The sequence below is a fragment of the Ventrimonas sp. genome (assembly GCF_048380235.1).
Taxonomy (GTDB): domain Bacteria; phylum Bacillota; class Clostridia; order Lachnospirales; family Lachnospiraceae; genus Brotaphodocola.
In genome coordinates, this window is sequence record NZ_DBFCCJ010000040.1 from 1 (window position 1) to 57,671 (window position 57,671).

The window sequence follows — 57,671 nt, forward strand, 5'->3', positions numbered from 1 at the left end:
TGCTACTGCATCCTCCAGATCCAGCATGATGGAATCCGGTCTGTAGATGTACGGATCCTTGATCAGTCCCGGCTTCTGGCAGTTTAAGAACATCATGGAACGTCTCAGTCTTTTTTTATTCGGATGGCTCATTATTTAATTACACCTCCCCATGGAAGATTCTCAGTGATATCGTTGGAACGGTATACTGCGCACTCAACACGTGCCTTTAAGGTGCAGTCCAGAGCACCCTTGTCCACTACAGTCACCTTTGCGTCTTTTACATCAAGACGGTTTAAGGTCTCAAGGACAGTTGCTTTGATCTGCTTTCCAAACTGGTGAATCACACTGCTCTCGATGGAAAGCTCAACCGTGCCATTTCCCGGCTCTACGGTTACCTGGGCATCGCTGGATTCCAGAGTACCTGCCATGGCAGCTTTCTTTACTTCCATTTTCTTCCTCCTTTTGTCCGAAGACAATCAATACTTCTTCGCCGAATGTTTTTGCTATCACACACCGTTTTTTTGTTCATCCACAGTGTATCACCCGAGGTACAATCTTTCAAATACTTAAATTATTATAGTGTATATAAGCCTTCCTCTATATCTTTTTCGCTTTTGATAATTTTTATCCTATACCTCATAAATAAAAAACTTATGCCCCCTGAATGTACCGTAGGAATTGAATCCACTCCGGATTTGTGATATTATAATAAAATATTTCATGTACTTTTCAGCAAACAATACAATTACTTTCCGCAGAAAGGGAGTCTTTCTTATGAATATCAAACACGCCCAGTACATGCTGACCGTGATGCAGGAGGGCAGCATCACCGCGGCCGCAAAAAAGCTTTACATTTCCCAGCCGTCCTTAAGCCAGATGATCAAGCTGGTGGAGACCAATCTCGGCACTCCCATTTTTAACCGCTCCACGGACCCGATCACGCTGACCTATGCCGGCGAAAAATACATCGAAGCAGCAAAACAGATCCTCACGATCAACAACAACCTGCAAAAGGAGATTGACGAGATCAACCACGAGGACCACGGCTGCCTGAAGCTGGGCATACCGGTCCAGCGCGCCATGCAGGTACTTCCCTACGTGCTGCCCCGCTTTATGAAGAAGTACCCTTTTGTGGATATCGATCTGCATGAACATGGTTCGTCCATCACGGAATCTATGCTGATCGAAGGCTCCATCGACCTGGCGTGCCTGACCACCTATCCAAAGCATGAAGAACTGAGTTATACCCTGATCGAAGATGAAGACATGGTCCTTCTGACCAGCCGGAATACCGATCTTGCCAGACGGATCCCGTCCGGAACCCCCATCGAGATCACGCAGGCCCGGAATGAAAAATTTATTTCCAGCAAAGAGGGGCACAATGTCAGCATCATCCAGAAACAGCTATTTGCCACTTATGATATGCAGCCGGATATTCTTTTAAAAACCACCAGCATTGAGGTTGGCAAGCGTACTGCCATTGCCTGCGATGCAGTTATGATCTGCCCCATCAACTACATCGAAATGTCCCCGGAGCTGTATCCGTACTGCGCGGTTTATCCCATCAAGGGGATTGAGAACCAGAGAAGCTTCTATCTCTGTCATCGCAAGGACTTATACCTCACCAAATATATGCGTGACTTCATCCACATCCTGACGGAGGTGGATAAGCCCTTCCTGCATGGAACGGCATTTTCTGATACCACTGATTGATCATCGTTTGTAAATCATAAAAAAGGATTTCCCGTGTGAGCACTGCTGCATCACGGGAAATCCTTTTTTATGTTCTCATGTGTTTCTGATCGCTGTATGACAAAACCGGATCATCAATCCAGGAAGGATCGTATGGTTTTCGGGGTGCGGTAATTCCAGGTCGAAATCTTGATCCCGCTTCTGCGGCTTGCCGCATGGACAATCTGTCCGTTGCCGATATACATGGCTACATGATTGACGGTGCCTTTGCTGTTGGTGTAAAAGATCAGGTCGCCCGGGCGCATCTCGCTGGATTTGATGCTCCGTCCGGTCTTTGCCTGCTCCCTGGAAGTTCTGGGAAGACCGACACCTGCAACATGGCTTAAAACGTATTTGACAAAACCGGAACAGTCTGCTCCGGTATGCGGATCATTGCCGCCCCAGACATAACGTCCGCCCACAAACTGCAGCGCATAGTTGACTACCTGGCTGCGCATGGATGCGGTCTGGTTTGCCTTTTCCTCCAACGGGGAGAACTTGATGGCTTCACTCAGCGCATAACGTACCTCCACGTTATTATCACGGGTAGAGATATAGGCATTGTCCGCGCTCTCCCCGCTGTCTCCGTCTCCGGTATCCAGCTCGATCTCAACCCAGCCATCCAGCTGGGAGACAACCGAATAACGCTCCTCCTTGGAGATCTGGGTCCAGATCTTGGCATCAGTGTTTGGCTCTGCCCGGACGTTCAGACGGTCAGTGTTTACAATCGCCATCAGGGAGGCTGCATTCACAGCCAGATCCTTTGCCTCCTGCCCCACAGCCACATACTGGGGATCTGCCGTCACATAACCGGTAATGGAGCCAGACTTGATCTTATACCAGCCATCCAGCGTTTCCAGAATCTCGCCGGCCGCCTTGCCCGGCAGCTTACCGATGATATTCGCCTGTGAGTCGGTACTCGGTTCTTTGCGGATGTTTAAGTAATTATTGACCTTGGAAATCAGCAGATTGTCATACTGATTTAAGGCCATGGCCTTCAGATCCAGCTTTCTGGCCTCATTTAAAGCAAATCCAACCGTAACATAATCAGCGGAAATGTAACCGTCCGGGATCTTTACCCATCCATCCAGCTCCTCCTCTACCGTGTAACGTTCGTTCACCAGAGCCTGTCCCACCACATTAGCCGGATCCATAACAGGCTCCTGGCGGATATTCAGCTTTTCTGTCTGGACAATGGCCATCTTTGAGACATATTCCAGGGCCTTTGTCCTGGCTTCCTCCCCGCTGATCACATACTGATTATGAATGTAACCTTCAATTCCGCCGGAGGAAATGTGATCCCAGTCTCCTTCTCTGTCAAGGATCTCACAGGCACTGTTCTGTTCCAGCTTTCCGATGATCTTTCCGTCAGAGCCTGGTGTCTCCCGGACATTCAGGTAACCGGAAACCTGCACCAGTCCAAGGTCCTGGTAGGCATCTACCACAGCCTGCTTTTCTGCTTCCTCGATGTGAACGTCCTGGTCTCCTGCATCCCCGGCAGTTGTCTCCGCAGCTTCCTCCCCGCGTGCTTCTGCATCCGAGTCTGTCGCGATTGCTACGCCCTCGGACTTACCGGAGGAAGCCGGAAATCCGCCTTTTTTCCACAAAAATAAAACGCACAAAACCAGAAGGAGCAAAATCACGGCAATTCCTGCAATATGCAGATAATTTGCCCGTTTTCTGCGCCTTCTGGCTCTTTTGATAATCCTTGTATAGTCTTTCTTTTCTTCAGACATGGCAGTTCTCCTCATTTTTGCTGCTATTCAGTATAACATACCTTGCCTGATATTTTAAGCGATAGATGTGAAAAAAGTATTAATTTTCTATTACGTCTGTTACAGTTATTCTGTTTATTTCTGATTCTGTGCCTCTTTTGCCTTTGCGAAAGCAATGATCATGTCAGCTGTACCTTCCGGCCCCAGCACAGAGCTGTTGATGCACATGTCATAGCTTCTGGAATCGCCCCACTTCTTGCTGGAGTAGTAATTGTAGTAGCTGGAGCGCTTTTTATCTGTCTTTACCATGATGTCCTTTGCCTTGGCATCATCGACATGATACAGGTTTTTGATGCTGTTTAACTTATTTTCATCGTTACCGGTGATAAAAACAGAAACCGTATTCGGATAATCTGCCAGCGCGTAATCTGCGCAGCGTCCTACAATGACGCAGGACTCTTCGTTTGCGATCTTCTTGATGGTGTCAAACTGTGCCAGGAAGATCTTGTGGTTGATCGGCATATCCATATAAGCAGAGTTGGTATATCCGAGAGAATAGGTATCCATAACCAGAGAATACAAAAAACTGCTGGTTGGCTTCTCATCATGGGTTTCAAAAAGCTCCTCACATAATCCGCTTTCTTTTGCTGCTCTGGTAAGGAGCTCTTTGTCGTAACACTTCACGCCCAGCTTTTCTGCGATTTTCTGACCGATCATCTTACCGCCGCTTCCACACTGACGTCCAATTGTAATAACAAGATTTCCCTTCATACTATCTTCTCCTTTCAGCATGCACATGATGTAATTCTTTTATTGATTAAATTATAGCACAAATAAAGCCCAATGTATAGGAACAAAGCAATATAATTTGTCTATTTTCAGATAACTTTTTGTGATTCTTTGCGCTGCCTTTAATCCTGTTCCAGCTTTCGCAGCAGCTTCTCAAAATATTCCGGAAGCGGCGCGTGAAATTCCATATATTCTCCGGTAGACGGATGGATGATGCCAAGGACTCCGGCATGCAGTGTCTGACCCTGAAGACCGGAAAACGGAACCTTTGCAGGTCCGTAAACCTGATCTCCCAGAAGCGGATGACCGATGCTCGCCATATGAACACGGATCTGATGAGTCCGCCCGGTCTCCAGCTGGCATTCCACATAGGTAAAGCGGCGAAAGCGCTTCAGGACATGATAATGGGTGACAGCCTCCTTGCCATTCTTCTCGTTGATGCTCATCTTCTTGCGGTCCACCGGATGGCGTCCGATCGGCGCGTTCACGGTTCCATCGTCTTCTTTGATCACACCATGCACGATCGCATAGTATTTGCGGGTAATGGAATGGACCTTCAGCTGTTCTGCGATCGCATTGTGCGCTTTGTCATTCTTACACACGATCAGAACGCCGGTCGTGTCCATGTCGATCCGATGCACGATGCCCGGACGCATCACGCCGTTGATCCCGGAAAGCTCCTCCCGGCAGTGATGCATCAGACCATTTACCAGGGTTCCGGCATAGTGTCCGGCTGCCGGATGCACCACCATGCCCTTGGGCTTATTCACCAGAATGATGTCTTTGTCCTCATAAAGGATATCCAGATCCATGTCTTCGGCCGTAATTTCCGGCTCTACTGCCTCCGGCACCTCGAGACGGATCTGATCTCCCACCGAAAGCTTATAATTGCTCTTTACCGGTTTTTTGTTTACTTCAACTCCGCCGTCCTTTAACAGCTTCTGCAGATAAGAACGAGACAGATCTGCAAGCTGTCCGCTTAGATATTTGTCGATCCGCTGTCCTGCAGCAGACTCCGCAGTCAGTTCGTAGATCACCGGTGTTCCCCCTTCTTCCATTCAAAGACCGCCAGATCTTCTTCCTTGTAGAAAAAGCAGAGAAGGCACAGGAGAGCCGCGGTTGCTGTGGTCACATAGATGTCTGCCACATTAAAGATCGGGAAATCGATCAGCTTGAAGTATAAAAAATCTACCACGTAGCCCTGTGTGGTACGGTCTACCATGTTTCCAAGCGCACCTGCCGTGATCAGGATGGTGCAGATGCGAAGTCCGGTATACCGCAGGCAGCTCCATCCCGGCATGCGCCACATCACATAGATGGCCGCCGCCAGCACAACGGCTCCGATCAGGAAGAAAAAGCCCTGTTTTCCCTGCATCATGCCAAACGCAGCTCCCCGGTTTTCCGAGTACAGGAGTTCAAATACTCCGTCCAGAATCACAAACGGCGTTTTCCCTTTCAGATGTGCCACTGCCAGAAGCTTTGTGTACTGGTCAAGCAAAACCAGCACCAGGCTTAGGGCTGCCCAGGAAAGCAGATTAAATCCTTTCGTCTTCATCTGAGCCTCCCATCAGCCAGTCCAGGCACGCATCCATCTCTTCGTCCGTGACGGTACGGTCAATGAAGGCCTCACCGATCCGGTGCAGCAAAATAAATTTAATCTTGCCGGAATCCATCTTTTTATCATTTTTGGTAGCTGCGATGATCTCTTCTTTGGAAAGGCCGAAATCTGCAATAGCCACCGGAAGCCCGAACTGGAAAAATACCTCCCGGATCTGCAAAGCATCTTCCAGGGTGATCTCGCCGCGCTTTGCACTAAGGCCGGCTGCGGCCACGCTTCCGAGTGCTACACACTGTCCGTGCAGCAGCTGGAAATGCATCAGTTTTTCAATGGCATGGCCCAGGGTATGTCCAAAGTTTAAGATGCCGCGGATTCCCTGCTCTGTCGGATCCTGCTCCACCACATCGCGCTTGATGCGGCAGCTTATGAGGATCATCTGCTCGCAGACGGAAAGATTCCTCGCGAGAATCTCCTCCCGATGGGCCTGCAGCCACTCATAGTAATCTGCATCCATGATCAGCCCGTGTTTGATCACCTCACCCATACCACAGGCAAACTGCTCCTGCGTCAGGGTCTGAAGGCTTGTAACTGCCGTGTAGACCAGCTGTGGCATATGGAACGCGCCTACCATGTTCTTATAGGCGTCAAAATCCACACCGGTTTTACCGCCGATGCTGGAATCAACCTGGGACAGCAGGGTTGTCGGCACCTGAATAAAACGGATGCCGCGCAGGTACGTTGCTGCGGTAAAACCACAGAGATCTCCCACAACACCTCCGCCCAGCGCAACCAGCATGTCACTTCGGTCATAGTGGTTGCGGATCAGAAATTCATACAGATCCCGCACGGTATCCAGATTCTTGTTCTCCTCCCCAGCCGGGAACACAAAAAGATGGACCTCCCTGCAGACTGGCTCCAGCTGCCGGATCACGGTATCACTGTAGAGTTCTGCAACCGTGCTGTCTGTCACCACGCAAAGTCTTCTGTCCCGGACAGAAAGAGCTGCTACCTCCTGTCCCAGTCTGTCATAATTTTCTTCCATTACAATATCATAAATGGGTTTTCCATCCCGATGTACTGTCATGCGATCGCTCATGATGTCTGTGCTCCTTCTCTTTATGAATATAAACTCTGAATAAAGAAATACAGACAATCTTCCTCTTTTGTCCGTCGGAAAATTGTCTGTACCCTTGTCTGCCTGGTTTTATAAGCGGATATTCAGCCCGGATACATCCAATGTGCCGTTCCCGATCATCTCCTGGAAATCACCTGAGAGTTCTACGGACTCCGGTGTGGCAATAAAGATGTAGCTGGAAATTTTCTGAAGGTTTCCGTTCATGGAGTATGTGGAACCCGATGTGAAATCAATGATACGCTGTGCGATCTCTGTGTGGATTCCTTCCATATTCAAAACTACCGCCTTTCCGGCCAGCAGATAATCACAAATTTCTCTTGCATCCTCGATTGAAGTAGGCTTTACCATGGATACCTCCATGCTGCGCTTCATCGGGACAACTTTAGAAGAACGAGAGAAGAATCTTGGTTTTTCCTCGCTCCCGTCATCGTAGCTCTCAGACTCCTCACGAGCCGGGAAACGTCCTCTTTTGGCTGGCTTTTCTGCCTCATAATCGTCATCCGGACCAAAGTATTCTTCGTCCTCATCCGGACTAAAACGCATGGTATCCATCAGTTTGCTCAAAATGCTCATAACCTATATTCTCTCCAATCCTTATCTGGCACCAAATATTCCGGTGCCGACTCTTATCATGGTTGAACCTTCCTCTACAGCTACCTGATAATCTCCGGTCATACCCATAGAAAGGACACCCATGTTAACATTATCAATGTTTTTCTTTTTGATGTCAACAGATAATTGATATAATTTTCGAAAAACCGGACGATTTTTTTCCGGGTCATCTACGAAAGGCGCAATGGTCATAAGACCTTCGATCTGAAGATGCGGAAGTGCTGCAATTTGACCTGCCATTTCCTCCACATCTTCCGGCATCATGCCAAACTTGCTCTCCTCTTTTGCCACATTGACTTCCAGAAGGATCTTCGCTGTGATGCCCAGCTTTCCTGCCTCCTGGGAAATCTGCTCTGCCAGGCGGTAAGAATCCACAGAATGGATCAGTACTGCGTGGGGCAGCACCTGTTTTACCTTGTTGCGCTGCAGGTGGCCGATCATATGAAAACGGGCATCCTCAGGCATTTTCGGGTGTTTTTCCAGAATCTCCTGTACCTTATTTTCACCAAAATCCCGCGCGCCGGCCTCATACGCTTCTTCCAGCATGAAAAGCGGTTTGGTCTTGCTCACCGCGATCAGGGTAACCTCCTGCGGAGAACGTCCTGCCTTTTCGCAGGCTTTTTGGATATTCTCTCTCACTTCGTTCAGATGATCTCTTATGGTGTTCATGATTATGCCTCCCTGTTCTGTTCAATCCTGTGTTCTGTTCGGAGCCTCTTACTGGTAAATCAGTTGGCCTTCGTATACGGTATTGGCATCCAGCACAATGTGATCATATACCGAAAGTCCGTAATTGGTGCCCTTCCTGATCGAGTAGTACTCATCGTTGGATTTGATGATCTCGATCTGTTTAAATACGGCATAGCCCTTGTTAATGTTATACACGCCCTGCAGGGACGCGCTCTGTCCAATCTGATAGCGGTCCTGGGAATCCGGTTTCACTACATAGTCCCCGGACTGCAGTGGGGAGTCTTCTCCCTTTTCGATATAATAATACTCGTCTGTCGCGTAATAGATGGAAACCGGCACAAATTCTGCTGCGGTCCCACTGTCAGAATAAACCTCTTTCATGAAACCGGTATCGCTGGTATCACCGCCCTGGACCATATATTCCAGCGGGATCAGATAGAATTCCTTCTCGGTGACTGCTTTAACCGGGATTTTCAGTCCATCGGCCTTTTCGGTATCTACCTCAAAGGTCACATAACGGTCAGAGGCAAACTGGACCATATACTGGGTGAAGTCCAACTTTCCGTAGGAAGCTCCGTCCCCACCGGTAATGATGGAAAAATCTCCGGTTGCATCCAGGTCGTTGGCGGAAAATGTCACATGAAGCTGTGTCTGGTCTTTATATTCTTCCACCGCGTCCTCCGACAGTGGGAATATAATGCTCCAGTTATCGGAGGTGATCAGCTTATAGACCGGAGCTGACTGCTCAATAAGCTGACCGGCCTTCGTGATGGCCTTGGAATAGCCGGAACGATCAAAGGTGCTTTCCGTGATCTGATCCTCCGTCAGCCCTTCAAAGCCATCTACCGCATAGGATACCACTCCGGATACCGGAGCCGTCACCTGCACAAAGGAAGCCCCGGCCTGCTGGATGATACTGTCCAGATTGCCCAGCGCATTGAAATTCGCATACTCCAGTACCGCCGCTTCCAGGGAATACTGCAGATCATAGATACTCTCAAACTTCCGGTCACTGTAATTCATGGAAAACGAAGAGAGCTGACGTTTGACATCGTTTAAATTCGCATCTGTCAGGCCTACATTCGCGTCCGGATTCTCCTGCATCAGTTCCGCCATATTGCCTGTCTCATCGATGGAATAGATACGGGTGCCGATTGCAGCCCTCTTGCCCTCACGGATATAATAGTTGATATATCCGGCCCGGTCTGTATTCTCCACCCTCTCATCCCGCAGGATGATGCCGGTATACTGGCGGTCATTTACGATGTTGCCCTCCACAACCTCATAAAACTGAACCTTCTCCTTTTTCATGTAAGTATAAACACTGAAGAGCAGATAGACAAAGATGATCGCGAAGATCATCATGCCTATATTGATGTTTCGCGGATGGCGATATCTCACAATGTTTGATTTCTTTTTTTTTGCCAATGCACTGTTCCTCCCGGCAGTATCTGGTGTCTTTGTGACTGCTTCACGTGTTTAGAAGGAGCACGCATTTACTGTCACACAAACAGCCGGGGAGAACCTTCCGCCCCGGCTGTAAAAATAGTTACAAAAATTCATACTATGTATTACAGAGAAACCACAACATCTTTCTGTGCGTTCTCCGGCATTTCTGCTGCATCCATGGAGATGCTTAATACGAAGTTCACACTGTATTTTTCACTGATTCCCTCTAATGTGGTGATGGTCTCGCTGATGTCTTCTCCCTCTAAACCTGCAAGCTTCAAAAAGCTGTCTAAAAACATAGTCTCGATATCGTGATCCTGTGAAATGATACCGCAGATAAAACCGATGAATCCCTGGCTGGTGGAAACCGGGTATTCATTTACGTTGATCAGGCGGATCCGGTTGTTGAGCTCATACATATGTTTGGAACTCTTGTCGAGATAAACGATGGAACCGGTAGCTGCCTTGATACCGTTGTTTGCCATATCCAACAGATGTTTTGTTTTTCCTTTGCCTTTTCTGCCTGCAATGATCTGAACCATAGTCGTGTCCTCCTTGGGTTTATTGAATCTGTATAAAAATTCTTTTATTATTAACGTAATTATAGTACAAATATATGGAATATGCAATCACTAATTGACAATTTTGCCCATAATCTTTGTCATATTATCGTAGAGGACGTCTCTGTTCTCTGCTTTCAACACCACAGAGATATAATCGTTTCCGCTTTCATCCTGACACCCCAGGATCAGACAGGAGCCTGCCGCTCTGGTAGTGCCGGTCTTTCCCCCTATGACCGCAACGCCTTCCGGCGCCTTGCTTTTACCGTTTAAATACTGGTTGCTGTTTTTCCATTCCTGAGTTTTTGCCTGTCCGGTGCTGTCCGTGTACTGTGCCTGATAGGATACCGTACCGATGATCTTGCGAAACTCCGGATATTTTAAAGCCTCGTTGAAGATCAGGTAGAGATCGTATGCCGTTGTATAGTGATCCTCGTTGTTTAAACCATGGGGATTCACAAAATGGGTATCGGTTGCTCCAAGTGCGTGAGCCGTCTCATTCATCTTTTCCGCAAAAGCCTCTGTACTTCCCGCCATGTGAACTGCGATCGCAGCCCCGGCATCGTTTCCGGACGGGAGCATAAGTCCGTATAAAAGCTGCTCCATCGTCAGGGTGTCTCCCGGATTAATATGGGCCAGGGACGCCCCGGTCTCCGTGATGATTGTCTCCGGACCTACCGTCACAGAGTCAGTCAGGTCACCATCCCGGATTGCAATGAGAGCTGTCATAATCTTGGTGATGCTGGCCGGATACAGCCGTTCAAACGGATTTTTCTGGAAGATCACCTGTTTGGAATCTATACCAAAGGCAGCCGCCGCTTCTGCTGTTACAGATGCGTCCTCCTCTCCTTCCTCCCCGGTGACCACACACAGATTTTTTGCGAAGGAATCTGCCTGCGCATTCTCCTGAAGATCCCTAGCCATGCTTTCCAGGCGTGAGCCTTCATAGGTAAACTGCGTCTGTCTGCTGCAGCCTGCAAGCACAAGACCGGCAAGCAGACAGGCCGCCGTCATCATTCTTATCTTTTTCAAGCCGCACACCTCTAGCGATACACTTCGCGCCACTCCAGATCGCCGCGGTCCAGAGCCTTGATCAGCAGCTCCGCGGTAGCCAGATTGGTTGCAAATGGGATGTTGTAGATATCGCACAGACGGACTACATCGTTTACATCCGGCTCATGCTTTTTCGGATGCAGCGGATCTCGCAGATAAATAACCATATCCATGTCATTGTGCTCGATCTGGGATGCCAGCTGCTGCTGTCCGCCCAGATGGCCTGCCAGGTATTTGTGTACATTTAAGTTGGTCACCTCTTCAATCAGGCGTCCTGTAGTGCCGGTTGCATACAGTTCATGTTTATTCAAAATTCCTCTGTATGCAATGCAGAAATTCTGCATCAGCTTCTTTTTGGAATCATGTGCGATTAAACCGATGTTCATAACTGAACCCTCCTTTATTAGTTGCTTACTTTTCTCTGAAGTCCTACATTCATCACCACGCCGACTCCCAGATATACGCTCAGGAGTGAACTTACTCCATAGCTGATAAACGGAAGCGGAAGTCCGGTATTCGGCAGGATGCCTGTAGCTACAGCTATATTAGCAAAACTCTGAAATGCCAGCAGGGAAGCAAGACCTACACAGAGCAGACTTCCCATCAGATCTTTTGCCCTGGCCGCCATAATGAGACATTCATAAACAGTCAGCGCGATCAGAAAGATTACGGCAATGCAGCCGATAAAGCCCAGTTCTTCCCCGATAACAGCAAAGATAAAGTCTGTCTGTTCCTCGGAAAGGAAGTTTCCGTTCTTTACAGATGCCAGAGTATTGTTATTGAGTCCTTTTCCCTGCAGCATGCCGGAGCCGATCGCCATAATAGAGTTATTCTGCTGGAGATTGGCCTCCGCATAGTTTGCGGGATCAATGAAGGCCATGATACGGCGCACCTGATAATCCTTCAGGAACGGTACCATGTTGTACTGGAGCAGATAGATAAACAATGCCCCGCAGGGAACCACCACTGCCAGTGCCCCAAGGATCCACCGGTAGCTTAAGCCGGCCGTAAACAGCATACAGAGAAAGATTACCATAGTGACAAGACTGGTGGACAGGTTTGGCTGTAAAAAGATCAGACCGAATGCGGCCAGAAACAAAAGTCCTGCAAAAAACAGGATCTTAAACTCATTGATCCGCTCCTGATACCTGGAAAGATACCAGGAAAAAAAGATGATCAGTCCGATCTTCACAAACTCAGACGGCTGGATCTGACCAATGACCGGAAGCACCAGCCAGCGCCGTGCCACACCTCTGCTCACGCCAAACACCAGCACAGCCAGAAGGAAGGCCAGGCTGGTGCCGTATATGAGCGGTGCAACAGAAACCACTTTGTGGTAATCTACAAGGGATAAAATAATAACTGCCGTAAGACCGACCAGAATGCCCACGATCTGTTTCAGGACCATGGAGATATCCTGGTTGGAGGCGCTCCGGATAATCAGAACACCGGTAATATTCAGCAGCAGCACATAAAGGAATAAACGGTAATTGTAATTTCTGAAGTTATAGTCTAAGAACATTCTTCATTCCTCGTCATGTAACTGTCCAGATGGCTCTGTACAGTAGTAATTTGCCGGACCGGAAAGGCCGCCGTAATCAGAAAAGCCTGCTTACCGTCCTTTTCCGGGCGTATCAGCCGAAGCTCCACCGCGCCGGCATCGATCTGGGCATATCTGGATAAGACACGTACCAGATCATCCCGGATCATTCCGATGATGCCGGGATTTATTCCGGACTGGTCTGATACCAGAAGCAGCTTCAGTCTGGACCGGGCAATCTCACCGGAATTACTCTTTGCGGATCTTCCAGGCATTTTCATCCGCTCCACCTCCTACGCCCTCTTTAAAAAGCCGGAAATGCGGACCAGAATCCCTCTGTGAGGATCCAGATCCATAAACGGAACCGATTCCCCGGAAATCCTTCGACAGATATTTAAGAAAGCCTCCCCCGCCATGGATCCTGCAGCGACCAGCGGCTCTCCCTGATTGGCGGAGATGACAATGTCTTCTTCGTCCGGAACAGCGCCGATCACGGGGACGGCCAGAATATCTGCCACATCATCTACAGACATCATATCCCCACGGCGGACCATATCCATGCGGATCCGGTTCACAATGAGGCGGATGTCTTCCATGCGTGCCGCTTCCAGAAGACCAATGATACGGTCTGCATCACGAATAGCGGATACCTCCGGAGTCGTGACAACCAGAGCCCGGTCTGCACCGGCTATGGCATTCTGAAAGCCCTGCTCGATCCCTGCCGGACAGTCCAGCAGGATATAGTCAAACTCTTCCCGCAGATCATCCACCAGCTTACGCATCTGCCCGGGGTTCACAGAGGACTTGTCCCGGGTCTGGGCTGAGGGCAGCAGGTAAAGGTTCGGGTATCTTTTGTCTCTTATCAGGGCCTGCTTCATACGGCAATTGCCTTCCACAACATCTACGAGATTGTAGATGATGCGGTTTTCCAGCCCCATCACAACATCAAGATTTCGAAGACCAATGTCCGTATCAATCAGCACAACGCTGTATCCAAGGAGCGCCAGGCCTGTCCCGATGTTGGCAGTGGTGGTGGTTTTGCCGACCCCGCCTTTTCCAGAAGTAATTACCATGACTTCGCTCATAGAAACGCCTCCTGAAAAATACTATCGAATCTATTTTAACCTATAATCTGGAATTTTTCCAGTATTAATTGAAATTTAACATATTTAAGAATGATTTTTTTATTACTTTCGTACAAATACTACAATTTTCTACAGAAGCAACCATCGGACCCTTGCCCAGCTTGCGTCCCTTATCGCCATAATGGCAGGAAACATCTGCGATCCGGATCTGGAGAGGTGCCATCTCCATGGCGGCTACTACGGCCTCCCGATTTCCGGCGACACCTGCATGGACAGAACCGCGCAGTTCTCCCAGTACGATGATGTTTCCCTTGGCTGTTACCCGGGCGCCGTGACGGACATCCCCGATAATGACGATGCTGGCTTCCGATTCAATGGATTCTCCCCTGTGCAGATCTCCCCGGTAAAACTGGCCGGTCCGCTCGGAAAGCTCCATCAGTTTCTGGTTCAGTGCCTTCTCGCAGCGCTCTACCCGCTCTAAATCCTGATCCAGCAGACAGAGCACCTCAATTCCAGAGTTTTCCGTGATGGTATTGACGATCTGCATCTCCTGGGCCGCCGTCAGGGGCCTTCCCTGAAGCAGAAGCGCCATCTGGGCATTTCCCCAGAACCGGGCCGAATCCTTAAATTTTGCGGCAAGCTCCGCGATCAGATCCTCAAAGCTGCATTCCGGATCCAGGATGACCGTCATGCCTGCTTTGCTGCTTTTGATCACAATCCTGTTTTTCATGTTTTCACCCGCTCCCCTTTGTTGTCTCTGCGCTCCCGGCATTCCGGGAGCACAAGGTGATCAGTCTCCGACCTTAACATTGGAAACCTCCAGGGCACCACTGCCCAGGATGGATTCCAGATCGGTATATCCGTAGTAAAAGCGGTAGACATTTTTTGCCACCATAGCCGCGTTTGATGAGGAATATCCGTAAGGGATATTAACTGTCACGCAGATCTCCGGGTTGGTATACGGTCCATAGGAAATAAAAAACGCATGGTTACCACGGGTTCTGGACTCCTGGGCCGTACCGGTCTTACCCGCGATCTCCACCTCCAGATCCTTAAAGATCTTGTTCACGGAGCCGTCTGTGATTACTGCCCGCATACCCTGATGGACCGCATCCCAGGTGGAGTCTGCAATATCCACATGACCGGTCGCCTCCGGTGTGAAATCCTGGATCAGTTTTCCCTCCGAGTCGGTCATCTTATCAAGCAGGCTTAAGTCGAACACCGTTCCGCTGTTGGCAATGGCTGCCACATAGCGGGAAAGCTGTACATTGGAGTAGGAGTTGGTTCCCTGACCCATTGCGGATCGTTCCGGGTCCTCTGTAGTCAGTTCCGGTGTCGTTTCCGAAATCTCAATGCCGGAGGGACGGTTGAGTCCAAACATGGATGCATAGCGGCGGATCGTGTCCACACCCATATCGGTAGAATAGACCAGTGTGTCGCGATTCGTTGCCAGGCGGTGTGCCACCTCCGAAAAGAAGTAGTTGCAGGAATTCTGAAGACCTCCCACAACCGTCAGCGGGCCATGGTGTCCCGGATAGATCCAGCACTTGATCGGAGGGTCTACTTCTTTATATTCACCGGTACAGTCAATGGTTTCATAAAGACCGATGACCTTTTCCTCCAGACCTGCAATGGCCGTGATCGGCTTGAAGGTGGAGCCCGGTGCTTTCTTGGCCTGGGTCGCATTGTTGTACAGCGGCAGGGACAGATCCTCCTGCAGCTGTCTCATATAAGCCGGATCCGCGCTTCCGGACAGGCGGTTATTGTCGTAGCTCGGATAGGTAACCAGTGCCCGCACCTCTCCGGTGTTGACATCCGTGATCACAACTCCGCCGGTACACGGGTCAAGGGCCAGCTGAGCCGGTGTCAGCTCAATGTTCTGGATCTTACGGCGGATAAACTGGAAGGCGTATTCTTCGCCATTGGCAGTCAAAAGCTGCACTTCGTTTGCATCGTACGGAAGTACCCCCTGGGCGTAAAGTGCCAGGCAGAGCTGACGTCCGGTGACAACCTGGTCATTGATCAGATAACGGTAAATACGCTTGGTGAATTTTGCGTCATCCTTCAGATGCTCCAGCACGTAGTCCACCAGAACCTGGTAGATATCGTCGGCACTGGAATACTTGTTGGTGACATTCAGCTTTGTGGTATCGATCCAGCTTTCCGAAATACCGGCGTAAATATAATCACGCAGACTGATCTCGTCATTCTTCCACGCCTGATAGCTCTCGCTGTTCTGGTCGATCCGGTCTTTCTGGACGATCCCGATCGTTGAATCTGACAGCCAGTTATAGATGTAGGCCATGTATGCCATCATATCCTGGGGAAGATCCTTCATCATGGTCGGATGATCGCTCATGAGCTCATAGCGCAGACGTTCCAGGATCTGTTCTCTCGACGAGGTATAAATGGACTGGATCTGGCGCTCAATGTCTGTGGCATCCTCCGAAGCCATGTGGCTTAAGGAAAGGACATTGTTGTTGATAAGCTGGTAATAGGCATCCTTCACCGGAATGCTGATCTTGGAAGAGTCCGTGATGGCAGAGGTGTCGACATCCTGGTTGACCAGCGCCTTGGAAACGATACCGGCCAGCTGCTGCTCGATCAGATGGTAAATACCGATCTGCAGGTCGCGGTCAATGGTCAGATAAATGTCATTGCCGGTCGAGGCCTGTGTTTCGGAAAGCACCTGCATGACATTTCCCACATTGTTGACCACCAGATTCTTGTAGCCCTTGTGGCCCTGAAGCTCGAGCTCCATCGAAGCCTCAATGCCGGTCCGGCCGACAATATCGCTGAGTTCATACTCCTGATTTGTCTTTTTCAGTTCCTCCAGCTGATCCTCCTGTACCTTGCCGGTATAGCCGATGATCGGCGCAAAGTACACTGCGTCATTGTAACGGCGGATGGTAGTTTCTGCCACCTCCACGCCCTTCAGTTCTGCGGTGTGCTCCATCAGATCTGCCACTGTTTCATCATCTACCCGGTCACAGATAGTAGTTGCCTCATATTTTTTATATGCGACAAGAGACATCGTATACCTGATATTGACAAGCTGTATCAGCTCTGCGTCAGAAAGGATCAGGGGATTACCCTTTTCATCCTTCATCTTGTCAAGACCGTAGGCAGACTTTTTCTTCTCGATCAGCTCTTTGGCCGTCACCGCGGTCGGGTATTTTCCCTTTTCATCGTCGAGCTCATCCACGGACCTGCGTCCGTAAAAATCACGCAGGAATCGTTTTCTGGCCGCCTCGGACGAGGATGTGTAAACAATCTCCCCATCTTCATTTAATGCAATCTCCAGTTTGCCCTGAGCCTGATAGCCATGCTTGTTTAAGATCTGCACCAGCTTTAAGAGCATGCCATTCATACCTGCGCTTTTGGGATAATCTCCGGTGTCCTGCACCGTCACCGCGTAGGCCAGCTCGTTGTAGGCCAGAAGCTTCCCGTTGCGGTCATAAATATTGCCGCGGGTACCAGGCGTTGTGACTGTTTTTTCGATCATCTGCACGTAATCTTCCAGGTAAGATTCTCCGTTTATGATCTGAAGATCAAACAGCTTGGCCGCCAGCACCAGAAACATGCCGGTAAACACCAGAGCCAGAGCAAAAATACGGGAGCTTAACACCCGTTTTAAAAAATCACATAATTTATGAAAGAAATCTTTCAGCACGCTTGTGTCACTCCTATTTGTATCTCTTGTTTAGTATTCGCGTTCCCGGCGGTTATCCATCTCGTCCAGTCTGCGATTGGCTGACAGAAAGAAGCGGTAGATCAGCAGGGTCGTCACCACCGTAAAAATCAGCTCCGGAATGATGATCTCCCTTGCGTAATAAAGGAAATCCAGCCGGTTCCGGATCAGAAAACGGAACACATAAATATACAGGTTATAGATCAGCTCGTTGACCAGGCTCATGACCAGCGGCAGGTTGATATAGTCCTCATAGTAGTACTGGGTGCAGATGCCGTTGAAATAGCCGATGTTGATAAACAGCAGCGTATAAAAGCCAAAAGGACCGCTGTAAAACAGATCCAGTAAAATTCCCGCAAACAGGCCATATAGCAGCCCGGCTTTCTTTCCGTAAATAAATCCGAAGGAAAAGGTCAGGATCAGAAGCAGGTTCGGCGTTGCGGTAAGAAACGGGATCAGCGGAAATACACAGTTCTGTACCGTAAAAGCCAGGATCATCAGCACCACATTTAATAAGATCCGTTTCATGAGCCAGTCTGTGCCCCCTCTGTTTTTTCTGTGTCATCCTGCTGCGGTTCTTCTTTTGGTGTCGTGATGACCAGAACCTCCTGCAGGCTGTCAAACTGGGCAGCCGGGATCAGGTAACCGGATTTGGTCAGACGGTTCTGGTCGGTGGTCATATCCGCAGCATAGCCGATCAGAATGCCAGGCAGGAACTTGGAACTGATATTGGAGGTCACGATCCGGTCTCCGTCTTTAAAATCCGCATCCTGCGCGACATTGCTGATCCGCAGGCGTCCTTCCTCAAAAAGCGTCAGATCGCCGGCAACAATGCAGGTATTGCCGGACTGCTGGGCCATTCCGCTGACACGGCTCACATCATCGATAATGGAACGTACCGTGGCGTAATGGGCTCCAACATCCGTGACAATTCCTACGAGGCCTCCTCCTGCGATCACATTGGCATCCACGAGAACACCATCCGCAGAGCCCTTGTTGATCCGGAATACCTGGAACCAGTCACCGGAGTCTTTTGCAATGACCCGGGCACCGATTTTCTGATACTGCATATAGTCCTGGTCCAGATCATAAAGCTCCCGCAGGCGCTGCAGTTCGAACTGTTCCGACTGAAGACGGCTGTTCTCCTCCACCAGGGCATCGATGCGCTCCTGAAGGGCCTGTTTTTCTGCCATGGCACTGTGCAAGGTACTGTAATTGCTGATGCCGTTGTAGAGGGAGGTTCCCACCCGGTTCACCCCCGACTGGATCGGGTTTAACACATAACCCACACCGCTTCTCAGCGGATTTAAGAAACCATCCTTAAAGGATGTAATGCCGATCAGCAGAATGCAGAAAACCGACAATCCGATCAGAATGTATTTGCTGCGTTTTGATTCCATCTGTTATAATCCCCGTTCTTTCATGCTGACATAAGTGCCGTCACCTATGATAATATGATCCAGCACCGGGATGCCGATCATCCTGCCGGCTTCCTCCACCCGCCTGGTAAGGAGGATATCCTCCCTGCTTGGCTGTGGGTCGCCGCTGGGATGATTGTGCACCAGGATCAGACTTACTGCCTGAAATCTCAGTGCCTGGATAAAGATTTCCCTCGGTGTGGCAAGAGACGCGTTCACCGTTCCTTTGGTGAGCGTCACATCCCCGATCATATTCTGTTTTGTATTAAAAAGCATCATGTGGAACTCTTCCTGTTCCTTATGACGCAAATCTTCCTGATAGTATTCTGCCACCTGGGCCGGCTCATTAAAACGCACCGGACTCCTTATGGCCTTCCGTTTCCAGATACGCCTGGAAAGCTCTCCGATACACTGAAGCTGGATAGCCTTCACCTGTCCGATGCCTTTGACACTCATAAGCTCCGGCAGGGACAAATGTAAAAGTCCCAGAATTCCTTCTCCGGGACCTCCAAGCTCCAGGATCCGGCCGGCCAGTTCCAGTACGCTCTCCTGCGTGCTTCCGGTCCGGAGGATCACAGCGAGAAGCTGTGCGTCACTCAAATATTCCGGACCGGACTTTACGCAGCGTTCATATGGCCGCTCCTCATGGGGCAGTTCTTTCATCTTTGTGTGTCTCATGATTCACCCTCCATTCCCTCTCCAAGTACGAAGCGGAAGGAAAACCACAGATATAGTTAGTTTACCACAAATCAAATATCGTGTATACAAAAAATGGAAAACTTTAGAAATGGTTAATAATTTTTTCGCTGCACGGACTACAGGGCCACAATGCCTGCGTCCACCATTTTCTGCAGTGACATTAAAATGCCAAGCTTTGCGTGATACCAGGTCAGACCGCCCTGGAAATACACAGCGTACGGCGGCTTGATCGGGCCATCGGCACTCAGCTCAATGGAAGAGCCCTGTACAAAGGCGCCTGCTGCCATGATGACCGGCGCATCGTAGCCAGGCATATCCCAGGGCTCCGGAGAAACAAAGCTGTCTACCGGCGCTGCTGCCTGAATGCCCTTGCAAAATGCGATCATGCCTTCCGGCGTTCCCAGCGTCACTGCCTGGATGATGTCATGACGGGACTCGGTGCTGTCTGGAACCACTGCAAAACCCAGCTTTTCATAAACATTAGCTGCAAAAATCGCACCCTTCAGTGCACCTGCCACAACCGTCGGAGACATGAACAGCCCCTGATAGAAGGACTGGTTCAGTCCCAGGCTTGCACCCACCTCTTTTCCGAGTCCCGGCGCGCTTAACCGGTAGGAGGCCTGCTCCACACAGGATTTCCTGCCCACAATGTAACCGCCGATCGGTGCCAGGCCGCCGCCCGGATTCTTAATTAAGGAGCCAACGATCATGTCTGCGCCCACATCCGTCGGCTCAATGCGCTCTACGAATTCGCCATAGCAGTTGTCTACCATGCAGATCACATCCGGCTTTACGCTCTTACAGAATGCGATCAGTTCACCGATCTGGGTTACGGAGAAGGTTGGACGGGTTGCGTAGCCCTTGGAGCGCTGAATGGTAATCAGCTTTGTCTTCTCGTTAATGGCTTTGCGGATATTCTCATAATCAAAGCTTCCATCTTCTAACAGATCCACCTGACGGTAGATGACACCGTACTCTTTCAGGGAACCGGCAGACTCACGGATGCCGATAACCTCTTCGAGGGTATCATACGGTTTTCCAACCGGCGAGAGCAGCTCATCGCCCGGACGCAGATTGCTGGACAATGCCACATGAAGGGCGTGGGTGCCGGAGATCAGCTGCGGGCGGACCAGGGCATCCTCACCGTGAAAGGCTTTTGCATATACCTCTTCCAGAGTGTCACGACCCAGATCATTGTAGCCATATCCGGTGGTTGCAGCAAAATGAATGTCACTGACACGGGCCTCCTGCATGGCCTTCAGCACCTTCATCTGGTTATATTCCGCATTCTCGTCAATCGCCTCAAAACGTTCCTTTAAGCTTTCTTCTATTTCTGTTCCGAATTTCAGGACCTTTTCACTTATGCCAAGTCCCTCGTACATCTCATTCAATTCCATGTTTGTTTCTTCCTCCAAAGTAGTCATTACAGATATATGTTAATATTTTTTGCTGATCGTCTTCCGGCTGACCGGTTCCGTCCGGCAGTTTCACCCACGGTGCGTTCCTGTCATCCATGGCAATAAACCGCACATCCCGCTCCCGCTTAAACCAGGTGAGCTGACGTTTCGCGAAATGTCTGGTGTCGCGCTTAATGATGTATACCGCTTCCCCGAGGCTGATCGTTCCATCCAGATAATCCAGGATTTCCTTATATCCAAGTCCCTGCATGGCCACCATATCCCGGGTGCAGCCCATCTCCTTTAAACGCTTCACCTCATCCACCAGTCCCTGCTCCATCATGATGTCTACCCGCCGGTCAATCCGCTCATAAAGCGCAGCGCGGTCCCGCGTCAGAACATAGTAATAGAGGTCATAGGGAGAGGTTTTCTCCCGTTCCCGTTTATTATGCTCGGAAATCTTCTCTCCGGTCAGCCGGTAATACTCGATCGCCCGGATGACACGCTTGACGTTGTTGGCATGAATGGCTCTGGCAGATTCCGGATCGATCTGTGCCAGCATCTGGTGCAAATGCTCCTCGCCTCTCTCTGCAGCGAGCTGCTCCAGCTCCTCCCGGATCCCGCTGTGGTCTTCATTTTCCGTAAAATCAATATCATAGGCTAGCGCCTGGATGTAAAATCCGGTGCCTCCCGTTACAATAGGCACATGGCCGCGGCTGTAAATACCGGCCATAGCTTCCTTCGCCATAGCCTGGAACCTGGTCACATTGAACTCTTCCCAGGGTTCCAGCACGTCGATCAGATGATGAGGTATCCCATCCATCTCTTCCGGCATGATTTTTGCCGACCCGATGTCCATATGGCGATACACCTGCATGGAATCGGCGCTGATGATTTCTCCGTTCAGCGCCCTGGCAAGTTCAATGGATAAAGCTGTTTTTCCCACCGCGGTCGGTCCGGTGAGAATGATCAGCGGCTGTTTCATAGCTGCTCCCCCCTGTCAGACAATTCGTTTAAACTTTTTCTCCAGTTCATATTTACTCATGGCAATTATGGTTGGTCTGCCGTGCGGGCAGGCGTATGGATTTTCCAGCCCAAGCAGCTGGTCGATGAGGGCGTCTGCCTCTGCCGCGCTCAACACATCATGTCCCTTTACGGCAGCCTTGCAGGACATTGATGCCACCTTTTCATAGATCATATCCGCATTCCGCGCCTGGGTATCCTCGGAAAGGCTGTCCAGCATCTCCATCAGAAGTTCCTTCTTCGCAATGGTAAACAGGTTATCCGGCACACCACGCACTGCATATTCCTTGCCTCCAAACGGCTCAATCTCAAATCCGATGTCCGTAAAGATCTGCATGTTCTTCTCCAGCATCAGTGTCTCCCGGCTTCCCAAAGTCAGGATAATGGGAGGATGGATCTGCTGACAGGTATACTCTCTGGTTTTTAAGGAATTCATGGTCTTCTCATACAGGACCTTCTCATGAGCCGCATGCTGGTCGATGATGTAAAGCTGGTCTTTAAATTCCACCAGCCAGTAAGTGGCAAACAGCTGGCCAATCAGCTTGTGGCGGCTGCGGGACCGGGGTTCGAGGAGCTTTTCCTCAAAGAGATCCAGCTGAACCGCAGGCTCCCCGGCTGGCGGCTCCTGCATCTGCTTTGCTTCCGGCTCGCTGGCTTTCGCCTCCTGCACCTGCTTTGCTTCCGGTTCGCTGACTTTCGCCTCCTGCATCTGGCTTGCTTCCGGCTCCCCGGCTGACTCGGTTCTTCCTGGCTCCTGCTTTAACAGTGCCGTCAGCACCTCGTTCACGCGATAACCGGATGGCTGCTGCAGTTTTTCTGACTGCTGTATTTCCTCCGCCCGCTGCTCCGTGCGAAGAAGTCCGCTGCGCTCACTGCGGATCTGGGAGGTGGCCTTCAGCGCAGGCTGCTCTCCCGGTCTGGTCTTCATCCGGTATTCCTCCGGAGTCTCCCGCAGCACGATATGATCCGCGATGCTGTCTGCCATATTCCGTCTGGTGTCAAACAGACCGGCGCTGTCCTTCCTTAGCCGGTTCTGCTCAAATGGCTCCGGGATCGGGATCCGTTTTTCCGGCACGGATTTTCGTGCCCGCTCTTCCTCCACCAGCTCTACCTTCGGGATCAGCTCCTTGTGGCGCAGCGCCTCCGCCAGGGTATCCCGCACCATGCGAAATACATTCTCTCCATTCTGAAAGCGCAGCTCCATCTTCGTCGGATGGACATTCACATCCAGAAATTCCGGCTCGATCTTAAAATGCAGCATGGTAAACGGATACTTGTGCTGCATCATAAACGGCCTGTAAGCCTCCTCGATGGCCTTCGAAATGATATTGCTCTTGATATATCTTCCATTAATATAATAATTTTCAAAGTTACGGTTACTCCTTGCAATGACGGGCTTTCCGATAAAGCCCTCCACACTGAAGGCTTCCCCGGTGACAGACACCGGGATCAGATTTGCAGTGATTTCCCGCCCGTAAACCGTGTAAATGATATCTTTTAAATTATGGTTGCCGGAAGTATGCAGCTTATTCTGATTATTCTGGATAAAGCGGATGGAAATCTCCGGGTGGGACAGCGCGATCTTCTCCACCAAATCTGCCACATGGGCCCCCTCCGTCATGGGAGTCTTTAAAAACTTCCGGCGTACCGGCGTGTTGTAAAACAGATTCCGCACGATGAATGTCGTTCCGTCCGGAGCGCCAATCTCCTCCAGCCCCCGCTCCTGGCCACCTTCGATCTGATAACGGTTTCCGGTTAAGGAACGGCTGGTCTTGGTGATCAGCTCCACCTGCCCAACCGCGGCAATACTGGAAAGTGCCTCCCCCCGGAATCCCAGGGAGGATACGGTAAACAGATCCTCCACAGACTGGATCTTGCTGGTGGAATGTCGCAGAAATGCCAGCGGGATCTCATCCTTTTCAATTCCGCAGCCATTGTCCGTAACCCGGATGAAGGAAATTCCTCCCTCACGGATCTCCACCGTGACCGCAGTTGCCTTCGCATCGATCGCATTCTCCAGGAGCTCCTTCACCACCGAAGCCGGACGCTCAATGACCTCGCCGGCTGCGATCTTGTTGATGGTATTCTGATCCAGTACATGAATGTTCGGCATGTGTACCTCCCGCATTAGTCTTTATTTCTCGTTCCCGCTCCAGCGGTTCTTCAGCTTTGTCTGCATCCGGTACAGGGTATTCAACGCGTCGATCGGCGTCATATTGCCCAGCTCCAGATTTTTCAGTTCTTCGATGATATCGTCCTCACGCACCGTATCAAACAGGGTAAGCTGGCTCATTTCCACATCATCCGGCTTCGGTACCGGCTTATGGCCCGCAGGCGCATTGCCTTCCGCAATCTCGCGGGTCCTTGCTGTCAGGTCGGAATCTACCAGCTGCTCCACCAGCTCTTTCGCGCGGCTGATCACCGAATCCGGTACTCCGGCCAGCTTTGCTACCTGAATACCATAGCTCTTGTCAGCCCCGCCCTTTACAATTTTTCGCAGGAACACAATGTCATCGCCCTGTTCTTTCACGGCAATGCAGTAGTTGGTGACACCGCTCATCAGACCTTCCAGTTCTGTCAGCTCATGGTAATGCGTAGCAAACAGGGTCTTTGCTCCCAGCAGCCGGGTGTTGCTGATATGCTCCACGACAGCCCAGGCAATGCTCAGTCCGTCAAAGGTACTGGTTCCGCGTCCGATCTCATCCAGGATCAGCAGACTGTTTCGGGTCGCGTTTCTCAGAATATTGGCTACCTCGGTCATCTCCACCATAAAGGTACTCTGGCCGCTTGCCAGATCATCGGAAGCGCCCACACGGGTAAAGATGCGGTCACAGATACCGATATTCGCCTGGTCCGCCGGAACAAAGCTGCCGATCTGCGCCATTAGAACGATCAGGGCTGTCTGACGCATGTAGGTGGATTTTCCGGCCATGTTTGGTCCTGTGATGATGGAGATGCGGTTCCTGGAATTATCCAGGATCGTGTCATTTGCCACAAACATATCATCCCGCATCATCTTCTCTACCACCGGATGGCGGCCGCCCTTGATCTGAATGGTGCCCTTTTCGTTGATCTGCGGCTTCACGTAGTTGCTTCGGGTAGCCACGACAGACAGAGATACGAACACATCCACTGCCGCAATGGCACGGGCTGTCTTCTGGATCCGCACAACCTCTGCCGCAATGGCATCCCGTACCCCGCAGAACAGGTCGTACTCCAGAGAAAAGAGCTTATCCTCTGCTCCCAGGATCACATCCTCCAGGTTCTTGAGTTCATCCGTAGTGTAGCGCTCTGCATTGGTCAGGGTCTGTTTGCGGATAAAATATTCCGGAACCAGATCTTTAAAGGAATTCGTAACCTCAAAGTAGTAACCGAACACCTTGTTGTATTTGACCTTCAGGTTCTTAATACCGGTGCTTTCACGCTCTCTTGCTTCCAGCTCAGCCAGCCATGTCTTGCCCTCGGTCTTTGCATGGCGCAGGCGGTCTGCCTCCTCATTGTAGCCATCCCGGATCATTCCGCCCTCACGGACCGTGATCGGCGGTTCCTCAACGATCGCGCGGGTGATCAGGTCCTCCAGATCTTCCAGCGGATCCAGCTCTTGTTCCAGCTCTTTTAAGGCATCCGATGTGAATTCACCCAAAAGCCTCTTGATATGCGGCACCATTGCAATGGAATTGCGAAATGCCAGCAGATCTCTCGGATTTGCGGTCTTATAGCTGATGCGTCCGATCAGGCGTTCCAGATCATAGACCGGATTTAAATATTCCCCCAGCTCTTCCCGGCTTATGTAATTTAAGTTCAGCTCTTCGATCGCATTCTGGCGCTTTAAGATATCTTCCCTGGAAATCAGCGGCTGCTCGATCCAGGTACGAAGAAGTCTGGCGCCCATGGCCGTGCGGGTCTTATCCAGTACCCAGAGAAGGCTTCCCCGCTTCTGCTTCTCCCGCATCGTCTCCAGAAGCTCCAGGTTTCGTCTGGTGGAAGAATCCAGCACCATGTAATTTCCGGTTGCATAAGGCACAATGGTAGTCAGGTGATCCAGCGTGCTCTTCTGGGTCTCATACAGATACTGCAGCACGGCACCTGCCGCGATGACACCACAGTCATAGTCTCCAAGCCCCAGTCCCTCCAGGCTTCCCACCTTAAAATGCTCCCGCAGCACTCTGCGGCAGCTGTCATCCTGGAAAAAATGAGAATCCAGGGCTGATACCGTAAAGTGATACCGGTCCTTCAAATCCTCCAGGCTGATCCCGGACATGGAAAACGCATCATTGCAGATGACTTCTGCCGGAGAAAATTTATTGATCTCATCAAACAGGGCACGGTCGGTGGAAACCTCCGTTACCAGGAAATCTCCGGTGGTGATATCTGCCACGGAAACCCCCATTTTATCTGCCAGGTAAACGATCCCCATCAGATAATTATTCTTGGTCTCATCGAGCGCCTGGGCACTGGTAATGGTGCCCGGTGTCACCACGCGGATCACCTCACGTTTTACCAGGCCCTTTGCTAACTTCGGATCCTCCATCTGCTCTGCGATGGCAACCTTGTAGCCCTTTTGCACAAGACGGCTTAAATAGCTGTCCACAGCATGATAAGGAACGCCACACATGGGTGCGCGTTCCTCCAGTCCACATTCCTTTCCGGTCAGAGTGATCTCTAATTCCCTGGACGCGGTCAGCGCGTCATCAAAGAACATCTCATAGAAATCGCCCAGGCGATAGAATAAAATACAGTCACTATATTGTTTTTTGGTCTCCATGTATTGGGCCATCATTGGTGATAATCCAGCCACGTTTTAACTCTCCTGTCCTTCCACTTGCTTTCCCATGTAGTAAAATCCCTTAGACTCTTCCAGCCATACATCCACGATCTTTCCGATGAGGCTTTCATCTCCCGGGAAATGCACTACTGTGTTGTTGCTCAAACGTCCGGTCACATAGCCTTCCTTGTGGTCGTCCGGCATCTCCACCAGAACCTTCTGTATCGTGTGAAGATCACGTCCGCAGACCTCGGAGGAAATCTCCTGGACTTCTTTGAGCAGGCGGTCAAAACGTTCCTTTACAACTGCTTCCGGTACCTGCTCCATCGCTGCGGCAGGCGTTCCGGTACGCTTCGAATAAATAAAAGTAAAAGCGCTGTCATAGCGGACACGGCGCACCACATCCATGGTTTCCGCAAAGTCTTCCTCCGTTTCGCCCGGAAAGCCCACAATGATATCCGTGGTCAGGGCAATATCCGGAATAGCCGCGCGAAGCTTATCCACCAGCATCAGATAACGCTCCTTATCATAATGGCGGTTCATCAGCTTTAAAATACGGCTGCTGCCGGACTGCAGCGGTAGATGCAGATGATTGCAGACCTTCTCGCAGTCGCGCATGGCCTCGATCAGCTCATCGGAAAGATCCTTCGGATGGGAGGTCATGAAGCGGATACGCTCCAGGCCTTCGATCTTGTTCACCTCACGCAGCAGCTGTGCGAAGGTCATCGGCTCTTCCAGATTTTTTCCGTAAGAGTTTACATTCTGACCGAGCAGCATTACCTCTACCACTCCGTCTGCCACCAGTTTTTTGATCTCGGCTACAATATCCTCCGGTTTTCTGCTGCGTTCCCGTCCGCGCACGTACGGCACGATGCAATAGCTGCAGAAGTTGTTACAGCCAAACATAATGTTGACACCGGACTTAAAGGAATATTTCCGGTCCACAGGAAGCTCCTCCACGATCTTGTCCGTATCCTTCCAGATATCTACTACCATGCGGTTTTCACTCATCATGCGGCAGCATAACAGTTCTGCCAGTTTAAAGATGTTATGAGTACCAAAGATCAGATCCACGTAGGAATAGCTCTTTCGGATTTTTTCAATTACGGACGGTTCCTGCATCATGCAGCCACACAGGGCGATCATCATGCCGGGACGCTTCTTTTTTAAGGTCTGCAGATAGCCAAGACGGCCGTACACCTTCTGGTTTGCGTTATCACGAACCGTACAGGTATTGTAAAGCACCAGATCTGCATTCTCGGATTCCACTTCCAGCAGGCCGATCTCTTCTAAAATTCCGCAAAGCTTCTCGGAGTCCCGGGCATTCATCTGACAGCCGAAGGTTGCGATGTGGAAGGTACCGTATTTTCCTTCTGCCTGAAGTCTTAAAAGCAGTTCACTCTCATAGCGTCCTGCGGCCTCCCCGCTGTCTGCCAGACTTTCAAACTGCTGCTTCCATAAGATTTTTGCCTGTTCTATAAAATAGTACTGGCGTGCGCCATCATCCTCCGGCGCCGCAGCACGGATCATTTCAAATTCCGGTGTTTCGTTCTGTTTGTATATTTTCATCTTTACCTCATTATTCACATTATGATATTTCAAATTTTCTTCCCTGTACGGAAATCCACGCACTCGGACGGATCGTAATAGATCCGGTCCTCTGCCTCCAAAACTGCCCTTCCGTTCTCTACCGACACAATATTTACCGCGCAGTTTGGCGGAACCTTTCCATGCCAGAAATCTGTCTTGTCTTCATACACATTGTGCAGGATACCCCTGCAGGCGCATCCATGGCTGGCAATCAGAATCGTCTTATCCTTCCAGTCCGGATTGCTTACCAGCTCATCCCAGAATGCCCTGGTACGGGCACAGAGCTGTGTGATCGTTTCTCCGTCTGCTGCCGTCTGAAAATGAAACGGATCCTGATAAAAGTCCTGAAAATGCTCTGACGGGATCTCAAAATTTGCTTTGCGGCAGCCAAGTCCTTCCCATGAGCCAAAGCTCAGTTCCTCGATCCGGGCATCCTCAAGCACCGGGACCTGCCTGCCCGCCAACACCAGGTCCGCTGTCTGCCTTGCCCGCTTTAACGGACTGGATATGGCAAGATCAAAGGGGACCTCTTTTAATGCCTCACCGGTGATCTTCGCCAGCCGGATGCCATTTTCATTTAACGGGATGTCTGTCTGACCCTGAAGACGTCCCTCTGCATTCCAGGAGGTTTCTCCGTGCCGGATAATGTAAAGCTTCATTATGGTCTCACCTGCCCGTTTCCGTAGATAATATACTTCGTGGTGGTCAGCGCCTTTAAGCCCATCGGTCCTCTTGCATGAAGCTTCTGGGTGCTGATGCCAATCTCAGCGCCAAAGCCGAACTCTCCGCCATCGGTAAAGCGGGTAGACGCATTGACATAGACGGCTGCCGCGTCAATCCGGTTCAGAAATTCCTGGGCGTGATTGTAATCCTGCGTGATGATCGCTTCGGAATGACCGGTATTGTAACGATTGATATGGCGGATTGCCTCATCCAGGGAATCCACCAGCTTCAGAGACAAAATATAGTCCAGATACTCCGTCCCCCAGTCCTCCGGCGTGGCTGCGGAAAACTCCGGCACGATTCCTCTTGCCGCCTCATCTGCCCGCACTTCCACAGACTTTTCTGCAAGACGCGCTGCCAGCAGCGGGAGAAATTTCTCCGCAATGCTTCTATGTACGACCAGGGACTCGCAGGCATTGCAGACGCCGATGCGCTGAGTCTTGGCATTCTCGATGATGTTCAGTGCCATCTCAAAATCTGCCGTCTCATCCACATAGATATGGCAGTTGCCTGTACCAGTTTCAATGACCGGCACAGTGCTGTTTTGTACGACACTGCGGATCAGTCCGGCGCCGCCACGCGGGATCAGCACATCCACAAACTCATTCAGGCGCATGAACTCCGTGGTCACCGCCCGGTCTGTATCGGTGATCAGCTGCAGGGAGTCTTCCGGCAGTCCCGCACGGGAAAGTCCGGTCCGAAGCCATTTCACGATTTCCTTATTGGACTCAATGGCATCACTTCCGCCTTTTAAGATCACGGCGTTTCCGGTCTTAAAGCACAGACCGAAGGCATCGGATGTCACATTGGGACGCGCCTCATAGATCATGCCGACCACGCCAAGCGGCACACGCTTCTCGCCGATCAGAAGACCGTTTGGTCTTGGCTTCATGGATGCCACCTCTCCCACCGGATCCGGCAGCCTGGCGATCTGCAGCAGACCATCTGCCATAGCCTGCAGACGATCCGGTGTGAGCTCCAGACGGTCGATCAGTCCCTGGCTCATGCCGTTTTCCGATGCCCGTATCACATCCTCCTGATTTGCCGTCAGAATATCCTCTTCCCCATCGAGGAGTGCCTGGGCTGCCTGACGCAGGCCTTCATTTTTCTCTGTAATACCAAGACTGTTTAAATAGGATGCCGCTTCCTTTGCGCGGACACCGATCACTCTCAAATCCATGCCTGATCCTCCTGTTATCACATAATCCATCGTCTTATCATGCTCCTCGACAGGGAGCCTGGAAAAAATCTGAAACGGATAGCAGACCGCCACCCGCTTATGCTCCGGCTCCTCCGAAAAGAAACGGTCATAAAAGCCGCCGCCATATCCCATGCGGTCGCCTGCCCTGGTAAAGGCTGTTCCCGGCGTGATCACCACAGCCTGCGGGCAGCATGCTTTTTCGCAGTGCTCTGCCGGTTCCGGAATATTCCGAAAGCCCGGGACCAGGTCTTTTCTGCTCCGCACCAGATAAAAATCCATCCGCTCTCCGGCCACCCGCGGCAGCGCCACCAGATAGTCCTGCTGCCACAGCGCATCCATGAGCTGAAAGGTATCTGCCTCTCCACCAAATGAAGCATACAGATACACGGTATCCGGGATCTTTTTTTCTGCCCGCAGGCGGCTTAAAAGCGCCAGTACCTGTTCCCGGATCTGCGCGTCCATAGTCTCTTTTCGTCCAATGGCTTCCGGCTTTTGCAGCTCTGCCCGCAGCATGCGGATCTGACTGCGGATCTTGTTTTTAAGACTGGGTATCTTTGATTCCGCCATATTTCTTTCCAAGATCGGTAATAGTGCCGTCCTTTTCCCTGATCGAAATGTTATTTAAATGCGCTCTCATGTTGTTTTTGATAGACGCTATATACTCCTTGCGAAGTCTCGCCTGCTCTTCCTTTTCTTCCTCGGTCAGCCCCACTGCCTGGGATTTGTGGTAGAGGGCGTTGATGCGGTCGATACTGCTCTGATCCATAGTGATTCTCCTTTACTTTCCTGTCTCATATTTGGTATTGATATAATCCATCAGATCAAAATCCCGGTTTGGATGTGCCAGGAATAACGTTCCCTTCTCTTCTCCGTTTATCAGTTCATGGATCACATCCACATTATCCGCATTGCAGATGATCATGTCAGATCCGCTGTCTGTGGCAATCCGGGCTGCAGCCAGCTTGGCCGCCATACCGCCGGTTCCCACATCACTTCCGGAGCCGCCTCCCATGCCGATCAGTTCCGGTGTGATCTCCTCAACCAGGCCGATAAATCTTGCATCCGGATTCCTGTGGGGATCCTCCGAATACAGTCCGTCAATATCGGACATCAGGATCAGAAGATCTGCGCCGATGAGTGCTGCCACGATCGCAGAAAGCCGGTCATTATCACCGAACTGGATTTCGTGGGTGGAAACCGTATCGTTTTCGTTGACGACCGGCACTGCTCCCAGTCTCAAAAGCTCCTCAAAGGTATTCTGGGCATTGATCCGGGAATCCTGATTCGTCATGGTATCCTTTGTCAGAAGCACCTGCGCCGCAATGTGGTTGTACTCAGAAAAGAGCCGCTGGTACACCATCATGAGGCGGGCCTGTCCTACCGCCGCGTAAGCCTGCTTTTCAGAAATGGTCTGAGGGCGTTTCTGACCGCCAAGAACCTGCCGTCCGGCCGCGATGGCACCGGAGGAAACCAGTACTACGTCTTTTTCCTCTCCCTTCAGATCGCAGATCACACGGATCAGCTTTTCAATCTTAAAGAGATTCAGTTCCCCGGTATTTTCATGGGTCAGGGAAGAAGAACCGATCTTGATAACAATCCGTTTTTTATCCTTTAGTTTTTTTCTGAAATCATTCATATCCCGCTTTATTTATCCTTTTCATCTAATCTGTAACGTCTTGCAATGGCCTCAGCTACCTTCACGCCGTCCATCGCCGCAGAGGTGATGCCGCCCGCATAACCGGCGCCCTCACCGCAGGGGTACAGTCCCCGCAGCTCACTCTCAAACTGTTCATCCCGCCAGATACGCACCGGGGATGAGGTGCGGCTCTCAACGCCCGCAAAAACGGCATCCGGCCGGTCAAAGCCGCGGATCATATGTCCAAAGCCATCCATAGCCTCCATCAGCGCCAGGTTCAGCGGCTCCGGCAGGATGGAACGGACATCACCAAAAGCCCATTCGCCCCGCATCTGGGGATTTACCCCGCCAAGTTTACGGCTGATCACATTCTGGCAGAAATCTCCGTAAAGCTGTACCGGGATCTTGCCGCCGGCTGCCTGGTATGCTGCCTCCTCCAGTTTTCTTTGGAATGCCACGCCTCCAAGGGCTCCGCCCTCCGGAAAATCCTCCGGCGTGACCGTAACGATCAGGGCACTGTTGGCGTTCTCTCCGGCACGGTTGTGATAGCTCATGCCGTTTACCGTCAGCCGTCCGGATTCGGAAGAGGCATTCACCACATAACCACCCGGACACATACAGAAGCTGTATACACCGCGCCCGCTTTTTGTCTGTCTGGTAAGCTTATAATTTGCCGCGCCAAGGGCTCCGGCCTCCTCCCGCCCATACTGGGAGAGATTGATCATCTTCTGAGGATGCTGGATACGCAGTCCCACCGCAAACGCCTTCTGTTCCATGGGGACCTTCCGGTCCAGCAGCATGGAAAAGGTATCTCTTGCGCTGTGCCCGATGGCAAGCACCACCACACTGCTTTTGATTTCTTCCTCCACCGGAGCGCCTGTCTGCGGATCTGCAAAGGAAATCTTCACACCGCATACCCGGCTCTGTTCCGTCAGAAGATCTGTCACCTGCGTATCAAACCGTACGGTTCCGCCCAGGCGGATGATTTCTTCACGCATATGCTTAACCACCTCAGCCAGCACATCCGTACCGATGTGTGGTTTATGGTCATACAAAATAGAAGGATCCGCGCCGAACTCGGTAAAAAGCTCCAGGACCAGTTTTCCGCGTCCCAGAGGATCTTTCACCAGAGTATTCAGTTTGCCGTCAGAAAATGTGCCGGCGCCGCCCTCGCCAAACTGTACATTGGTCTGCATATCCAGCGCGCCTCCCTGCCAGAACGCGTTCACCTTTTTCTGTCGCTCGTCCACTGCGCTTCCTCGTTCCAGCAAAACAGGGCGGTAGCCCTGCCTTGCCAGCATCAGACCGCAAAATAAGCCTGCCGGCCCGGTTCCGATGATCAGCGGACGCTCCTTTAACACCGTCTCACCGGATTCCGGGAACCGGTAGCGCACCTCTTTGCAGAGACTGATCTGTGGATTTTTCAGCTTATGTATAAGCTCAGCTTCCCTTTTGACCGAAACATCGACTGTATAGCTGTAAAACAGTTCCGGCTTCTTTCTTGCATCCAGCGAGCGCTTGCGGATATGCAGTTCCCGGATTTCTTCCGGCGAAATCCGTAAAAGCTTCGCTGCCTTCTTTGTGAGCATCTCCGGCGTATGGTCTGCCGGAAGCTTGATCTGTGTTAATCGTATCATAATTTAATTTCTCCCTGCCGTTCTTCCTGCCACGGCCCCGGTGCTCCAGGCCCACTGCAGGTTATAGCCGCCGCAGATGCCGTCTACATCCGTCAGCTCTCCCACCAGGAACAGACCCTTCACCAGCTTTGACTCCATGGTATCCGGCCTGAGTTCCCGTGTGTCCACGCCGCCGCAGCATACCTGGGCCTGCTCAAAGCTGTTGGTGGATATAACCGGCACTTCAAATTGCTTCACCTGCACAGTCAGTGTCTCCAGCTGGCTGTCTTTGATGCGCGCACAGGTAACATCAAGCGGAATGCCAGCCTGTTTTAACAGTACGGCGGCCAGCTTCTTATTCAGAACTCCATTCAAAAACTCCCCAGACGGCCGGTATCCCAATGCTGCCTTTCTCTGTTTTAGCATGGTTCTGGTATCTTCCATGCTCTTTGACGGGAAGAAATCCAGCAATGCGCTGACCTGTCTTCCCTCATCCAGGGCACGTGCCGCATAACGGCTTACCTGGAAGGTCGGAATGCCGGAAATACCGTAATCTGTCAGCTGCACCTCGCCCTCATCAGCCGCCAGGGTCTTTCCGTTACTCACCAGACGCACCACTGCCTCACAGCGCACACCTGCCAGCTGTTTGAAAAAGGTACCCCTGCACCTCAGCTGTACCAGTGCCGGAAGAGGCTTTACAACGGTGTGTCCAAAGGATCTTGCCAGCTCATAACCGCTGCCATCGGAACCGGACACCGGAGCTGCCTTGGAACCAGCCGCCAGGATCAGGCTGTTTCCCTGAAACAGCCCCTGATCACTCTCCACGGTAAACATGCCATTTTTCGCCTTCCACGCGTTTTTGATATGACAGGAAAGTACCGTCTGAATGCCCAGATGCTCTGTTTCAAAGCGCAGCGCATCCAGTACGGAAGCAGCCTGATCCGAATTCGGGTAAATGTAGCCATTCCGGTTCTTCGTTACAATGCCGATCCCGTCAAAAAAGCTCAGGGTATCCCAGACAGAAAAACGATCCAGTACCTTCATGGGAAACAGTTTCTGGCTGCTCCGGTAATATTCAGGCCGCACGGACAGGTTTGTCATGTTGCACCGCCCGTTTCCCGTGGACAGGATTTTTTTTCCCACCCGGTCCATATGCTCCAGAATGGTCACCTCTGCACCCTCTCTGGCTGCCATGATGGCCGCCATAAGTCCGGAAGCCCCTCCTCCGATAATCAGTACTTTTTTCTTCACGTTTTTCCTCCGCCGTAATTTTTCGTCATTTGGATACTATTGTATCCAGTTTGCCCTTTCTTTTCAAGCAGTTTTTAGCTTGTGTAGGACTCCAGATAGTTAAATACCTCTGCCATGGAAGAAAACCAGAGCCCTTCCCGCAGCTTTGCGCGCTCATCAGGCGGAAAATCCATCAACGGCACATGGGTATACAGACAGATGGTTTTCCGGTCCTTTAAAAACACGAGAAGTATACCATCCTCCGCAACCAGATAATAGATTTCCCTGCCTTCCGCAACCGCCTGCACATGATCGTTATTCGCGGCCATCTGGTCCTCTGTCACCGTTTCCGGTACTGTATCGCGTTCTATTGCAGTTTCCGGTGTGTCCACAGCCCCACTGTTTTCCCAATTGCGCCGCACAAAAAACGCGATCAGGACACAGACCAGGCTAACCCCCAGAAATAAAAATAAACAGATCCTATACTTTTTCATGGAAAATCCCTCCAAGTATAGTATCTGCTTATTTTTTTGATTTTATACGGTGCTTACTTTCCTTCGATCTTTGCCGGCTGCATATCGTTGGTGGTACAGATGCAGACCCAGGTCTTCCCCGGATTCAGTACGATTTCATTGCCGGACGCATCATAATAGTGCGTCACACCGAACTCTCCGTCTTTCTCACAGGTAATATCCTCTGCCTGTCCATTGGAAATGTAATAGCCCCAGGTATCTGCCTGCACATTGATATTGCGGTACTCAGTGGACGCATAATAGGCTGCCGGACAGTACTGAATGATCAGGTTCTTCACGGCAATCTGCCCTTCATTTCCCATATGCGGACCGCCATACTGGAAGCGGTAATACAGTCCGTCATCTTCATGGTACTCAAACCACGGATTATTCAGCTTATAACCCGGTGTTACCTTGTAGGCTTCCCGAACATCGGCACCATGCATAACGGCCTGTGTTCCTTCCTTCGCAAACTTAAAATGTCCGTCATAGTCTGCGTTATATTCCTGACTGTAGCCCAGTTTCTGAATGGCGCGCTGAATGCCCTCAAAGCTGGCGTAGGCGTTATGCGGAGTTTTTTTGTCCCTGGAACGGAAGTAAGCCGTGCTTCCCTGGCCCTCAATGCCATTGATGTTATCAATGAATTTCAAATATGGCTTTGCAAAGGTACTCTGTCCGTAATGCGCGTAGATGGCATCAAACTCTCTGGCAAAATACACATAGTAGGTTCGGCAGCTGCGTACAGAACCGATCCGGCTTAAGTCATCGTAATCCTCCATAATAGCCAGATACCGGTTCATGGTAGCTTCCACCGGTACCTCGTAAACGACCCCGGCCCGGTTGATGCCATACTGCGGCAGTGCTGCCTTGTCGTTGCTCATCATAATAGCCAGCGGACGGCGGTTGCCCTGGGAGACAGGCACCATCTCACCGGTCAGATAGCTGCGAATCCTGCCGTCTTTCTCCACCCTCGGCTCCTGCTCATCCGGATCCGGCGCCTCAGTTTCCGGCGCTTCTGTCTGCGGTGCCTCGGTTTCAATCTCGATGGCTTCTGCCGCGGTTTCTTCTACGGAAGATTCCACGGTGATCTTATTATGTACTTCTTTTGTGCCGCAGCCGGTCAGTGCTGCAGCCCCCACTGCAAGACACCACGCTGCCATAACCCCAAACGCATACTTCTTCCCCTTGTTTTTTCTCATCTATGATAGCCCTCTCCTGCCAGTATCTCTCTCTGCCTGGTTTCCATTACCTCGCGCTCTGCGTCTTCCATATGGTCATAGCCGCACAGATGGAGCATGCTGTGGGCAATGAGGAACGCCAGCTCCCGTTCTCTGGAATGGCCATACTTTTCAGCCTGCTCGATCACCTTTTCCACAGAGACAATGATATCGCCCAGGATCAGCTCTCCGGTTTCCGGATTGAAATAATCCTCCACAGCCTCCTCCACATGGCTGAAATCGGATTCCTTCTCAAAATCAATCATAGGAAAGGATAATACATCTGTCGGACGGTCGATCTGGCGGTAATCCCGGTTGATCTCCTGAATCGCGTCATTATCTGTCAAAATCAGGTTCACCTCAGCCTCATAAGGGCACTTCTCATAGTCCAGCGCTGCAGGTATGATGTCATTTGCAACCTTTTCATAATCCACATCCAAAGGCTTGTCTGTCTCATATTCAATATTAATGGTCATGTATATTCCGCCTTTCTGCCAAGCATATTCCCCGCCCGGCATGTTTTGCTTTTATCGTCTCTGCTATCTGCGATATTTGAACTCTTTTAACCGATGTGTTTTTTCCTTCGGCGGCTGTTTTGCCGGGTTCTTCTTTTCGTAATCATCGTAGGCCTGTACAATCTTCTGAACCAGCGGATGACGCACTACATCGTTGCTGGTCAGGTTGCAGAAACCGATATCATCGATCTTTCCAAGCACCTTCATGGCTACATCCAGACCGGATACCGCTCCGCTCGGCAGATCCTTCTGGGTCTTGTCACCGGTAATGATGACCTTGGAGCCAAAACCGATACGGGTCAGGAACATCTTCATCTGGGCCGGTGTGGTATTTTGTGCCTCATCCAGGATGATGTAGGCATTGTCGAGGGTACGTCCCCGCATGTATGCCAGCGGCGCTACCTCGATCAGTCCCTTCTCCTGGTTATGCAGAAAGCTCTCCGCTCCCATGATCTGGTACAGGGCATCATAAAGCGGCCGCAGATACGGGTCGATCTTGCTCTGCAGGTCACCCGGCAAAAATCCCAGCTTCTCGCCAGCCTCAATAGCCGGCCTGGTTAAGATGATGCGGTTCACATCGCCGTTTTTGAACGCAGAAATTGCCATGGCCATAGCCAGATAGGTTTTTCCGGTTCCGGCCGGTCCGATACCGAAGACGATCATCTTCTTGCGGATGGTATCCACATACTGTTTCTGTCCTACGGTTTTCGGCTTCACCGGCTTTCCATTAATGGTCCGGCAGATAATGTCCTTGTCGATCTCGAGAATGGCATCGTCTGACTCGGTAAAGCACAAAGACAGAGCATAGTCCACGTTCTGTTCGGTAATGGCGTTGCCGCGCTTTGACAGCTCCACCAGATTGTTGAACACGCTCTTGGCGCGGCGGATCATCAGTTCCGGCCCGATCAGCTTGATGGCTCCATCTCTCGCAACAATCGTCACGTGCAGTGTCCTCTCGATCTTTTTTAAATAGCCGTCAAACTGTCCGCACACATTTTTCTCATGCTCCGCCGGGATATCAATTATAGTCTCAATTACACTCATTCTGTATTATCTGCTCCTTACTGTTCACACGTTGTGTACTATTCTAGCTTCTGTCCGGTTCCGGCCTCCTCTTCCACGGTCATGCTCCCGCAGATTATCCAGCCGTTACTGTTATCTAATATTTTAACATCATTTTCGATTATTTGTACCCCTTTTTCGGTTAATTTTTGTAATTTTCTTTCATGAACTGCTTTTGTAAGGTCATTTAGCTCTGTTTTCGTGCGTTTTCGTTCTACCTTCTCATACTCCCTGGCCGTAATTGCTTCGGTCCAGACCGGAAGAAAAAAATCTCCGAATAAAACGATCTGTCTGGAAACACCGGTCAGATCCCAGTTTCGTTTCCCGGCTAACGGAGGCATGGCCAGAATATCCACTGCTCCGGCCCGCAGGCGAAAGCCCCGCTGCATCTTTCCGGTATAGCTCCGCACTGTTTGAAAGTGCGGCACCCATTCCCTGTAGATCTTCGTTGTCCGCAGACGGATATCGGCATCGGCCCGCACAAACAGAGTCCGCTCCACCTCCCCGGAATCGTTGGTGACCGGCAGCATCCCTTCTACCAGAATCTGCCCCTTTTCCACCTCATCCCCGGGCTGTACTACCGCTTTTCCGGCCCTCACCAGGATGGAAACGACCGTTCCTGCTGTTTCAGCCACCAGGTTTCTTGGTGATTCTTCCCGAAGGGGAATACCATCCGCTGTCTCATTTTCCCGTATCCGGATCTGCAGCCGGGTCCCGGATACATGGGCAGATACCCAGACAATCCGGGAGCAGCGGCTTCTGAGTTCCTCCTCGATCCTGTCACAGTCCACGCCTCTTTTGGGCATTCCATAGCAGACCCCGATTTCCCGAAGCTGTCCTGTCAGCATGTCATCCGTGAAAAGAAGGTTTCCGGAGAAGCTGATATTCCAGATAAAATGGGAAAGGACAAACAACAGCAGAAAAAACGAAGCCGCCCCAACGGCAAACAGCTTTCGCTTCCGGTTCCGATATAAAAAAAAGGGCAGTCCCAGTTTTTCCTGGATGCGGACTCGCACCCCGGCTTTTCTTGCAAATGGGCGGATCCGGTAAAAATCGGGCAAGAGCAGAAAAAACCGGTATTCTTCTTTCTCACAGGCAATATTCCAAAGCAGGATTTTGCTGCTCCGGCACAGGTTGAAAAAGCGTTCCGGTGAGCGTCCTGTCAGACGTACGCGCACATATCCGGTGTAATGCTGCTTCAGCCACCGCATACTCTGTCTCCTCCGATTCAATCACAAAATTCCATACTCCGGATCTGACCTCTGATTTTCATGGAATCACGGTCATAATATACAATATTCAGCCTGCGCCCACAGATCTGCAGTCTGCAGTTTTTGCCCTGAAGCCGGATACAATCCTCTTCAAACAGCAGTATTTTCCGGTAGTTTTCCACAGTTACACTGTGCCTTCCGGAAAAGGACAGCAGGATCTCCCCAAGCATTACATCGCCCGGAAGTTTTAGCTGTTCCGTTACAGATTGTTTCGCGTGTTCCAGCATGCCGCTGCTCCCATTGCTTTTTACATAAAAATATACGAAAAAATCCCCGGTCATAGACCAGGGATTTCGGAAATACTTAATTAAATTTGCGTTTTCTTGCAGCTTCAGACTTTTTCTTGCGTCTTACGCTTGGTTTCTCGTAATGCTCTCTCTTACGAATCTCCTGCTGAATACCAGCCTTTGCGCAGTTTCTTTTGAATCTGCGTAATGCGCTGTCCAGACTCTCGTTCTCTTTAACGATAACGTTTGACATAGCTCACACCTAACCTCCCTCCAGTTGTGTACTTGTGCATAATACAACTGTTTGGGTATTTTATAGCACTGGTATGATTATAGCATAAAATCTCTATTCGTCAACTGTTTTTTTGAGTTTTTTGCGGATTTTCGTAATTTTTTGTTTTACCGGATCTGTTCTGCTGCAGTCTCGTATGCTTTCTCCAGGGCTGCGTCCACGCCTGCCGGATTCTTGCCGCCTGCCTGTGCCATATTCGGACGGCCGCCGCCGCCACCTCCAACCAGACCTGCGATCGCCTTGACCAGGTTGCCTGCATGGGCACCCTTCTTCTGGGCCTCATCGGTCGCAGTTACCATCAGGTTGACCTTGTCACCCTGAACAGATGCCAGAACGATCACGCCCTCACCAAGCTTATCCTTTAACTGGTCGCCCAGACCGCGCAGTCCGTTCATATCTACGTCAGCTACCTTTGCAGCCAGAACCTTCACGCCCTTCACGTCACGTACCTGGTTCATAACATCGCCCAGGGACTCGTTGGCCAGTTTGCTCTTTAATTTGTCGTTCTCAGCGTGCAGAGCCTTGATTTCCTCCAGCATGGATTCGATCTTGGCCTTTAAGTCTGCCGGAGTGGTCTTTGCTGCTTTTGCCGCCTCGGCCAGTTCCTGCTCCTGATTCTCATAGTAACGCATGAGACCTTCACCGGTCAGTGCCTCGATTCTGCGGACACCTGCTGCGATACCTGCCTCAGAGAGGATCTTGAATGCATGAATCGCGCCAGTGTTAGCGACATGAGTACCACCGCAAAGCTCGGTAGAGAAATCGCCCATCTTAACCACACGGACCTTCTCACCATACTTTTCGCCAAACAGCGCCATAGCGCCGGTCTTCTTCGCTTCATCCAGAGTCATCTCCTGTGTTACAACATCCAGATTCTCCTGGATCTTCTGATTTACCAGCTCCTCAACCTTTTTGATCTCCTCCGGAGTCATGGCAGAGAAATGGGTAAAGTCAAAACGGAGTCTGTCCGGAGTTACCAGGGAGCCGGCCTGCTCTACATGGTCACCGAGGACGCTGCGCAGTGCCTTCTGAAGCAGATGGGTTGCGCTGTGGTTCTTCTCGGTGGAACGGCGGGAGGCCTCATCTACCTTTAAGGTAACTGTCTCGCCTGCTGCCAGCATGCCGCTGGTCATGTGTCCTACATGGCCGATCTTGCCGCCCTGTAAGTGAATGGTATCCTCTACCACAAAGGTACCGTTGTTGGCGCCGATGATCACACCGGTATCACCGCACTGTCCACCCATGGTTCCGTAGAACGGAGTCTCCTCTACGATGATGGTTCCGCGCTGGCCGTCGGTCAGAGCTTCCACGATCTCGGTATCGGTTGTCAGAACGGAAATCTCAGACTCATGTACCAGTCTGTCGTAGCCCACGAACTTAGAGGTGATCTGAGCCGGAATGGACTGGTATACGGTTACATCCGCACCCATGTAGTTGGTTGTCTTACGTGCTTTTCTTGCCTTCTCACGCTGCTCTTTCATAGCTGCCTGGAAGCCTTCCTCGTCTACGGTCAGGTTCTTTTCTTCCAGGATCTCGATCGTTAAGTCTAACGGGAATCCGTAGGTATCGTACAGCTTGAAAGCATTCTCGCCGGAAAGAACGGTCTCGTTCTTTGCGGACATCTCGCTTTCCATATCTGCCAGGATCGCAAGGCCCTGGTCGATGGTCTTGTTGAACTTTTCTTCCTCTTCCGCAAGAACCTTTAAGATCATAGCCTTCTTCTCTTCCAGCTCCGGATATCCGTCCTTGGAAAGCTCGATAACTGTCTTGGACAACTCCGGCATAAATCTGTCCTCAATGCCAAGCAGACGTCCGTGACGTGCTGCACGGCGGATCAGACGGCGCAGAACATAGCCGCGGCCCTCGTTGGACGGCATGATGCCATCGGAGATCATGAAAGTACAGGACTTTACATGATCAGCAATGATACGCAGGGAAACATCCTTCTTGTGATCCACCTGGTACTCAGTGTGTGCCATGGCACAGACCTCATCCAGAAGTGCCTTGTTGGTATCTACGGTAAACAGGGAATCCACATCCTGGACTACAACAGCTAAACGTTCCAGACCCATACCGGTATCGATGTTCTTCTGTTTTAACTCCGTGTAATTGCCATGGCCATCGTTCTCAAACTGGGTGAATACGTTGTTCCATACCTCGATGTAACGGTCGCATTCACAGCCAACGGTACAGCCCGGCTTGCCGCAGCCGTACTTCTCACCGCGGTCATAGTAGATCTCGGAACATGGACCGCACGGACCTGCGCCATGCTCCCAGAAGTTGTCCTCTTTGCCGAAGCGGAAGATCTTCTCTGCCGGAACACCGATCTCTTTATTCCAGATGTTAAATGCCTCGTCATCATCTAAGTAAACAGACGGATACAGACGGTCTTTCTCCAGACCTACGACCTCAGTTAAAAACTCCCAGGACCAGTGGATTGCCTCATCTTTGAAATAATCACCAAATGAGAAGTTGCCCAGCATCTCAAAGAAGGTGCCGTGACGGGCAGTCTTACCGATGTTTTCGATATCACCGGTACGGATACATTTCTGGCAGGTGGTCACACGTCTTCTCGGCGGAATCTCCTGTCCGGTGAAATAAGGCTTTAACGGTGCCATACCGGAGTTGATGAGGAGCAGGCTGTTGTCGTTGTGCGGCACCAGGGAAAAGCTCTTCATTGCCAGATGTCCCTTGCTCTCAAAGAATTCCAGGAACATTCTTCTCAGTTCGTTTACTCCATACTTCTTCACTTTACTACTTCCTCCGTATTATTGCCGCTGCCCGCACTGCATGCATGCAGCGGCTGGATTTTGCTGCCGTTCTTATGCGCGGTCAGCCTCTTTTTTGTCTCTGAACTTTTTGCCGCAAATGATTCCCGCGTACGCGAGCGCTGCAAAAATGATGGCTTTTACGGTATATCCAATCAGACTGGTTGCGATAGCTGCCATAATAACTTCCTCCTTATGTTCAGAAAAACTATTTCAATTCATCTTTGTATCTTACCATAGGAACCTATAATTATCAAGTCCCCAAAAAGCAGGCAGAAAACTGTTTTTTCGTCTTCTGCCTGCTTCCTGCTTTCTGTTCTATTCCGTTTTATCAAGAATGGTTTCATACCGCCCTGCCAGATCATAAACACGTTCTCTTGTGAGATCACACAGGGAACGGATGTATTCTAACTCCTCCAGCGCGCTCCCGCTCTGCTTTTTGGAATTGGCCACCGCAGTGCTCTCCCGGTCACGGACCCAGCTGCGCTGCTCTGTAAAGAACGCGGTCTTTTCATCTCCGGACAGCTGCTGCTCCAGAGTTTCCAGAATGCTCTGCATTTTGCTTTCCCAAAGCTTTCTTTCTGACTCTGCCGCAGCCTTCAGGGCATTGGCGCTGCTGTCCGCAGACACACTCCGGCGCTTCTCCGCCTGGTCATCCAGCTCGGCGAGCTGTGCCAGGATACCGGTTTTTGTATCCGGCTGTCTTTCTTCTTTTTCCATGGCAATTCTGCCGGCCGTATCTTCCGCCTCCTCCGGCAGATCAGCCTGAGCCATAATCCTCGCATTTTCCGAAAGCGGTTCCTCACCGGGCTCAGCGGCTGTGTTCTGCACGGAAAAAGCGCGCGCTGCCTCCGCTGCGGCTTCTGTTTTCACAGGTGCCGTATCTGCCTGTCCTGACACAGCCTGTTGTGCCGCCTCTCCGGAAACATACTGCGCCTCGCTGCCCGCCAGATGCCTTGCAGAATAATCTGTGATTCCAATTCCTGCCACACAGATCACTGCAATGGCTACCCAGATTCCTTTTAGCTTCATAAATCCATCCGTCCTGCCTATTCTGTATTGTTCCAATCAAATTCCGATCCACTGAACATACCATAACATAAACAGGTCTAAATGAAAATATAAGTTTAAAAGAAGTAAAAAATTGTAAGAAAGACTTAACAGTTTCCGGCAGCTGACAGTCCCGGAGCAATCAGGCGTTGAGCCCTTCATCTGTGAGAAGGCTGCTCCCATCCGCCGCCGCGGTAGCCAGCTGGTCGCACCGTTCATTGAGCGGATGTCCGGCATGGCCCTTCACCCAGATAAAATTCACCCGGTGGGCGGCCTTTGCTTTTAAAAGCCGCTCCCAAAGGTCAATATTTTTCACCGGACCGCTTTTTCCGCGTTTCCAGTTGTTCCTGACCCAGTTGTCGATCCAATGCTGGTTAAACGCGTCTGTCAGATATTTGGAATCCGAGTACAGATCCACCTCGCAGGGACGGTTTAACGCCTCTAACGCCACAATGGCCGCCATCAGTTCCATCCGGTTGTTGGTGGTTTTTTTGTATCCGGCAGACAGCTCCTTTTCGTGAAGCTGTCCCTTGCTGTCCGTAAAATGCAGGACTGCACCGTATCCTCCCGGTCCGTCCGGATTTCCCCTCGCTGAACCATCGGTGTAAATCTGTACTTTTGACATTTCTGTTATTCTCCTATCTGTCCCATTTGTCACATAATGCATTGATCTGATCGGCAAATTTTGCCAGATCCTTGTTGGCACCGCCCTCGTTTCTGCGGATGACGCCCATCAGGCGCTCACCGGCAGCCAGAAGCCGTGCAAAGACACCACTGGCTTTCTTTGCCAGAGCACTCTTGGCCTGGATCGGGATACCTGCGGTTTCCCGTACCCAGACACCCTTTATCAGGTCAAACTCAGAGCCTGAAAACGGCGCCTTGGCCGGTACACCGGTCTTTTCTGTGATGAGCTCGGCAAAGCGGTCGCAGACATCGTCATTGCCATGAACTACGAAAAACTGCTGAGGCTTCTTTTCAAAGGCCAGTGCCCAGGTCAGAAGACCATTCTGATCAGCGTGTCCGCTGATGTCGTGAAGCACCTCGATGTGGGCTTCCACATCAATGCTTTCACCAAAGAGCTTCACTTCCTTCGCACCGTCCACCAGGGCACGGCCAATGGTGCCGACAGCCTGGTATCCGGCAAAGATCACCGTACATTCCCTGCGCCACAGATTGTGCTTTAAATGATGGCGGATACGTCCTGCGTCACACATGCCGGACGCAGAGATGATAACCTTCGGCTTTGCATCAAAGTTGATGTTGATGGACTCGTCACTGGTTACGGAAAGCTTCAGACCCGGAAAGGCAATCGGGTTGATGCCTTCCTCCACGAGCTCCCTGGTTTCTTCATCGTAGCATTCTGCCTGATTTTCCTTGAACACGTGGGTAGCCTCCACCGCCAGCGGACTATCCACATAAACCTCAAAATTATCATGACCGTGGATCAGACGCTGGGCTTTGATCTGGCGGAAGTAATAAAGAAGCTCCTGGGTACGTCCTACCGCAAAGGCCGGGATCACGACATTGCCGCCCCGGTCCAGGGTTTCCTGGACGATCCGCACCAGCTCCGAAATATGATCCTTTCCCTTCTGGTGGAACCGGTCCCCGTAGGTAGACTCCATGACTGCGTAATCTGCTTCTTTCGTGTAGATCGGATCCCGGATCAGGGGCTTGTTGAAGTTGCCGATATCGCCGGAAAAAACGATTTTCTTCTCCACTCCGTCTTCCTTCATCCAGATTTCAATGGAAGCAGAGCCCAGCAGATGGCCGATATCCGTAAACCGGACAGAAACCTCATCATTTACTTTCACAATTTCATCGTAGTAATATCCTTCAAAATGCTCCAGTACCCCCAGTGCGTCGCTCATCTCGTATAATGGCGGCACTTCCGGACGTCCGGCACGTCTTGCTTTTCTGTTTTTCCACTCTGCCTCCGTCTCCTGGATATGCGCAGAATCTTTTAACATGATGTTGCAGAGGTCGCAGGTGGCGTTGGTCGCAATGACACGCCCCTTGAAGCCCCTGGCATAAATATAAGGCAGCATACCCACGTGGTCAATGTGGGCATGGGTAAGAAGCACAAACTGGATATCAGACCACGGCACCGGCGGCTCTACATTTTCATAGATGTTTATGCCCTGCTCCATGCCGCAGTCTACCAGGAATTTACTGCTTCCGACTTCCAGATAATGACAGCTTCCCGTCACCTCATGAGCTGCTCCGCTGAAAACCAATCTCATAAAGCACCCTCCTTTTGTATGTATGTGCTCTCGGAGTCCGAGGGTACATGGTTAAATGATGATGCAGATCAGGCCTCCGTTGCTGTCGTTGATGATCTTCTGGAGGGCATCCTGAAGCTTGGACTGGCATTCCTCCGTCATCTGGTTTACCTTGGCCTGAATTCCATCCTCCACAATCTGTTCTATGGATTTTCCGAAAATATTTGTCTCCCAGATCCCGTTTTCTTCCCTGTTTGCGTTGTCCTTCATATAAGCGATGAGATCCTGGGCCTGCTGCTCGCTTCCCACAATGGGGGCAATCTCTGTCTGGATCCGTGCCCGGATCAGATTGATGGACGGCGCTTCCGCCTTCATCTTAACCCCATAACGGTTTCCGTGCCGGATCACCACCGGCTCATCCAGCACGATCTCCGAGCGCTCCGGCGTCACCACACCGTAGCCTCTGGCCCGCACCTGCTCCAGCGCGTTCCGGATCTTGTCATACTCCTGTTTCTTTTCGGCCAGCTCCTTCAGTTGCTGCATGAGTTCATACTCATCCCCAATGGAGAGTCCGGAAAACTCACTTAAGATCTGATAATAATAATCTTCATCAAACAGCATCCGCACCGCGACTTTTCCGTCTGACAGATCCATGCGACCAGTTTCCATGCTGCTTACCGCCTTCGCTTCATCATCCTTCCAGGAATCCGTAAGATCCTTCATCCTGCGGATATGGCTCATGGCATTGCGGGCTGCCTTCACAGCCTGCTGCTTCAGCCAGTGCGAAGCCGGCAGAAGTTCCAGCCACTTCGGGATCTGAAAATCCACCTCTGTGACCGGAAATTCAAAGAGGACCTGCTTTAAGATCTGATAAATATCCCCCGGCTTCAGCTGCTCGCAGTTCACCGGCATGACACAGACCTCATATTTCGTTTCCAATTCCTTTGCCAGATTTCTGGTTTCTTCCGAATATGGCCTGCTGGAGTTTAAAAGCACCAGAAACGGCTTTCCGATCTCCTGAAGCTCCCGGACTGCCGTTTCCTCTGGCTTTATGTAGGCCTGCCGCTCCAGCTCTCCAAAGGAACCGTCTGTGGTGATCACAAGTCCGATGGTGGAATGATCCCGGATCACCTTGCGGGTACCGATTTCCGCTGCCATGGTAAAGGGAATGCTCTCTTCAGACCATGGCGTTTTCACCAGGCGCTCCTTTTCATTTTCCAAGTGCCCGCCGGCTCCCTCCGTCATAAAGCCCACACAGTCCACCAGCCGTACTTGTACAGCAGTATCTTCCCCCAGGGCAATACGGGCTGCCTCCTTGGGAACAAACTTCGGCTCCGTAGTCATGATGGTCTTTCCTGCCGCACTCTGAGGCAGTTCATCCCGGGTCCGGTTCTTCTGGTTTTCATCGGTAATGCCTGGCAGCACCATCTGCTCCATAAATCGCTTGATAAAGGTAGATTTTCCGGTCCGCACCGGTCCTACCACGCCCAGATAAATCTCTCCGCCGGTCCTTGCCTGAATATCCCGGTATACACTGTACTGTTCCATATAGACACTCCCCCTGCCAAAACAGATCTGTTACCGGTGACAGACTAAAAATCCGGTCACACCGGTCAGTACTGTTTCTAATATATGCAGGAGCATCCTGGAATCATGCTTTTCTGATGCAGAAAATATAAGGATCTGCCGGATCGATCAGCGTTTTCCCATGTACAGATGCCGCGGGATTCCGTCTACCATAACAGACGGGGAATCACCCTGGATCAGCGGTCTTACGTAGTCAATAAATTCTTCTGTCACATAAGTACCGTCCTTTGTGATCCACTCTCTCGGTACCATCTTCTCACCATTTGCGATCTTGTGCACATCGTAAATGCCGGTTGCGCACTGATACGGATCATCCGATACACGGTCAATGACCACCATCTTGCCGGAATCCCCTTCATCGGCTGCCTTGACAGCAGCACCGCCGACCATAAAGGCCTCATTTACATCCACGCGGGATGCAAGATGCGCTGCACTGCGCTGTAAGGTAGAAAACTCCACGGCACGGGTTTTGCATCCAATATCACGATGAATCACGTTCGCCAGGTAGCTTGCGGTTCCGGTCAGCTGCTTATGGCCGAAGGCATCGACATAATCGGAGGCACTTCCCAACTCGCTGACATAACGGCCGTCCTGGATGCGGATACCCTCAGAAACTGCGACAACGACTACATCCTTCCTGGTCAGAAGCTTGCGCACCTTTGCGGTAAACTTTTCGATGTCAAAGGTCAGCTCCGGCAGATAGATCAGATCCGGTCCGTCGCAGTCCTCTCCGCGGGACAATGCAGCTGCACCGGTCAGCCATCCGGCATTGCGGCCCATGATCTCTATGATGATCACCTGCTGTTTTTTATAAGAGAAGCCAAGGCCGTCCCGGATCACTTCTTTGGTAGAGGTTGCAATGTATTTTGCGGCACTTCCATAGCCCGGCGTATGGTCGGTCAGGGCCAGGTCGTTGTCAATGGTCTTCGGAACGCCCACGAACTTCTGGGACTGCCCCGTCAGAATTGCGTAATCCGACAGTTTTTTGATCGTGTCCATGGAATCATTTCCGCCGATATAAATAAAGCATTCAATATTCAGCTTATTTAAGATTTCAAAAATCTTTACATAAATGTCCTGATTTTCATGGATATCCGGCAGTTTATAACGGCAGGTGCCAAGGAATGCAGACGGCGTACGTTTTAAGATTTCCACATCCAGATCACTGCGGATAAACTTGGAAAGATCCACGTACTGTTCATCCAGAAGCCCCTGGATTCCATACAGCATACCGTATACCTTTTTCGCTCCGCGGTCAACCGCCGTCCGGTATACACCTGCAAGACTGGAATTGATAACGGCAGTCGGCCCTCCGGACTGTCCTACGATTACATTGCCCTTCATAAGTAAACCCTCCTTCATATAAGCTTTGCGCAACAGGGTCCCCACACCCAATTACTTTGCCTAAATAATACCATAAAAAGGAGCAAAAAGTCTAGGACTTTTCGCTCCTTTTTCGGTCGTTTTCAGACAGTTTGAATTTTTGAAACAAATTCTCGCTTTTTGTCAAACTGCGTCATCTGTTTATCTTATTCACTTAAGTACGCCTTCTTAACGGAATCATCGTTCATGAGCTCCTTTGCGTCACCGCTGAGCACAATCTTTCCGGTTTCCAGCACGTAGGCACGGTTCGCAATGGAAAGCGCTTTCTTCGCATTCTGTTCAACCAGAAGGACTGTCACGCCGTCTGCATTGATCTTGCGGATAATATCGAATATCTCATTGACATACAGCGGGGACAGACCCATGGACGGCTCGTCCATGACGATCAGCTTCGGATGAGACATCAGTGCACGGCCCATTGCCAGCATCTGCTGCTCACCACCGGAAAGCGTACCGGCCATCTGGTTTTTACGCTCTTCCAGTCGCGGGAATCGCGCATAAATCTCTTTCAGAGTCGCCTCCATCTCGTTTTTGTCATTGCGGGTGTACGCACCCAGCTTTAAGTTCTGCAGAACCGAAAGCTCTGCGAACACGCGGCGTCCCTCCGGCACATGGGCAATACCCATTCCTACTAGCTTATACCCCGGAATCTTTGTGATATTGTTTCCTTCATAGGTAATAGTGCCTGCCTTGGACGGGATCAGGCCGGTAATGGTCTGCAGTGTTGTGGTTTTCCCTGCGCCGTTTGCTCCGATCAGGGCAATGATCTCACCCTGGTTTACCTCAAATGAGATTCCCTTGATTGCCTGGATGACACCGTAGCAGACTTCCAGGTCTTTTACCTCAAGTATTGCCATTGCTCTAACCTCCTACTCTCCAAGATAAGCCGTAATAACACGCTTATCATTCAGCACTTCTGATGTCTCACCCTGGGTCAGTACCTGACCGAAGTTTAAGACCGTCAGCTTTTCACAGATACCGGAAACCAGCTTCATGTCGTGCTCGATCAGAAGCACAGTCATATCAAAATGGTCACGCACAAAACGGATGGTATCCATCAGCTCTGCGGTCTCGTTCGGGTTCATGCCGGCTGCAGGCTCGTCCAGGAGAAGAAGCTTCGGGTCCGTAGCAAGGGCGCGGGCGATTTCCAGCTTTCTCTGCTTGCCATAAGGCAGGTTGGATGCCTTGTAATCACATTCCTTATCCAGATCAAAGACCTTTAACAGCTCCATGGCCCGGGCGTTCATTTCCTTCTCTACTTTATAATAACGCGGAAGGCGGAAAATACCCTCGATGGTGGAATACGGATGATGGTTATGCAGGCCTACCTTTACGTTGTCCAGAACACTTAAATCCTTGAACAGACGGATGTTCTGGAAGGTTCTTGCAATGCCTGCCTGATTGATCTCAATGGTGCTTTTTCCGGTCAGCTCTTTGCCATCCAGGAAAATAGCGCCGTGATCTGCCTTGTAGACACCGGTCAGCAGATTGAAAATGGTAGTCTTGCCTGCGCCGTTTGGTCCGATGAGGCCGTAAAGCTGTCCCTTTTCGATGGTCAGACTGAAATTGTCCACTGCTTTTAATCCGCCAAAAGAGATGCCGATATTTTTTACTTCCAGCATAGCCATATTATGCAGCCTCCTTTGCAGATTTTTTATTTTTCTTGATACGGTCCATGAAAACAGATCTCATCTCTATGGCCTTCGGACTGGAGTTGAAGATCATCATAACGATCAGGACTACTGCGTAGATCAGCATTCGGTAATCGTTCAGGCCGCGTAAAAGCTCCGGAAGCATGGTCAGGATAATCGCCGCGATCATGGAACCGCGGATATTTCCAAGTCCGCCCAGTACCACAAATACCAGGATCATGATGGACATATTATAGCCGAAGTTCTTCGGGGTTGCCGCCAGGGAGGAGAGGTTGTGGGCATACAGAACACCTGCAACGCCTGCCAGGGCTGCGGAAATCGCAAATGCCATCAGCTTGTACTTGGTAATATTGATTCCCACGGACTCTGCCGCAATGCGGTTGTCGCGAATGGACATAATGGCGCGTCCGGTGCGGGAATTGATCAGGTTTAACACGATAAACAGGGTGATCAGCACCAGGATGATGCCTACCGTAAAGGTTGCCGCCTTCGGAGTACCGGTAATACCCTGTGCACCCTTGATGATGACAACGCCGTCCGCGCCCATGCCAAGGGATGTGGTATCCTTGATGGAAAAATGAAAGCCGTTGGAATCCATTCCCACATACAGCACATTGATAAGGTTCTTGATGATCTCGCCGAATGCAAGGGTTACGATAGCCAGATAGTCACCCTTTAACCGCAGGACCGGAATACCAATGATAATGCCGAACACGCCTGCAACGGCAGCTCCGATCAGGAGAGCCAGAAAGAAGCGCATGCCCACAGACGGGATCACATCTGTCATGCATTTGGTAAAAAACGCACCGGTAAAAGCACCTACGCACATGAAGCCTGCATGTCCCAGGCTTAACTCACCGAGAATACCGACTGTCAGGTTTAAGGATACAGCCAGGATCACATAGATACACAGAGGAACCAGAAGTCCCTTTAACAGGCTTGTCATATGTCCGGTGGCTCCAAGGATCTGGACCAGGATCCAGCAGGCAATTACGATCGCGTAAGTGATGCTGTTCTGGATTAATAATCTGTTCTTTTTCATTCCATTCACCTACACTTTCTCCGTAATCTTTTTTCCCAGGATTCCGGTCGGACGTACCAGCAGCACAATGATCAGCACTGCGAATACGATGGCATCAGAAAGCTGGGAAGAAATATATGCTTTGGAAAGATTCTCGATCACTCCTAGCAAAATACCGCCGATCAGCGCGCCCGGAATGGAGCCGATGCCGCCGAAAACAGCTGCCACAAACGCCTTGATACCCGGCATGGAACCGGTGTAGGGAGTCAGGGACGGATATGCGGAGCACAACAGTGCGCCCGCGATCGCTGCCAGGGCAGAACCGATCGCAAAGGTGATCGCGATGGTGCTGTTGACATTGATGCCCATCAGGGTTGCCGCTCCGGTATCCTCAGATACAGCCAGCATAGCCTGGCCAACCTTGGTCTTATTGATGAAGGTTGTCAGAGCTGCCATGATGATGATACAGGTAATGATCGTAACCATGGTAACACCGGAAATAGACAGCGCTCCACCCGCCAGCTTTAAGCTTGGCACATTCACAACAGATGTGAACTGACGCGCGTTGGAGCCAAAGATCAGCAGCGCCACATTCTGCAGCAGGTAGCTGACACCGATAGCCGTGATCAGAACGGCCAGGGAGGATGCGCCGCGCAGCGGCTTATAAGCGACACGCTCAATCACGACACCCAGTACCGTACAGGCGATGACTGCCGCCAGAACGCCCACCATCGGCGGGAGTCCCAGGGTACTGACTATGGTAAAAATAACGAAGCCGCCTACCATAATAATATCACCATGGGCAAAGTTCAGCATTCTCGCGATACCGTAAACCATGGTGTAGCCCAGTGCAATGATCGCGTAAACACTGCCCAGGCTGATTCCGTTGATCAAATAAGACAGAAAACTCATGTACCTACCACCTCTTTACTTTTTTTCTATGAGAAATAAAACATAACTGGAATTATAGCATAGTCAAATTTGAAGTTCAAGCAAAAGTTCGCGAATGCGCACCATTTGTCCGCGTGGCAAAGACACGTTTTTCATGTCGTTTTTCCACGTATATCACGAACTCTCCAGGTGAACACAAATTACGGAAAGCCGAAAAAAGGGAACCGCCCTGCCGGACGATCCCCTTTCGGATGTTTCCATGCTGTTTGCGTGTTGGATACACGGAAAAATTACTGCATCTCGTACTCACCGTTTACGATCTTCACAGCCTTCGGTGCTTTATTCGGCTCGCCGTTTGCGTTCCAAACCATGTCAGAACCAGTCAGGCCATCAATAGAGATCTCGGTCATAGCCGGCTTTAATGCGTCACAGATATCGGAAGCGCTCATATCAGCGGTAACGCCTGCCTTCTCAACAGCTGCCTTGATTGCGTAGATCGCATCGTAGGAATCTGCAGCAAACTGGTTCGGCTCGATGCCGTAAGCTGCTACATAAGCCTCAGTAAATGCCTTACTGCTCTCCTCAGTGGTGGAGAACGGAGTTAAGAGCATCAGACCCTCTGCCAGGGAAGTATCAAAGTTCTCTACGGAAAGGATACCATCCATACCATCACAGCCGAAGAAGACCGGTGCGAATTCTTTGTCGCTTGCCTGCTTTAAGATGATGGAAGCCTCCTGATAGTAGATCGGAAGGAATACCAGCTCTGCGCCTGCGTCTTTTGCCTTGTCAAGCTGTACGGAGAAGTCGGTGTTGCTGTCTGCGGTAAATGCCTCGTCAGCTACGATCTCCAGACCCTGGTTTGCTGCCTCAGCAACAAATGCCTCACGAATACCAGAAGAATACTCGGTAGAGCTGTCATAGATGATAGCGATCTTGGTAGCCAGCTTGTTCTCTCCAATATACTTAGCGGAAGCGGTACCCTGATCCGGGTCTGCGAAGCATACGCGGAATGCGTTGTCAGTTGCTACGCACTCAACTGCGGAACCGGACGGAGTGATCAGGAACATGTTATCAGACTCAGCCTCTGCTCCTACAGCGATACACGGTTTGGAAGTGGTCGGACCGTCTAATACCTGCATACCCCAGTCTTTTAAGGTGTTGTATGCGTTGATGGATTTCTCTGGATCATTCTCATCATCCTCAGCCTTGGTCTCGATCATCATGCCGTTGATACCGCCAGCCTCGTTGATCTCCTTTGCTGCCAGCTCTGCGCCGTTTGCGACTGCGTTACCATAAGCTGCGCCTGCACCGGTTAACGGTCCGATTATGCCTACCTTTAATGTGCCGCCTTCTGCTGCTGCCTCAGTCTCTGCACCCTCTGCTGCAGTGGTCTCAGCATTATCTGCTGCTGCGGTAGTCTCTGCCGGCTTGCTGCCGCCACATGCTGCTAAGGATGCTGCCATCATAGCTGCCATACCAAAACTAACCAGTTTTTTCTTCATAATATTTCCTCCTCTTAAATGAAAACAGGCTCCCTGAACCTTCAGGAAGCCGTATCCTTAAAGCTGAGCTAATTATAGTAGCCCGAAAAACGCTTGTCAAGAACTTTCTTGCGTTAAAGCGAAGTTGAAGCAAAGTCATACAGAATTTTCAGTTCAGAAAATTCCTACCACGGTAGATTCGCGCTTTCTTTGCTGTTTCTTCGCAACAGCAAGACGATTTTGCCAATGCTTCGCATTCCGAATTGGCAAAATCCACAACCTCTGTTTTATCATACGGAATTTTCAGTTCTGAAAATTCCTACCACGGAAGATTTGCGCTTTCTACTTTCTTGTCCCGCAGCATCAGATCAGCAACTGCCTCTTTCGCCGACTTTCCGTCAAACAGTACTTCATTGACAGCCTCGATGATCGGCATGGATACCTGATACTTTTTTGCAAGAGCCAGACCGGCCTTGGCAGAATAGACACCCTCTACCACCATCTGCACCTCGTCCATAGCCTCCTTCATGGAATAGCCTTTTCCGATCAGGATTCCGGCACGGCGGTTGCGGCTGTGCATGCTGGCACAGGTCACGATCAGGTCTCCGATCCCGGTAAGGCCGGCAAAGGTTTCCAGCTTTCCGCCCATGGCCATGCCAAGCCGGCTGATCTCCGCCACGCCCCGGGTAATGAGGGCTGCCTTGGTGTTGTCGCCATACCCAAGTCCGTCTGCGATTCCCGCTGCCAGGGCAATGACATTTTTCAATGCCCCGCCAATCTCAATTCCCAGGATATCCGGGCTGATGTAAACCCGAAATACCGGGCTCATGAAAAGATTCTGGATCTTCTCCGCAGTTTTGCGTGTTCTTGCCCCGGCCACACAGGTGGTCGGAAGCCCCCGGCTCACCTCTTCTGCATGGCTCGGTCCGGAAAGAACGGCCACATCGGCACCGGGAAGCTCTTCTTCCAGAATATCCGTCAGTGTCATGAGGGTTGCCTCCTCAATGCCCTTGGCCACATTGACCACCAGCTGTCCTTCTTTCAGGAAAGGCTTCATCTTCCGGGCAGTCTCCCGCACATAGATGGAAGGAACCGCCACCACAAGAAGATCTTTCTCCTTCATGGCACGTTCCAGGTCAGAGGTAAATTCCATATCGTCCGGAAGCACCAGATCCGGAAGAGTCTTTAAGCGATGCTCTGTTCTCAGACTTTCTGCCTCCTTTTCAAAGGCAGACCATTCCGTCACCTGATGGCCGTTCTCGTGAAGCAGGAATGCAAGGGCGGTGCCCCAGCTGCCTGCGCCGATTATACTCACATTTGCCATAGGTCTATTCCTTTCTGGCACCCAGCTTGTTTTCCGTGCCGCTTAACAGTCGTTTGATGTTGGTATGATGGCGCCAGATCCCCATAGCGGAGATCAGGCCTGCCAGCACATAGAATTCTGTCAGATGTGCCGCCGCAATGCCAAAATCACCACGGGCACCGAAAAACACCATACCGATAAAAAAGCAGATCATCACCAGGATGGATCCCAGGGATACATAGCGGGTAATGGCTACTGCAGCCACAAACACCACCAGGCAGACCAGCATCACACGCCAGTCTGTGGAGGCCAGAAGCCCAGCGGAGGCCGCAATGCCCTTGCCACCCTTAAATCCCATATAAAACGGGAAATTGTGTCCCAGGATCACGCCAAAGCCGGTGTAGAGCAGGTATACATACAGAAGCTCGGGCTGGCTGCGAAACAATACTCTTGTGATCAGGCATGCAGTAATCATCTTGCCTGCGTCACCCAGGAATACGATCAGTCCGGCCTTTTTGCCCATCACACGCAGGACATTGGTGCTGCCGGAGTTTCCGCTTCCGTAATTGCGGATATCCATATGCTTGGATCTGCTGTAGAGATAGCCGGTCTGAAACAGACCAAACACATAACCCATTACCAGACAAAGTACTCGTTCCATTTACTCCTCCTTTCCATTCCTTTCGCGGATCAGGAATTTCAGAGCCGTACCCTTAAATCCGAAGGATTCGCGGATGCGGTTTTCCAGGTATCTCACATAGGAGAAATGCATCAGTTCTTTGTCATTTACGAAAATAACGAAGGTCGGCGGCTTTACGGCTACCTGGGTCATGTAATACAGCTTCAGACGCTTGCCCTTATCAGACGGCGGCTGCTGCATTGCAACAGCTTCAGTCATGATCTCATTGAGCACGCCGGTGGCGATACGCATGGTCTGGTTCTCGCGCACCATATCGATGAGCTCAAACATCTTGTTCATACGCTGTCCGGTTACAGCAGAGATAAATACCATCTCAGCATACTGCATGAAAGACAGGGTATCCTTGATCTTTTTGGTAAACTCGTAGATAGTCTTGTCGTTCTTCTCGATGGCATCCCACTTGTTGACGGCAACGATGATGCCCTTGCCCCTGTCATGGGCGATGCCTGCAATCTTTGCGTCCTGCTCCGTCACGCCCTCGGTCGCATCAATGACCAGAATGACCACATCCGCACGCTCCACGGCAGATACGGTACGAATGATGCTGTAGCGTTCCAGATCCTCTTTGATCTTGCTTTTACGGCGCAGTCCGGCGGTATCAATAAAGATATACTCCGTTCCGTTGTATACGACCTCGGTATCGACCGCATCACGGGTGGTACCTGCAATATTGGAAACGATCACACGGTTCTCACCCAGCAGCTTATTAATAATAGAAGATTTTCCTACGTTCGGCTTACCGATGATGGCTACCTTCGGACGGTCATCCTCTTCTTCCTCTAACTGCTCCAGGGTGAAATGCCTGGACACCTCGTCTAACAGGTCACCGATTCCCAGGCGGGAAGCCGCGGATACCGGAATCGGATCGCCGATTCCCAGGTTATAGAACTCGTAGACATCGTTTCCGAATTTCTGGATGCTGTCCACCTTGTTTACCGCGAGGACCACCGGCTTTCCGGATTTGCGGAGCATGTCCGCAACCTTGGAGTCAGAATCCTGCAGACCCTGACGTACATCCACGATGAAGATAATGACATCTGCGGTGTCAATGGCAATCTGTGCCTGCTCCCTCATCTGGGACAAAATGATGTCACGGCTGTCCGGCTCAATACCACCGGTATCAACCAGGGTGAAGTTCATGTTCAGCCAGTTGCAGTCCGCATAAATACGGTCTCTGGTAACTCCCGGCGTATCCTTTACGATGGAGATGGTCTCCCCTGCCAGTACATTGAACAGGGTAGACTTTCCAACGTTCGGACGCCCTACAATGGCAACGATTGGTTTACTCATGTGTGATCTCCTTTAATTCATATCCGTCGTAGACGGTATCTTGTTCTTCTTCCAGGCCAAGAACGGCATCCACCAGATCCTGACCGCTTGATTTTACAATATTCACCGGAACTTGTAAAGCGTTTTGCACATCGGCGCGGGTGAGGTCATCCAGAAATACCTCCTCGCCACTCCGAAACATGCAGATTGGAAGCAGCAGACGCTCGCCAAGCGGCACCACCGACATCTGCTTCTTTAAATCCTGTCCAGTGATCAGACCGGCCACGGTGATGCTTTCTCCGAAAAAGTCATTGCGGATCGCGTACAGATGCACCTTTTTCTGAGGAAACTTTGCCTCGATCT

The 57,671-nt window shown here is 50.9% G+C and carries 55 protein-coding genes and 2 pseudogenes (1 of these 57 running past the window's edge); 1 reads left to right on the forward strand and 56 read right to left on the reverse strand.

Annotated features, from left to right (window positions below):
- Together ACMP1L_RS06645 and citD are read right to left on the reverse strand one after the other, a co-directional pair.
- Positions 1-132 (reverse strand): aldolase/citrate lyase family protein (locus ACMP1L_RS06645; protein WP_418452115.1); only part of this gene is annotated, 132 nt, incomplete at its 3' end.
- Positions 132-431 carry a citrate lyase acyl carrier protein gene (gene citD / locus ACMP1L_RS06650; protein WP_118532484.1) on the reverse strand — a complete coding sequence of 100 codons (300 nt, stop codon included), beginning with the start codon at positions 429-431 and terminating at the stop codon, positions 132-134. The genes citD and ACMP1L_RS06645, both read right to left, overlap by 1 nt.
- Positions 432-756: 325 nt before the next feature.
- Here citD and ACMP1L_RS06655 point away from each other — a divergent pair, with 325 nt between their 5' ends.
- Positions 757-1,695, forward strand: coding sequence for a LysR family transcriptional regulator (locus tag ACMP1L_RS06655; RefSeq protein ID WP_418452421.1), 939 nt, complete (start codon positions 757-759; stop codon positions 1,693-1,695).
- A gap of 113 nt (positions 1,696-1,808) precedes the next feature.
- Here the strand turns inward: ACMP1L_RS06655 and ACMP1L_RS06660 are convergent, their stop codons facing one another.
- From ACMP1L_RS06660 to ACMP1L_RS06925, 54 genes and pseudogenes are all read right to left on the reverse strand, one after another.
- Positions 1,809-3,449: a C40 family peptidase gene (locus ACMP1L_RS06660; RefSeq protein WP_418452422.1), complete on the reverse strand. Its 1,641-nt coding sequence runs from the start codon at positions 3,447-3,449 to the stop codon at positions 1,809-1,811.
- 114 nt (positions 3,450-3,563) lie between these two features.
- On the reverse strand, positions 3,564-4,199 hold the full coding sequence (locus ACMP1L_RS06665) for a cytidylate kinase-like family protein (RefSeq protein ID WP_418452423.1): 636 nt from the start codon (positions 4,197-4,199) through the stop codon (positions 3,564-3,566).
- Between the two features lie 140 nt (positions 4,200-4,339).
- Positions 4,340-5,275 (reverse strand): RluA family pseudouridine synthase, encoded by a 936-nt coding sequence (locus ACMP1L_RS06670; protein ID WP_418452425.1) that lies wholly within the window; start codon positions 5,273-5,275, stop codon positions 4,340-4,342.
- Complete coding sequence (gene lspA, locus ACMP1L_RS06675) at positions 5,251-5,772, reverse strand: signal peptidase II (RefSeq protein ID WP_177303908.1); 522 nt, start codon at positions 5,770-5,772, stop codon at positions 5,251-5,253. Before lspA ends, ACMP1L_RS06670 begins: the two co-directional genes overlap by 25 nt.
- A complete protein-coding gene (aroB, locus tag ACMP1L_RS06680) occupies positions 5,753-6,871 on the reverse strand; it encodes a 3-dehydroquinate synthase (protein ID WP_418452427.1) in 1,119 nt (372 codons plus the stop codon). Before aroB ends, lspA begins: the two co-directional genes overlap by 20 nt.
- A 108-nt stretch (positions 6,872-6,979) precedes the next feature.
- On the reverse strand, positions 6,980-7,483 hold the full coding sequence (locus ACMP1L_RS06685) for a cell division protein SepF (RefSeq protein ID WP_118732195.1): 504 nt from the start codon (positions 7,481-7,483) through the stop codon (positions 6,980-6,982).
- Positions 7,484-7,504: 21 nt separating this feature from the next.
- Complete coding sequence (locus tag ACMP1L_RS06690) at positions 7,505-8,191, reverse strand: YggS family pyridoxal phosphate-dependent enzyme (protein ID WP_118732196.1); 687 nt, start codon at positions 8,189-8,191, stop codon at positions 7,505-7,507.
- Between the two features lie 48 nt (positions 8,192-8,239).
- Entirely contained in the window at positions 8,240-9,640 is a 1,401-nt protein-coding gene (locus tag ACMP1L_RS06695) for a biotin/lipoyl attachment domain-containing protein (RefSeq protein ID WP_118732197.1), read from the reverse strand.
- 143 nt (positions 9,641-9,783) lie between these two features.
- Positions 9,784-10,203, reverse strand: coding sequence for a twitching motility protein PilT (locus ACMP1L_RS06700; protein WP_118732198.1), 420 nt, complete (start codon positions 10,201-10,203; stop codon positions 9,784-9,786).
- A 90-nt stretch (positions 10,204-10,293) separates the two neighbouring features.
- Entirely contained in the window at positions 10,294-11,238 is a 945-nt protein-coding gene (locus tag ACMP1L_RS06705; protein WP_475544524.1) for a D-alanyl-D-alanine carboxypeptidase family protein, read from the reverse strand.
- Between the two features lie 26 nt (positions 11,239-11,264).
- Positions 11,265-11,660: a methylglyoxal synthase gene (mgsA, locus tag ACMP1L_RS06710; protein ID WP_118726814.1), complete on the reverse strand. Its 396-nt coding sequence runs from the start codon at positions 11,658-11,660 to the stop codon at positions 11,265-11,267.
- A gap of 17 nt (positions 11,661-11,677) precedes the next feature.
- Positions 11,678-12,796: an FtsW/RodA/SpoVE family cell cycle protein gene (locus ACMP1L_RS06715; RefSeq protein WP_177303911.1), complete on the reverse strand. Its 1,119-nt coding sequence runs from the start codon at positions 12,794-12,796 to the stop codon at positions 11,678-11,680.
- Positions 12,787-13,095, reverse strand: a complete 309-nt coding sequence (locus tag ACMP1L_RS06720) for a cell division topological specificity factor MinE (RefSeq protein WP_118732200.1) — start codon at positions 13,093-13,095, stop codon at positions 12,787-12,789. The genes ACMP1L_RS06715 and ACMP1L_RS06720 overlap by 10 nt, the downstream gene beginning before the upstream one ends.
- A 12-nt stretch (positions 13,096-13,107) precedes the next feature.
- Positions 13,108-13,899: a septum site-determining protein MinD gene (gene minD, locus ACMP1L_RS06725; protein WP_118732201.1), complete on the reverse strand. Its 792-nt coding sequence runs from the start codon at positions 13,897-13,899 to the stop codon at positions 13,108-13,110.
- A gap of 64 nt (positions 13,900-13,963) precedes the next feature.
- Entirely contained in the window at positions 13,964-14,629 is a 666-nt protein-coding gene (locus ACMP1L_RS06730; protein WP_118732202.1) for a septum site-determining protein MinC, read from the reverse strand.
- 60 nt (positions 14,630-14,689) lie between these two features.
- Positions 14,690-17,572: a penicillin-binding transpeptidase domain-containing protein gene (locus tag ACMP1L_RS06735; RefSeq protein ID WP_418452429.1), complete on the reverse strand. Its 2,883-nt coding sequence runs from the start codon at positions 17,570-17,572 to the stop codon at positions 14,690-14,692.
- A gap of 30 nt (positions 17,573-17,602) precedes the next feature.
- Positions 17,603-18,118, reverse strand: coding sequence for a rod shape-determining protein MreD (mreD, locus tag ACMP1L_RS06740; RefSeq protein ID WP_118732203.1), 516 nt, complete (start codon positions 18,116-18,118; stop codon positions 17,603-17,605).
- Positions 18,115-18,990: a rod shape-determining protein MreC gene (mreC, locus tag ACMP1L_RS06745; RefSeq protein ID WP_118732204.1), complete on the reverse strand. Its 876-nt coding sequence runs from the start codon at positions 18,988-18,990 to the stop codon at positions 18,115-18,117. The genes mreD and mreC overlap by 4 nt, the downstream gene beginning before the upstream one ends.
- 3 nt (positions 18,991-18,993) lie before the next feature.
- On the reverse strand, positions 18,994-19,686 hold the full coding sequence (gene radC / locus ACMP1L_RS06750) for a RadC family protein (protein WP_118732205.1): 693 nt from the start codon (positions 19,684-19,686) through the stop codon (positions 18,994-18,996).
- A gap of 137 nt (positions 19,687-19,823) precedes the next feature.
- On the reverse strand, positions 19,824-21,104 hold the full coding sequence (locus ACMP1L_RS06755) for a methionine gamma-lyase family protein (protein ID WP_373243173.1): 1,281 nt from the start codon (positions 21,102-21,104) through the stop codon (positions 19,824-19,826).
- A complete protein-coding gene (miaA, locus tag ACMP1L_RS06760; protein ID WP_418452431.1) occupies positions 21,091-22,089 on the reverse strand; it encodes a tRNA (adenosine(37)-N6)-dimethylallyltransferase MiaA in 999 nt (332 codons plus the stop codon). Before miaA ends, ACMP1L_RS06755 begins: the two co-directional genes overlap by 14 nt.
- Before the next feature lie 15 nt (positions 22,090-22,104).
- On the reverse strand, positions 22,105-24,240 hold the full coding sequence (mutL, locus tag ACMP1L_RS06765; RefSeq protein WP_418452433.1) for a DNA mismatch repair endonuclease MutL: 2,136 nt from the start codon (positions 24,238-24,240) through the stop codon (positions 22,105-22,107).
- A 21-nt stretch (positions 24,241-24,261) separates the two neighbouring features.
- A complete protein-coding gene (gene mutS / locus ACMP1L_RS06770) occupies positions 24,262-26,907 on the reverse strand; it encodes a DNA mismatch repair protein MutS (RefSeq protein WP_418452474.1) in 2,646 nt (881 codons plus the stop codon).
- A 21-nt stretch (positions 26,908-26,928) separates the two neighbouring features.
- Complete coding sequence (gene miaB, locus ACMP1L_RS06775; RefSeq protein WP_118732306.1) at positions 26,929-28,461, reverse strand: tRNA (N6-isopentenyl adenosine(37)-C2)-methylthiotransferase MiaB; 1,533 nt, start codon at positions 28,459-28,461, stop codon at positions 26,929-26,931.
- Between the two features lie 29 nt (positions 28,462-28,490).
- Complete coding sequence (locus ACMP1L_RS06780; protein ID WP_177303914.1) at positions 28,491-29,141, reverse strand: histidine phosphatase family protein; 651 nt, start codon at positions 29,139-29,141, stop codon at positions 28,491-28,493.
- Positions 29,141-30,385, reverse strand: a complete 1,245-nt coding sequence (locus tag ACMP1L_RS06785) for a glutamate-5-semialdehyde dehydrogenase (protein WP_418452475.1) — start codon at positions 30,383-30,385, stop codon at positions 29,141-29,143. The genes ACMP1L_RS06780 and ACMP1L_RS06785 overlap by 1 nt, the downstream gene beginning before the upstream one ends.
- A 24-nt stretch (positions 30,386-30,409) precedes the next feature.
- Positions 30,410-30,973: pseudogene (locus tag ACMP1L_RS06790) on the reverse strand (5-formyltetrahydrofolate cyclo-ligase); the annotation flags it as partial.
- Positions 30,945-31,172 (reverse strand): DUF896 domain-containing protein, encoded by a 228-nt coding sequence (locus ACMP1L_RS06795; RefSeq protein WP_118732212.1) that lies wholly within the window; start codon positions 31,170-31,172, stop codon positions 30,945-30,947. The pseudogene ACMP1L_RS06790 and the gene ACMP1L_RS06795, both read right to left, overlap by 29 nt.
- A 12-nt stretch (positions 31,173-31,184) precedes the next feature.
- On the reverse strand, positions 31,185-32,042 hold the full coding sequence (gene proB, locus ACMP1L_RS06800) for a glutamate 5-kinase (RefSeq protein ID WP_418452434.1): 858 nt from the start codon (positions 32,040-32,042) through the stop codon (positions 31,185-31,187).
- Positions 32,043-32,050: 8 nt separating this feature from the next.
- Entirely contained in the window at positions 32,051-33,679 is a 1,629-nt protein-coding gene (locus ACMP1L_RS06805; RefSeq protein ID WP_418452436.1) for an NAD(P)/FAD-dependent oxidoreductase, read from the reverse strand.
- Between the two features lie 3 nt (positions 33,680-33,682).
- Positions 33,683-34,915, reverse strand: a pseudogene (locus tag ACMP1L_RS06810) (BaiN/RdsA family NAD(P)/FAD-dependent oxidoreductase); the annotation flags it as partial.
- A 68-nt stretch (positions 34,916-34,983) separates the two neighbouring features.
- Positions 34,984-35,382, reverse strand: a complete 399-nt coding sequence (locus ACMP1L_RS06815) for a hypothetical protein (protein WP_418452439.1) — start codon at positions 35,380-35,382, stop codon at positions 34,984-34,986.
- A gap of 53 nt (positions 35,383-35,435) precedes the next feature.
- Positions 35,436-36,599: a DUF3048 domain-containing protein gene (locus tag ACMP1L_RS06820; RefSeq protein ID WP_418452441.1), complete on the reverse strand. Its 1,164-nt coding sequence runs from the start codon at positions 36,597-36,599 to the stop codon at positions 35,436-35,438.
- Positions 36,596-37,093: an rRNA maturation RNase YbeY gene (gene ybeY / locus ACMP1L_RS06825; protein WP_118532552.1), complete on the reverse strand. Its 498-nt coding sequence runs from the start codon at positions 37,091-37,093 to the stop codon at positions 36,596-36,598. The genes ACMP1L_RS06820 and ybeY overlap by 4 nt, the downstream gene beginning before the upstream one ends.
- Positions 37,094-37,156: 63 nt before the next feature.
- On the reverse strand, positions 37,157-38,176 hold the full coding sequence (locus ACMP1L_RS06830) for a PhoH family protein (RefSeq protein WP_118732217.1): 1,020 nt from the start codon (positions 38,174-38,176) through the stop codon (positions 37,157-37,159).
- Positions 38,177-38,214: 38 nt separating this feature from the next.
- Positions 38,215-39,405: a sporulation protein YqfD gene (locus ACMP1L_RS06835; RefSeq protein ID WP_177303921.1), complete on the reverse strand. Its 1,191-nt coding sequence runs from the start codon at positions 39,403-39,405 to the stop codon at positions 38,215-38,217.
- Positions 39,406-39,422: 17 nt separating this feature from the next.
- The gene (locus ACMP1L_RS06840; protein WP_118732308.1) at positions 39,423-39,692 is read right to left on the reverse strand and encodes a YabP/YqfC family sporulation protein; all 270 of its coding nucleotides are present in this window, start codon (positions 39,690-39,692) and stop codon (positions 39,423-39,425) included.
- A gap of 76 nt (positions 39,693-39,768) precedes the next feature.
- Positions 39,769-39,945, reverse strand: coding sequence for a 30S ribosomal protein S21 (gene rpsU, locus ACMP1L_RS06845; protein WP_005539624.1), 177 nt, complete (start codon positions 39,943-39,945; stop codon positions 39,769-39,771).
- A gap of 146 nt (positions 39,946-40,091) precedes the next feature.
- Complete coding sequence (gene alaS / locus ACMP1L_RS06850; protein WP_418452477.1) at positions 40,092-42,701, reverse strand: alanine--tRNA ligase; 2,610 nt, start codon at positions 42,699-42,701, stop codon at positions 40,092-40,094.
- Positions 42,702-42,806: 105 nt separating this feature from the next.
- Positions 42,807-42,932 carry a hypothetical protein gene (locus ACMP1L_RS06855; RefSeq protein WP_279220936.1) on the reverse strand — a complete coding sequence of 42 codons (126 nt, stop codon included), beginning with the start codon at positions 42,930-42,932 and terminating at the stop codon, positions 42,807-42,809.
- Between the two features lie 138 nt (positions 42,933-43,070).
- Positions 43,071-43,784, reverse strand: a complete 714-nt coding sequence (locus ACMP1L_RS06860) for a lysozyme inhibitor LprI family protein (RefSeq protein WP_418452444.1) — start codon at positions 43,782-43,784, stop codon at positions 43,071-43,073.
- 160 nt (positions 43,785-43,944) lie between these two features.
- On the reverse strand, positions 43,945-44,427 hold the full coding sequence (rnhA, locus tag ACMP1L_RS06865) for a ribonuclease HI (protein ID WP_118732221.1): 483 nt from the start codon (positions 44,425-44,427) through the stop codon (positions 43,945-43,947).
- Positions 44,428-44,440: 13 nt separating this feature from the next.
- Positions 44,441-46,042 carry an MBL fold metallo-hydrolase RNA specificity domain-containing protein gene (locus tag ACMP1L_RS06870; RefSeq protein WP_418452446.1) on the reverse strand — a complete coding sequence of 534 codons (1,602 nt, stop codon included), beginning with the start codon at positions 46,040-46,042 and terminating at the stop codon, positions 44,441-44,443.
- Between the two features lie 51 nt (positions 46,043-46,093).
- Complete coding sequence (gene spoIVA, locus ACMP1L_RS06875; protein WP_118732223.1) at positions 46,094-47,569, reverse strand: stage IV sporulation protein A; 1,476 nt, start codon at positions 47,567-47,569, stop codon at positions 46,094-46,096.
- Between the two features lie 147 nt (positions 47,570-47,716).
- A complete protein-coding gene (locus tag ACMP1L_RS06880; RefSeq protein ID WP_118732224.1) occupies positions 47,717-48,952 on the reverse strand; it encodes a 6-phosphofructokinase in 1,236 nt (411 codons plus the stop codon).
- A 185-nt stretch (positions 48,953-49,137) separates the two neighbouring features.
- Complete coding sequence (locus ACMP1L_RS06885) at positions 49,138-49,848, reverse strand: ABC transporter ATP-binding protein (RefSeq protein WP_118732225.1); 711 nt, start codon at positions 49,846-49,848, stop codon at positions 49,138-49,140.
- Positions 49,849-49,860: 12 nt separating this feature from the next.
- Entirely contained in the window at positions 49,861-50,619 is a 759-nt protein-coding gene (locus ACMP1L_RS06890) for an ABC transporter ATP-binding protein (protein ID WP_118532572.1), read from the reverse strand.
- Position 50,620: 1 nt separating this feature from the next.
- On the reverse strand, positions 50,621-51,685 hold the full coding sequence (locus tag ACMP1L_RS06895) for a branched-chain amino acid ABC transporter permease (RefSeq protein WP_118732309.1): 1,065 nt from the start codon (positions 51,683-51,685) through the stop codon (positions 50,621-50,623).
- A gap of 9 nt (positions 51,686-51,694) precedes the next feature.
- The gene (locus tag ACMP1L_RS06900) at positions 51,695-52,576 is read right to left on the reverse strand and encodes a branched-chain amino acid ABC transporter permease (protein ID WP_118732226.1); all 882 of its coding nucleotides are present in this window, start codon (positions 52,574-52,576) and stop codon (positions 51,695-51,697) included.
- Between the two features lie 269 nt (positions 52,577-52,845).
- Complete coding sequence (locus ACMP1L_RS06905; RefSeq protein ID WP_118732227.1) at positions 52,846-54,057, reverse strand: ABC transporter substrate-binding protein; 1,212 nt, start codon at positions 54,055-54,057, stop codon at positions 52,846-52,848.
- Between the two features lie 298 nt (positions 54,058-54,355).
- On the reverse strand, positions 54,356-55,360 hold the full coding sequence (locus ACMP1L_RS06910; RefSeq protein WP_177303925.1) for an NAD(P)H-dependent glycerol-3-phosphate dehydrogenase: 1,005 nt from the start codon (positions 55,358-55,360) through the stop codon (positions 54,356-54,358).
- Between the two features lie 4 nt (positions 55,361-55,364).
- Positions 55,365-56,000, reverse strand: coding sequence for a glycerol-3-phosphate 1-O-acyltransferase PlsY (gene plsY / locus ACMP1L_RS06915; RefSeq protein WP_118732229.1), 636 nt, complete (start codon positions 55,998-56,000; stop codon positions 55,365-55,367).
- Entirely contained in the window at positions 56,001-57,329 is a 1,329-nt protein-coding gene (der, locus tag ACMP1L_RS06920; protein ID WP_118732230.1) for a ribosome biogenesis GTPase Der, read from the reverse strand.
- A protein-coding gene (locus ACMP1L_RS06925; RefSeq protein ID WP_177303926.1) for a DUF512 domain-containing protein crosses the window boundary here: on the reverse strand, positions 57,322-57,671 show its end. It continues 1,027 nt past the right edge of the window; the window shows 350 of its 1,377 coding nt (coding positions 1,028-1,377); its start codon lies off the right edge, out of view — the gene reads right to left on this strand; the stop codon is at positions 57,322-57,324. Before ACMP1L_RS06925 ends, der begins: the two co-directional genes overlap by 8 nt.

Coding starts and splice junctions, on each gene's coding strand:
- aroB (WP_418452427.1), bottom strand. CDS start 6,871: ATGAGCGATCGCATGACAGTACATCGGGATGGAAAACCCATTTATGAT.
- ACMP1L_RS06835 (WP_177303921.1), bottom strand. CDS start 39,405: ATGCGGTGGCTGAAGCAGCATTACACCGGATATGTGCGCGTACGTCTG.
- der (WP_118732230.1), bottom strand. CDS start 57,329: ATGAGTAAACCAATCGTTGCCATTGTAGGGCGTCCGAACGTTGGAAAG.
- miaA (WP_418452431.1), bottom strand. CDS start 22,089: ATGAAACAGCCGCTGATCATTCTCACCGGACCGACCGCGGTGGGAAAA.
- ACMP1L_RS06780 (WP_177303914.1), bottom strand. CDS start 29,141: ATGAAGCTTTACATTATCCGGCACGGAGAAACCTCCTGGAATGCAGAG.
- ACMP1L_RS06660 (WP_418452422.1), bottom strand. CDS start 3,449: ATGTCTGAAGAAAAGAAAGACTATACAAGGATTATCAAAAGAGCCAGA.
- ACMP1L_RS06895 (WP_118732309.1), bottom strand. CDS start 51,685: ATGAAAAAGAACAGATTATTAATCCAGAACAGCATCACTTACGCGATC.
- ACMP1L_RS06795 (WP_118732212.1), bottom strand. CDS start 31,172: ATGGATCAGAGCAGTATCGACCGCATCAACGCCCTCTACCACAAATCC.
- ACMP1L_RS06855 (WP_279220936.1), bottom strand. CDS start 42,932: ATGGCAGCTATCGCAACCAGTCTGATTGGATATACCGTAAAAGCCATC.
- ACMP1L_RS06705 (WP_475544524.1), bottom strand. CDS start 11,238: ATGATGACGGCGGCCTGTCTGCTTGCCGGTCTTGTGCTTGCAGGCTGC.
- radC (WP_118732205.1), bottom strand. CDS start 19,686: ATGAGACACACAAAGATGAAAGAACTGCCCCATGAGGAGCGGCCATAT.
- ACMP1L_RS06900 (WP_118732226.1), bottom strand. CDS start 52,576: ATGAGTTTTCTGTCTTATTTGATCAACGGAATCAGCCTGGGCAGTGTT.
- ACMP1L_RS06685 (WP_118732195.1), bottom strand. CDS start 7,483: ATGAGCATTTTGAGCAAACTGATGGATACCATGCGTTTTAGTCCGGAT.
- ACMP1L_RS06830 (WP_118732217.1), bottom strand. CDS start 38,176: ATGAGTGTAATTGAGACTATAATTGATATCCCGGCGGAGCATGAGAAA.
- ACMP1L_RS06720 (WP_118732200.1), bottom strand. CDS start 13,095: ATGAAAATGCCTGGAAGATCCGCAAAGAGTAATTCCGGTGAGATTGCC.
- ACMP1L_RS06755 (WP_373243173.1), bottom strand. CDS start 21,104: ATGGAATTGAATGAGATGTACGAGGGACTTGGCATAAGTGAAAAGGTC.
- ACMP1L_RS06785 (WP_418452475.1), bottom strand. CDS start 30,385: ATGGATTTGAGAGTGATCGGTGTCCGCGCAAAGGAAGCGGCATCCTAT.
- mutS (WP_418452474.1), bottom strand. CDS start 26,907: ATGATGGCCCAATACATGGAGACCAAAAAACAATATAGTGACTGTATT.
- rnhA (WP_118732221.1), bottom strand. CDS start 44,427: ATGTCAAAAGTACAGATTTACACCGATGGTTCAGCGAGGGGAAATCCG.
- rpsU (WP_005539624.1), bottom strand. CDS start 39,945: ATGTCAAACGTTATCGTTAAAGAGAACGAGAGTCTGGACAGCGCATTA.
- ACMP1L_RS06820 (WP_418452441.1), bottom strand. CDS start 36,599: ATGAGAAAAAACAAGGGGAAGAAGTATGCGTTTGGGGTTATGGCAGCG.
- ACMP1L_RS06665 (WP_418452423.1), bottom strand. CDS start 4,199: ATGAAGGGAAATCTTGTTATTACAATTGGACGTCAGTGTGGAAGCGGC.
- ACMP1L_RS06715 (WP_177303911.1), bottom strand. CDS start 12,796: ATGTTCTTAGACTATAACTTCAGAAATTACAATTACCGTTTATTCCTT.
- ACMP1L_RS06860 (WP_418452444.1), bottom strand. CDS start 43,784: ATGAAGCTAAAAGGAATCTGGGTAGCCATTGCAGTGATCTGTGTGGCA.
- ACMP1L_RS06870 (WP_418452446.1), bottom strand. CDS start 46,042: ATGAGATTGGTTTTCAGCGGAGCAGCTCATGAGGTGACGGGAAGCTGT.
- ACMP1L_RS06905 (WP_118732227.1), bottom strand. CDS start 54,057: ATGAAGAAAAAACTGGTTAGTTTTGGTATGGCAGCTATGATGGCAGCA.
- mreC (WP_118732204.1), bottom strand. CDS start 18,990: ATGGAATCAAAACGCAGCAAATACATTCTGATCGGATTGTCGGTTTTC.
- plsY (WP_118732229.1), bottom strand. CDS start 56,000: ATGGAACGAGTACTTTGTCTGGTAATGGGTTATGTGTTTGGTCTGTTT.
- ACMP1L_RS06700 (WP_118732198.1), bottom strand. CDS start 10,203: ATGGTTCAGATCATTGCAGGCAGAAAAGGCAAAGGAAAAACAAAACAT.
- proB (WP_418452434.1), bottom strand. CDS start 32,042: ATGAATGATTTCAGAAAAAAACTAAAGGATAAAAAACGGATTGTTATC.
- mutL (WP_418452433.1), bottom strand. CDS start 24,240: ATGCCGAACATTCATGTACTGGATCAGAATACCATCAACAAGATCGCA.
- ybeY (WP_118532552.1), bottom strand. CDS start 37,093: ATGACCATTAATATTGAATATGAGACAGACAAGCCTTTGGATGTGGAT.
- mgsA (WP_118726814.1), bottom strand. CDS start 11,660: ATGAACATCGGTTTAATCGCACATGATTCCAAAAAGAAGCTGATGCAG.
- ACMP1L_RS06910 (WP_177303925.1), bottom strand. CDS start 55,360: ATGGCAAATGTGAGTATAATCGGCGCAGGCAGCTGGGGCACCGCCCTT.
- miaB (WP_118732306.1), bottom strand. CDS start 28,461: ATGAAAATATACAAACAGAACGAAACACCGGAATTTGAAATGATCCGT.
- mreD (WP_118732203.1), bottom strand. CDS start 18,118: ATGAAACGGATCTTATTAAATGTGGTGCTGATGATCCTGGCTTTTACG.
- ACMP1L_RS06670 (WP_418452425.1), bottom strand. CDS start 5,275: ATGGAAGAAGGGGGAACACCGGTGATCTACGAACTGACTGCGGAGTCT.
- ACMP1L_RS06690 (WP_118732196.1), bottom strand. CDS start 8,191: ATGAACACCATAAGAGATCATCTGAACGAAGTGAGAGAGAATATCCAA.
- ACMP1L_RS06805 (WP_418452436.1), bottom strand. CDS start 33,679: ATGATACGATTAACACAGATCAAGCTTCCGGCAGACCATACGCCGGAG.
- ACMP1L_RS06880 (WP_118732224.1), bottom strand. CDS start 48,952: ATGAAGGGCAATGTAATCGTAGGACAGTCCGGAGGGCCGACTGCCGTT.
- ACMP1L_RS06885 (WP_118732225.1), bottom strand. CDS start 49,848: ATGGCAATACTTGAGGTAAAAGACCTGGAAGTCTGCTACGGTGTCATC.
- citD (WP_118532484.1), bottom strand. CDS start 431: ATGGAAGTAAAGAAAGCTGCCATGGCAGGTACTCTGGAATCCAGCGAT.
- lspA (WP_177303908.1), bottom strand. CDS start 5,772: ATGAAGACGAAAGGATTTAATCTGCTTTCCTGGGCAGCCCTAAGCCTG.
- spoIVA (WP_118732223.1), bottom strand. CDS start 47,569: ATGGAACAGTACAGTGTATACCGGGATATTCAGGCAAGGACCGGCGGA.
- ACMP1L_RS06730 (WP_118732202.1), bottom strand. CDS start 14,629: ATGAAAAACAGGATTGTGATCAAAAGCAGCAAAGCAGGCATGACGGTC.
- ACMP1L_RS06815 (WP_418452439.1), bottom strand. CDS start 35,382: ATGAAAAAGTATAGGATCTGTTTATTTTTATTTCTGGGGGTTAGCCTG.
- ACMP1L_RS06890 (WP_118532572.1), bottom strand. CDS start 50,619: ATGGCTATGCTGGAAGTAAAAAATATCGGCATCTCTTTTGGCGGATTA.
- alaS (WP_418452477.1), bottom strand. CDS start 42,701: ATGTTCCTGGAATTCTTTGAGAGCAAGGGACATCTGGCAATGAAGAGC.
- ACMP1L_RS06840 (WP_118732308.1), bottom strand. CDS start 39,692: ATGCTGGAACACGCGAAACAATCTGTAACGGAACAGCTAAAACTTCCG.
- minD (WP_118732201.1), bottom strand. CDS start 13,899: ATGAGCGAAGTCATGGTAATTACTTCTGGAAAAGGCGGGGTCGGCAAA.
- ACMP1L_RS06655 (WP_418452421.1), top strand. CDS start 757: ATGAATATCAAACACGCCCAGTACATGCTGACCGTGATGCAGGAGGGC.